The 42,426-nt window shown below is 56.6% G+C and carries 32 protein-coding genes (1 of these 32 cut by a window edge); 17 read left to right on the forward strand and 15 right to left on the reverse strand.

Annotation, left to right across the window (positions count from 1 at the left end):
• Positions 1-562 carry the 3' portion of an N-acetylmuramoyl-L-alanine amidase gene (locus AC559G_RS20885; RefSeq protein ID WP_498914419.1) on the forward strand. Its footprint begins 269 nt before the window's first position, so 562 of the gene's 831 nt are visible here — the last part of the coding sequence; its start codon lies off the left edge, out of view; its stop codon occupies positions 560-562.
• Here the strand turns inward: AC559G_RS20885 and AC559G_RS20890 are convergent, their stop codons facing one another.
• Positions 563-1,570 carry a 3-beta-hydroxysteroid dehydrogenase gene (locus AC559G_RS20890; protein ID WP_346082083.1) on the reverse strand — a complete coding sequence of 336 codons (1,008 nt, stop codon included), beginning with the start codon at positions 1,568-1,570 and terminating at the stop codon, positions 563-565.
• 165 nt (positions 1,571-1,735) lie between these two features.
• Positions 1,736-3,169: a DUF2867 domain-containing protein gene (locus AC559G_RS20895; RefSeq protein WP_498914456.1), complete on the reverse strand. Its 1,434-nt coding sequence runs from the start codon at positions 3,167-3,169 to the stop codon at positions 1,736-1,738.
• Between the two features lie 176 nt (positions 3,170-3,345).
• Here AC559G_RS20895 and AC559G_RS20900 point away from each other — a divergent pair, with 176 nt between their 5' ends.
• On the forward strand, positions 3,346-3,678 hold the full coding sequence (locus AC559G_RS20900) for a DUF1294 domain-containing protein (RefSeq protein WP_498914421.1): 333 nt from the start codon (positions 3,346-3,348) through the stop codon (positions 3,676-3,678).
• On the opposite strand, the gene poxB is transcribed toward AC559G_RS20900, so the two are convergent.
• On the reverse strand, positions 3,675-5,396 hold the full coding sequence (gene poxB, locus AC559G_RS20905) for a pyruvate oxidase (protein WP_498914423.1): 1,722 nt from the start codon (positions 5,394-5,396) through the stop codon (positions 3,675-3,677). The two genes, AC559G_RS20900 and poxB, sit on opposite strands and share 4 nt — an antisense overlap.
• Positions 5,397-5,608: 212 nt before the next feature.
• The gene (locus AC559G_RS20910) at positions 5,609-6,505 is read right to left on the reverse strand and encodes a LysO family transporter (protein WP_498914425.1); all 897 of its coding nucleotides are present in this window, start codon (positions 6,503-6,505) and stop codon (positions 5,609-5,611) included.
• Positions 6,506-6,693: 188 nt separating this feature from the next.
• Here AC559G_RS20910 and AC559G_RS20915 point away from each other — a divergent pair, with 188 nt between their 5' ends.
• Entirely contained in the window at positions 6,694-8,346 is a 1,653-nt protein-coding gene (locus AC559G_RS20915) for an ATP-dependent endonuclease (RefSeq protein ID WP_498914427.1), read from the forward strand.
• 119 nt (positions 8,347-8,465) lie between these two features.
• On the opposite strand, the gene cspD is transcribed toward AC559G_RS20915, so the two are convergent.
• Positions 8,466-8,687, reverse strand: a complete 222-nt coding sequence (gene cspD / locus AC559G_RS20920; protein WP_095848039.1) for a cold shock-like protein CspD — start codon at positions 8,685-8,687, stop codon at positions 8,466-8,468.
• A gap of 408 nt (positions 8,688-9,095) precedes the next feature.
• Between cspD and clpS the strand changes: the two genes are divergently transcribed.
• Positions 9,096-9,416, forward strand: a complete 321-nt coding sequence (clpS, locus tag AC559G_RS20925) for an ATP-dependent Clp protease adapter ClpS (RefSeq protein WP_095848040.1) — start codon at positions 9,096-9,098, stop codon at positions 9,414-9,416.
• A gap of 159 nt (positions 9,417-9,575) precedes the next feature.
• Positions 9,576-11,852, forward strand: a complete 2,277-nt coding sequence (clpA, locus tag AC559G_RS20930) for an ATP-dependent Clp protease ATP-binding subunit ClpA (RefSeq protein WP_438598053.1) — start codon at positions 9,576-9,578, stop codon at positions 11,850-11,852.
• A gap of 287 nt (positions 11,853-12,139) precedes the next feature.
• Here the strand turns inward: clpA and infA are convergent, their stop codons facing one another.
• The 5 genes from infA to trxB all read right to left on the reverse strand — a co-directional run bounded on the left by infA (position 12,140) and on the right by trxB (position 17,934).
• A complete protein-coding gene (gene infA / locus AC559G_RS20935) occupies positions 12,140-12,358 on the reverse strand; it encodes a translation initiation factor IF-1 (protein ID WP_002211347.1) in 219 nt (72 codons plus the stop codon).
• 105 nt (positions 12,359-12,463) lie between these two features.
• Positions 12,464-13,189, reverse strand: coding sequence for a leucyl/phenylalanyl-tRNA--protein transferase (gene aat / locus AC559G_RS20940; protein ID WP_438598052.1), 726 nt, complete (start codon positions 13,187-13,189; stop codon positions 12,464-12,466).
• Between the two features lie 30 nt (positions 13,190-13,219).
• Positions 13,220-14,956, reverse strand: a complete 1,737-nt coding sequence (cydC, locus tag AC559G_RS20945) for a cysteine/glutathione ABC transporter ATP-binding protein/permease CydC (RefSeq protein WP_498914432.1) — start codon at positions 14,954-14,956, stop codon at positions 13,220-13,222.
• Positions 14,957-14,958: 2 nt separating this feature from the next.
• Positions 14,959-16,725 (reverse strand): ABC transporter ATP-binding protein/permease, encoded by a 1,767-nt coding sequence (gene cydD / locus AC559G_RS20950; protein ID WP_498914434.1) that lies wholly within the window; start codon positions 16,723-16,725, stop codon positions 14,959-14,961.
• 246 nt (positions 16,726-16,971) lie between these two features.
• Complete coding sequence (trxB, locus tag AC559G_RS20955; RefSeq protein ID WP_095848045.1) at positions 16,972-17,934, reverse strand: thioredoxin-disulfide reductase; 963 nt, start codon at positions 17,932-17,934, stop codon at positions 16,972-16,974.
• Positions 17,935-18,591: 657 nt separating this feature from the next.
• On the opposite strand from trxB, the gene lrp reads away from it, so the two are divergent.
• The 6 genes from lrp to AC559G_RS20985 all read left to right on the forward strand — a co-directional run bounded on the left by lrp (position 18,592) and on the right by AC559G_RS20985 (position 27,570).
• Positions 18,592-19,086 carry a leucine-responsive transcriptional regulator Lrp gene (gene lrp, locus AC559G_RS20960; RefSeq protein ID WP_004928318.1) on the forward strand — a complete coding sequence of 165 codons (495 nt, stop codon included), beginning with the start codon at positions 18,592-18,594 and terminating at the stop codon, positions 19,084-19,086.
• Between the two features lie 120 nt (positions 19,087-19,206).
• On the forward strand, positions 19,207-22,611 hold the full coding sequence (locus AC559G_RS20965; RefSeq protein WP_498914437.1) for a DNA translocase FtsK 4TM domain-containing protein: 3,405 nt from the start codon (positions 19,207-19,209) through the stop codon (positions 22,609-22,611).
• A 196-nt stretch (positions 22,612-22,807) separates the two neighbouring features.
• Positions 22,808-23,419, forward strand: a complete 612-nt coding sequence (lolA, locus tag AC559G_RS20970) for an outer membrane lipoprotein periplasmic chaperone LolA (protein ID WP_438598755.1) — start codon at positions 22,808-22,810, stop codon at positions 23,417-23,419.
• A 7-nt stretch (positions 23,420-23,426) separates the two neighbouring features.
• Entirely contained in the window at positions 23,427-24,770 is a 1,344-nt protein-coding gene (locus AC559G_RS20975) for a replication-associated recombination protein A (protein WP_498914439.1), read from the forward strand.
• A 110-nt stretch (positions 24,771-24,880) separates the two neighbouring features.
• Complete coding sequence (gene serS / locus AC559G_RS20980) at positions 24,881-26,173, forward strand: serine--tRNA ligase (RefSeq protein WP_498914441.1); 1,293 nt, start codon at positions 24,881-24,883, stop codon at positions 26,171-26,173.
• A gap of 251 nt (positions 26,174-26,424) precedes the next feature.
• Entirely contained in the window at positions 26,425-27,570 is a 1,146-nt protein-coding gene (locus AC559G_RS20985; protein WP_498914443.1) for an MFS transporter, read from the forward strand.
• A gap of 86 nt (positions 27,571-27,656) precedes the next feature.
• On the opposite strand, the gene pflA is transcribed toward AC559G_RS20985, so the two are convergent.
• The 5 genes from pflA to AC559G_RS21010 form a co-directional block, all read right to left on the reverse strand.
• A complete protein-coding gene (pflA, locus tag AC559G_RS20990; protein WP_438597805.1) occupies positions 27,657-28,397 on the reverse strand; it encodes a pyruvate formate lyase 1-activating protein in 741 nt (246 codons plus the stop codon).
• A gap of 397 nt (positions 28,398-28,794) precedes the next feature.
• A complete protein-coding gene (gene pflB, locus AC559G_RS20995) occupies positions 28,795-31,077 on the reverse strand; it encodes a formate C-acetyltransferase (protein ID WP_438597807.1) in 2,283 nt (760 codons plus the stop codon).
• Positions 31,078-31,138: 61 nt separating this feature from the next.
• The gene (gene focA, locus AC559G_RS21000; RefSeq protein WP_346082001.1) at positions 31,139-31,996 is read right to left on the reverse strand and encodes a formate transporter FocA; all 858 of its coding nucleotides are present in this window, start codon (positions 31,994-31,996) and stop codon (positions 31,139-31,141) included.
• Between the two features lie 452 nt (positions 31,997-32,448).
• Positions 32,449-34,212, reverse strand: a complete 1,764-nt coding sequence (gene ycaO, locus AC559G_RS21005) for a 30S ribosomal protein S12 methylthiotransferase accessory factor YcaO (RefSeq protein WP_498914446.1) — start codon at positions 34,210-34,212, stop codon at positions 32,449-32,451.
• Positions 34,213-34,501: 289 nt separating this feature from the next.
• Entirely contained in the window at positions 34,502-34,672 is a 171-nt protein-coding gene (locus AC559G_RS21010) for a hypothetical protein (RefSeq protein WP_498914448.1), read from the reverse strand.
• A gap of 126 nt (positions 34,673-34,798) precedes the next feature.
• Here AC559G_RS21010 and serC point away from each other — a divergent pair, with 126 nt between their 5' ends.
• From serC to ihfB, 6 genes are all read left to right on the forward strand, one after another.
• Positions 34,799-35,884: a 3-phosphoserine/phosphohydroxythreonine transaminase gene (gene serC / locus AC559G_RS21015; protein ID WP_438597809.1), complete on the forward strand. Its 1,086-nt coding sequence runs from the start codon at positions 34,799-34,801 to the stop codon at positions 35,882-35,884.
• 108 nt (positions 35,885-35,992) lie between these two features.
• Positions 35,993-37,279 (forward strand): 3-phosphoshikimate 1-carboxyvinyltransferase, encoded by a 1,287-nt coding sequence (gene aroA, locus AC559G_RS21020; RefSeq protein ID WP_498914450.1) that lies wholly within the window; start codon positions 35,993-35,995, stop codon positions 37,277-37,279.
• Positions 37,280-37,709: 430 nt separating this feature from the next.
• Entirely contained in the window at positions 37,710-39,110 is a 1,401-nt protein-coding gene (gene gabP / locus AC559G_RS21025) for a GABA permease (protein WP_438598645.1), read from the forward strand.
• Positions 39,111-39,355: 245 nt separating this feature from the next.
• Entirely contained in the window at positions 39,356-40,045 is a 690-nt protein-coding gene (gene cmk / locus AC559G_RS21030; protein WP_121553129.1) for a (d)CMP kinase, read from the forward strand.
• 176 nt (positions 40,046-40,221) lie between these two features.
• Complete coding sequence (gene rpsA / locus AC559G_RS21035; RefSeq protein WP_095848059.1) at positions 40,222-41,895, forward strand: 30S ribosomal protein S1; 1,674 nt, start codon at positions 40,222-40,224, stop codon at positions 41,893-41,895.
• Between the two features lie 62 nt (positions 41,896-41,957).
• Positions 41,958-42,242 carry an integration host factor subunit beta gene (ihfB, locus tag AC559G_RS21040; protein WP_004928264.1) on the forward strand — a complete coding sequence of 95 codons (285 nt, stop codon included), beginning with the start codon at positions 41,958-41,960 and terminating at the stop codon, positions 42,240-42,242.
• Positions 42,243-42,426: the final 184 nt, after the last annotated feature.

Below are 42,426 nucleotides of genomic sequence, written 5' to 3' on the forward strand. Positions count from 1 at the left end.
GCCCGAGGCGCAGCGCGCCTGGCATGCGGGCGCCAGCCAGTGGCGTGGCCGCACCGGCCTTAACGATACCTCTATCGGCATTGAAATCGTCAACCGCGGCTTTTACCACAGCCTGCTGTTCACCCATTGGCAGCCTTATACGCCGGAGCAAATCGCGCTGCTGGTGGATCTTAGCCGCGACATCATTAAGCGCTATGGCATTCAGCCGGTGGATGTGGTCGGGCACAGCGATATCGCCCCTCTGCGCAAACAGGATCCCGGCCCGCTATTCCCGTGGCGGCAGTTGGCGCAGGCCGGCATCGGCGCCTGGCCGGACGAGGCGGACGTGCAGCATTATCTGGCCGGCCGCGATCGCCATGCGCCGGTCGCCATGGCGCTGCTATTGGCCAAGCTGGCGCGCTACGGCTATGGCGTGGAACCGGGTTGGGATGCGCGCCAGCAGCGGCAACTGGTGGCGGCGTTTCAAATGCACTTCCGGCCGGCGGATTTTAGCGGCGCGCCGGATGCGGAAACCGAAGCGATTGCGGATGCTTTGCTAAGTAAATATGGGGCGGCGCGCTGATTAGCGCGCGTGCAACATGCCGTGGGTTTTCAACCATTGGGCGGTGCGGTTGATGCCTTCGTCCAGCGAAACGATCGGCCGGTAACCCAACTCGTCTTGCGCCAGCGTGGTGTCGAGCGTCAAATCGAAATTGAGCTTGGCGACGCCGTAATGGGTCAGCACCGGCTCTTTGTCTTTATTTCCCAACTTTTCCATGCCGCGGGCCATCATATCCAGCATCGGATAGGGCACCGAACGGATACGGCACGCCATGCCAAGATCGTCAAACAATTGTTGGACGATGGTGCGCAGCGGGCGTGACTGCTGGTTGGTAATATTGTAGGCGCGCCCGGAGACGGTGTTTTCCGCCTGGGTGGCCAGCCACATGGCGTGTACGGCGTTTTCCAGATAGGTCATATCCACCAGCGCACTGCCGCCGTGCGGCAGCAGCAGGTTGCCGTAGTGCTTAATCATCTGCAGCAGGCGCGGCAACATCACGTTGTCGTGCGGGCCGAACAGCCCCTGCGGGCGCAGAATGGTGAAATGGGTCTGCGGGTTGGACAGTGCCAACTGGTGGATCACCTGTTCGCCGGCAGCTTTGCTGCGCGCGAATTCGTTGGCATAGCGTACCGGCCGGTAATCTTCTTTGATATTGCGGTGGTGGCGATAATCGAAATAAATAGCAGGGGAGGAGATATGGATAAACTGCGATACGCCATAGGCGGCGGCCCATTCTCCCAACCGGCGGGTGGCGCGCACGTTGGCCAGCTCGAACGCCTGCTCGCTGCCCCAGGGGGAAGTGAAGCTGGAGCAGTGCCACAGAACATCCACGTCCGCCAGCATGGCCTTGGCCTGTGAAGATACCAGCGTGGTGAGATCGGCTGCGATAAACTCGGCGCCCATTTTTTCCAGCAGGTTGCCCATGGCCTGGTTGCGGCCGGTGGCGCGCACTTTTATACCCTGATGGCGGAGATATTCAACGGCGTTGCGGCCTAACCCACTGGTTGCACCGGTAACCAATACCTTCATAACAGACTCTATTCTCACCCCAAATTGTAGACTGCGGGAGCGATTGCCAGCGCCCCTGCAAATGAGGTGCCATTCTTCCGTGATTTTGTGCGCTATGCAATCGGAAAGGGTTTAACTGCGGCAGCAAAGTGTGCGGTTGGCCGACAAATAACCGCCTGATGCCCCTTAATGCCGATCTTGCCGCTGCGCCAATCGGGCAATGCGCTTTGCCATGCCACGAAAAATAAACAGGTGAGCGGGCATCATAAGGAACCAATAAAGCAAGCCGCTGAACCCGGCCGGGTGCCACCAGGCGCGCACATCAAGCTGCCGGTATGCGCCAAAATCCTTAATGCTAAAGGTCAACCGCCCCAGCCCCGGCGCCTTCATACCAAACAGCAATGCCAACTGGCGCAGTGGCTTCATGGTGATCACTTTCCAACCGTCGACCAGATCGCCCACTTGCAGCGTCGCGCGCGCCGGGCGGCCATAGACCACGCCGTTGCCCGCCAGATCGTCCATCCAGGCCCGAATGCGCCACAGGATATTGGCGTAAAAATAGCCTTCTTTGCCGCCCAACTGCTGCACCACGTGCCACAGCGCTTCGCTGGATGCCGTGGTATCGATGGTAAAGCCGGCCTGCTTCGGGTAAAAGCCATAGCCGGGGCGCCAGCGGGCGCGCGCTTCGGGATCGTAGCCCCAGTCGGCGCAGGCCACCACTTCATCTTCACGCCGCAACGTGTCCTTCACCGCCTGATCGAAGGTAAACAGCGTTTGCGGGATCAGCGCTTGCAGTGCTTTGCCGTCGGCCGGCAGATCGTGGTTCAGGCCCTGGATCAGCGCGTTGGCGATCGGCACCGGCACCGAGGTCACCATGCTGATAAACCACGCGGAGATAAAGCGTGTCGGCAGGGGGAGGGGAAGCAGCCAGCGTTTTTTGCCGCTGATGGCGATAAAGCGCTCGAACAGAGTTTGATAGCTGATGTATTCTGGGCCGGCGATGTCGAAAACCTGGTTCTCCGCCGCCGGATGCTGCAACATACCGGCCAGGTAGACCAGCAGATTGCTCAACGCGACCGGCGATGATTTGGAGCGCACCCAGCGCGGCGGGGTCAGTATCGGCAGGTTGTACACCATATCGCGCATGATCTCGAAAGCGGCCGAACCGGGGCCGACGATAATGCTGGCGCGGAGTTCCGTGATCGGAACGCCGCTGCTGCGCAGGATATCGCCGGTCAGTTGACGTGCGACCAGATGCGGTGAGCGGGTGTCGCGCGGCTGCAACGCGCCGAGAAAGATCACCTGTTTGACACTGGCGTTGCGCAGCGCGTCACGCATATTTTCCGCCGCCTGGCGCTCTTTCTCGATAAAGTCATCGCCGTCGCCCATACCGTGGATCAGGTAATACACCGTATCGATATTCCACAGCGCCGCGGCCAGCGTTTCCGGGCGGTAGACATCCACGTATTGGCAACGTACGCGCGGCCAGTGCTGTTCCTGCAGCCATTCAATGCGCCGGGCGGCAGCGATAATGTCATGCCCAAGCTCCGCCAGATGTGGGATCAGGTTCTGGCCAATATAGCCGCTAGCGCCAAGCACCAGTATGCGTTGGGGGATCATCCATGCCGCCTTATCGTCAATGTGAACGCCTTGCCCAAGCGGCCGTGGCGCTTGAGTTTCATAGCGCATAGCATGCCAAACCTGCCGAGTAAAAGCACTGCGTAATGGACGATTTCTGTTTGCCAGGGCATGCCGGCCGCGGCACACTGGGCGCCTTTTCTGGTGGGGAGTGAGCGATGCGAGTAGGGGCGTTGTGTTATCTGCTGCTGGCACTGGCCTGCGGCGCCAGCCTGTTTTCGCCGCAGCCGCTTTGGGCGGCGGTGGTGCTGATTAACCTGTTGACGCTGCTGATTTACGGCGCAGATAAGTTGGCGGCCATCCGGGCGTGGCAACGGGTGCCGGAAAGCACCCTGTTGGTCTTTGGGTTGGTAGGCGGTTGGCCGGGAGCGATCTGCGGCCAGCAACTCTTTTGCCATAAAACGCGCAAGCAGCCGTTCAAAACCTGGTTTATCTGCAGCGTGGTGCTGAACCTGGCGCTGGCGATCGGCTATTGGCGATACGGCGGTTAACGCAACCAGTTGGTCTTGGCCAGCTCAACCACTTCATCGCCGCGGCCGTTGATGATGGCGCGCAGCATATACAGGCTGAACCCCTTGGCCTGTTCAAATTTGATCTGCGGCGGCATCGCCAGTTCCTGCTTGGCGGTGACGACATCCAGCAGCCCCGGGCCGGGGTGAGCCAGCAGTTCCTGCAGCGCGGCGTCCAGCTCGGACGCTTTCTCGACGCGGATGCCTTTAATGCCGGCGGCGTTGGCAATCGCCGCGAAGTTCGGGTTGTGCAGATCGGTGCCGTCGGTCAGGTAGCCGCCCGCTTTCATCTCCATGGCCACAAACCCCAGCACGCTATTGTTGAACACCACCACCTTCACTGGCAGTTTGAGCTGCGCCAGCGACAGAAAATCGCCCATCAACATGCTGAAGCCGCCATCGCCGCACAGCGCCACTACCTGGCGGTTTGGCGCCGTCGCCTGTGCGCCAATCGCCTGCGGCATGGCGTTGGCCATGGAGCCGTGGTTGAACGAGCCCAACAGGCGGCGTTTGCCGTTCATCTTCAGGTAGCGTGCTGCCCATACCGTCGGGGTGCCGACGTCGCAGGTAAAGACCGCGTCTTCGCTGGCGTATTGGCTGATTTTCTGCGCCAGATACTGCGGGTGAATCGGCTGATCGTCATTACGGGTCGCCAGGCTGTCGAGATCCTTACGGGCGTCGCGATAGTGCTCCAAGGCTTTATCAAGGTATTTGCGATCCTGTTTCGGCTCCAACAGCGGCAGCAAGGTGGTCAGGGTGGTTTTGATATCGCCGACCAACGCCTGATTGACCGGGCAGTGGGCACCGATGCTGCCGGGGTTGATGTCGATCTGAATAATGGTGGCGTTGCTGGGGTAGAACGCGCGGTAGGGGAACTGGGTGCCCAGCAACACCAGCGTATCGGCGTTCATCATCGCGTGATAGCCGGAGGAGAAGCCAATCAGCCCAGTCATGCCTACGCTGTAAGGGTTATCCCACTCAATGTGTTCCTTGCCGCGCAGCGCATGCACGATCGGGGCCTGCAGCGTTTCGGCCAGTTTAACCACCTCGTCGTGGGCGCCGGCGCAGCCGCTGCCGCACATCAGGGTAATGTTCTTGGCGCCGTTAAGGGTTTGCGCCAGGTTCTGTAGCTCGCTCAGCGGCGGCTGCACCAACGGCAACGCCGGGGTTTGCCACACCACCTGCGCGTCTTCCGGCGCCATACGCAGCGCCACGTCGCCCGGCAGCACGATGACTGAAACGCCGCGGTTCAGGATCGCCTGCCGCATGGCCACTTCCAGCACGCGCGGCAACTGCTCGGGGTTGGACACCAGCTCACAGTAGTGGCTGCACTCGCGGAACAGTTCCTGCGGGTGGGTTTCCTGGAAATAACCGCTGCCGATTTCGCTGGAAGGAATATGCGCAGCAATCGCCAGCACCGGCACGTGGTTGCGGTGGCAGTCGAACAGGCCGTTGATCAGGTGCAGGTTGCCGGGGCCGCAGGAACCGGCGCACACCGCCAGCTTGCCGGTGAGTTGCGCTTCGGCCCCGGCGGCAAAGGCGGCCACTTCTTCATGGCGGGTTCCCAGCCATTCGATGGTGCCCATGCGGTGCAGGCTGTCGCTCAGCCCATTTAACGAATCGCCGGTGACGCCCCAAATGCGTTTTACTCCCGCTTTTTCCAGCGTTTTGGCGACCAGCGTGGCTACTGTTTGCTTCATAGTTCCCCCAAGCATAGTGAAAATAATATGAACTCAATCCGATGAGTCACAGACAGAGCGGTTACCTGTATAGGCTACCGGGTCTTTTGTCGACGAACGTCAGGAAAGGTAAAGCGCAGCGCTTCACCGAGTCTAGGAGAGCGCTGCCGGGGCGGTTTACCGATAAATGCCCTGACGTTTGTCAGGCGCGGGGGCGGCACCGGGCCGCACGCTTATGAGAACAGGGCGATCAGCACCGGCGCCAACAGGCTCAGCAAGAAACCGTGCACAATCGCCGAGGGCACAATTTCCAGCCCGGCGCTGCGCTGGAGCACCGGCAAGGTAAAGTCCATGGAGGTGGCGCCGCACAGGCCCAGGGCGGAAGAGCGGCTGCGGCGCACCAGCGCCGGGATCAGCATGATCGCAACCAGCTCACGCGCCAGATCGTTGAAAAACGCGGCGCTGCCCATTACCGGGCCATAGGTATCGGCGATCAGAATGCCGGAGAGGGAGTACCAGCCAAAGCCGGAGGCGATCGCCAGCCCTTCTTTCAGCGGCAGCCCGAGCAGCAACGCGGCCAGCGCGCCGCCTGCCAGCGCGCTGACGCACACCACGCCGGCGACGATCATGCCGCGGCGGTTAATCACCACCTGGCGCAGCGTCATACCGCTGTTGCGCAGTTGTGTCCCGACCAGCAACAGCAAGAAAAGCAGCGCGTATTCTCCGCCCTGCGTCGCATACTGCAACCACGGCCACTGTGCCAGCCCCAGAATAAAGCCCGCGAGCACCACGCCGCAGAGCTTGAGGGATTCCAGCGCCATCAGCAGGCGGGACGGCAAGGCCTCTTGCTTATGCGCACTGCGCCAGGGCGAGTGGCGCTCCAGCAGAAACAAGGCCAGCAGGTTAAAGCAGAAAATGCACAGGAAAAACACAGCCGTATACTGGAAGATCAGCAGCAGATTACTGCCCAGATTATCCAGAAACGCCAGGCTGATGCCCATAAAAAACAGGATGACATACACCATCCAACTGAGCAGGCGATTGACGGTGCGAATTAACGTTTTACTGCGCAGCGGAATAAGGTAACCGGCAATCAGCGGCACCAGAATGATCAGCAGTCCTGAATACATGAAAAATGCGCGTCCTTTGGAATGAGAAATACCCGGGCCGATGGCCGGGTGAACACGCTAACCAAATCCGGCCGCGGAGTAAAGCGGCGGATTTGACGATGTCTGCTTGACCTGTAAGGGGTTTTTTGCCCATGCTCTGGGGAACCCACCCCGTTGGGGCGGAGAAAAGCACGCCTGGGAGGCGGTGAATGTATTTAGAACGTCTTGAAATTGTCGGGTTCCGTGGCATCAACCGGCTATCGCTGATGCTGGATGACAACACCCTGCTGCTGGGGGAGAACGCCTGGGGCAAATCGAGCCTGCTGGATGCGCTGACGCTGCTGCTGGCCCCGGAACAGGTGCTGTATCGCTTTGAGGCGCATGACTTTCATTTCCCGCCCGGTGATGAAGCGGCGAAAGAACGGCATCTGCAGGTTATTTTAACCTTCTGTGAAAAAGACACCGGGCATGCGCACTTGCCGCGCTACCGCGCGCTTTCCCCACTGTGGGTGAAAGGCGAAGACAACCTGAACCGTATTCATTATCGCTGCGAAGGTGAACTCGAGGACGACGGCACTGTGTGCACCTGGCGCAGTTTTCTGGATGCGGACGGCAACCCGATTCGCCTGCACCATATCGATAAACTGGTGTTGGCGCTGGTGCGTATTCACCCCGTGCTGCGCCTGCGCGATGCGCGCTTTGTCCGCCGCCTGCGGCCGAACCGCCTGGCCAACAATCAGCCCGATCAGGCCGCGCTGGCGCAGCAGTTGGAGCAATTGACACGCGAACTGGTGCGCAATCCGCAAAAACTGACCAACAACGAATTGCGCCAGGGGCTGGCGGCGATGCAGCAACTGCTGGAGCACTATTTTGCCGAGCATGGTTCCCAGGTGGCGCGCCCCCGGCGGCGCCAGCCGGAGGAACAGCAGGCCTGGCGCGCGCTGGATGGCCTCAACCGCATGGCGGCGGAGCCCAACAGCCGAAGCATGCGTTTGATCCTGCTGGGCATGTTCTCCACCCTGTTGCAGGCCAAAGGCGACGTCACGCTCGATCCCCATGCGCGCCCACTGCTGCTGGTGGAGGATCCTGAAACCCGCCTACACCCGATTATGCTGTCGGTCGCCTGGGGGGTGCTTGATCAATTGCCCTTGCAGCGCATCACCACCACCAATTCCAGCCAGTTGGTGTCGCTGGCGCCGATTGAGCACGTCTGCCGGCTGGTGCGCGGCTCTGGGCGGGTGGCGACCTATCGCCTGGGCGCGCGCGGCCTGGGGGCGGAGGACGGCCGCCGCATTGCCTTCCATATCCGGTTCAACCGGCCTTCATCGCTGTTTGCCCGCTGCTGGTTGCTGGTGGAGGGGGAAACCGAAGTCTGGTTGTTGAACGAATTGGCGCGCCAGTGCGGCTACCATTTCGAATCGGAAGGCGTGCGGGTGATTGAATTCGCCCAGTGCGGGCTGAAGCCGCTGCTGAAGTTCGCGCGCCGGATGGGGATCGAATGGCATGCTTTGGTGGACGGTGACGAGGCCGGTAAAAAATACGCCAATACCGTGCGCGGCCTGCTGGACAACCACGTTGATATTGAACGCGATCGCCTGACCGCGCTACCGGCGATGGACATGGAGCAGTTTATGTACAAAGAGGGGTTCAGCGCGGTATATCACCGCGTGGCGGCGGTGCCGGCCAATGCCCAGATGCCGCTGCGCAAAGTGATCCAAAAAGCGGTGCATCACTCCTCAAAGCCTGATTTGGCAATTGAAGTGGCGATGCAGGCCGGTGAGTGGGGCACTGATTCGGTGCCGCCGTTGCTGAAAAAGATGTTTTCACGCGTGATCTGGCTGGCACGCGGGCGGGCTGATTAGCCGGCCCATTCACGGCCGGAATCTGATTGACGCGCGTGCCAGCGGGGAAATAAAATGCCAGTCATACTGCGGCTGGCATTGTTAACCTGGCAGTGCCGTGGTGAACTGCCGGATGCGTTTTAGGCAATCGCCTCATTTTCCAGTGGCACGATAAGGCTTGCATGGTTTCCTTTGGGCCCTTGGTGCACGTCAAACCGGACCTGCTGGCCCGCCTTCAACGTCCTGTAACCATCCATCTTAATCGTTGAGTAATGGGCAAAGATATCTTCGCCGCCACCTTCAGGGCAGATAAAACCAAAACCTTTGGCGTTGTTGAACCATTTTACAGTACCCGTCTCCATGCTTTTACATCCCTCGCAATGCTATTTTAAGTGAGATGAATAACTGATGCCTGGTGAGCCTCAGTTGGTTAAAAGACCAGCAGCTCACAAAATTACACTCTAGAGCAAATGATCATCACGTCAAGGGGATGGCTTTTGTCCGCCGCAGGCAGTTCATCAAAGTTTGAAGCGGGTAACGCTATTGGCCGTTTTTAGCGCAAATACTGGCCATTTTTGCCAGGGAGCGCGCATTGGGCAATACGGCAGGATGTGGCCGAAGATGTTAAAATGAACTTAGGCTGGGCGCTGCCAGAGTACACACTGTGTGATCGGCATCGTTCGGTGCTTTTTTGCGCGCAGCCGAATGTTTCCGTTTGAATAACCCGTATGTGACCCCATATCAGGGTACAGAAGAGAAGATAAGCAGCGATGGGCAATAACAACGATTGGCTGAATTTTGAACATTTAGCTGAAGAAAAACAAATCGATGCGGTAAAACCGCCGTCTATGTATAAAGTTATACTTAACAACGACGATTACACACCGATGGAATTTGTGATTGACGTTCTGCAAAAGTTCTTTTCTTATGATATTGAACGCGCAACGCAACTGATGCTCACGGTGCACTATCAGGGGAAAGCGATCTGCGGGGTGTTCACCGCCGAAGTCGCAGAAACCAAGGTAGCTCATGTTAACCGTTATGCCAGGGAGAACGAGCATCCGTTATTGTGTACGCTGGAAAAAGCCTGACCGGGGCGTGCTTCAATAGGCGTCATCAGCGCAGCCAGTTTGGGCGCGGGCAGCGAGCCGCCAAAAAGGCAAGATGGCGGGTATTCTGCCCAGGCTTAAAGTGGTAGGTAAGATAGCCTAGTGAACAGGCTCAAAGGTAATTTATTGGGGGAGGTGCCTATGCTCAATCAAGAACTGGAACTCAGTCTCAACATGGCTTTCGCCAGGGCGCGTGAGCACAGACATGAGTTTATGACCGTGGAGCACCTGTTGCTGGCGCTGCTCAGCAACCCAGCCGCGCGTGAAGCGCTTGAGGCTTGTACGGTGGATCTGGCGGCATTGCGTCAGGAACTGGAAGCCTTCATCGAACAGACCACGCCAACGCTGCCGGCCAGCGAAGAAGAGCGCGATACGCAGCCTACGCTCAGCTTCCAGCGCGTATTGCAACGTGCGGTCTTCCACGTGCAGTCATCCGGCCGCAGTGAAGTTTCCGGCGCCAATGTGCTGGTGGCGATTTTCAGCGAGCAGGAGTCGCAGGCGGCCTATCTGCTGCGTAAACACGACGTCAGCCGTCTTGACGTGGTGAACTTTATTTCACATGGCACGCGTAAAGACGAGCCGGGCCAGGCGCCAAATGCGGAAAACCCGGTAAACGAAGAGCAGTCCGGAGGGGAAGACCGTATGGAGAACTTCACCACCAACCTCAACCAGCTGGCTCGGGTGGGGGGCATTGACCCGTTGATTGGCCGCGATCGTGAATTGGAGCGCGCCATCCAGGTGCTGTGCCGCCGCCGTAAAAACAACCCGCTGTTGGTCGGGGAATCCGGTGTGGGCAAAACGGCGATAGCCGAAGGGCTGGCGTGGCGCATCGTGCAGGGTGACGTGCCGGAAGTGATGGCTGACTGTACGCTGTACTCACTGGATATCGGTTCGTTGCTGGCGGGTACCAAATACCGCGGCGATTTTGAAAAACGTTTCAAAGCGTTGCTCAAACAGCTGGAACAGGATCAGAACAGCATCCTGTTTATTGATGAAATTCATACCATCATTGGCGCCGGTGCGGCTTCAGGCGGCCAGGTGGATGCCGCCAACCTGATTAAACCGCTGCTTTCCAGCGGCAAGATCCGGGTGATCGGCTCGACTACGTATCAGGAATTCAGCAACATTTTCGAAAAAGACCGTGCGCTGGCGCGTCGCTTCCAGAAAATTGATATTACTGAACCGACGCCGGAAGAGACCATTCAAATCATCAACGGTCTGAAGACCAAGTATGAAGTGCATCATGATGTGCGTTACACCGCCAAGGCCGTGCGTGCCGCGGTGGAACTGTCGGTGAAATACATTAACGACCGTCATTTGCCGGATAAAGCGATCGACGTGATTGACGAAGCGGGCGCGCGCAGCCGGTTGATGCCGGTGAGCAAGCGCAAGAAAACCGTTAACGTGGCGGATATCGAAACCGTGGTGGCGCGCATTGCGCGCATCCCGGAAAAAACCGTGTCCGCCAGCGATCGCGACGTGCTGAAAAACCTGGGCGATCGGCTGAAAATGCTGGTGTTTGGCCAGGATCCGGCGATTGAAGCGCTGACCGAGGCGATCAAAATGAGCCGTGCCGGGCTGGGCCATGAGCACAAACCGGTGGGTTCCTTCCTGTTTGCCGGCCCGACCGGCGTCGGGAAAACCGAAGTCACGGTGCAGTTGGCGAAAGCGCTGGATATTGAACTGCTGCGCTTTGACATGTCGGAATACATGGAACGCCATACCGTCAGCCGGTTGATTGGTGCGCCTCCAGGCTACGTCGGCTACGATCAGGGCGGCCTGCTCACCGATGCGGTGATCAAGCACCCGCATGCCGTGGTGCTGCTCGATGAGATCGAAAAGGCGCACCCGGACGTGTTCAATCTGCTGCTGCAGGTGATGGATAACGGCACGCTGACCGACAACAACGGGCGCAAGGCCGACTTCCGCAACGTGATCCTGGTGATGACCACCAACGCCGGGGTGCGTGAGACGGAACGTAAATCGATTGGCCTGATTGAGCAGGATAACAGCCACGATGCGATGGAAGAGATCAGGAAAGTGTTCACGCCGGAGTTCCGTAACCGGCTGGACAACATTATCTGGTTCAACCATCTGTCGAGCGACGTTATCCAGCAGGTTGTCGACAAGTTCATCGTGGAACTGCAGGCGCAGTTGGATGCGAAAGGCGTGTCGCTGGAAGTGAGCGACGAAGCGCGCGACTGGCTGTCGGTGAAAGGTTATGACCGCGCGATGGGGGCCCGCCCAATGGCCCGCGTCATGCAGGAAAACCTGAAGAAACCGCTGGCTAACGAACTGCTGTTTGGTTCGCTGGTCGATGGGGGTTCAGTAAAAGTGGAACTGGATAAAGAAACGCAGAAACTGACCTATCACTTCCTCAGCGCGCAGAAACGCAAGGCGGATGAGGGCGTGCACTAATCGGCTTGCCGTTAAGTTCTCTATCAATGGCCGCAACGGATAACGTTGCGGCCTTTTTTGCGTTTTTCTCGCTACGGGCGTGGGTTGGGTTGCCCGGCGGCAGGCGGCGTTACCTTTCAGCGCGCTTACGGCATGACTCTTTATTGATTGGGGGAGAGCGGAAATGATTGAGCCCTCTCAGTTTATCTGCGTGCATACGGCGCTATACGGAACGCCACGGCGCAGCTAAACGGAAAGGGCTCTGGAGGGATTACATCCTCGGTGCCGCCGTTGGGCGGATAAGCCGATTAACGGCTACGGAAGACAATGCGGCCTTTGCTCAGGTCGTACGGGGTCAGCTCTACAGTGACTTTGTCACCCGTCAGGATGCGGATATAGTTTTTGCGCATTTTACCGGAGATATGAGCGGTTACCACGTGCCCGTTTTCCAACTCAACGCGGAACATGGTGTTCGGCAACGTATCAAGAACGGTGCCTTGCATTTCAATATTGTCTTCTTTGGCCATCGAATCCTCTAGGTGTAACTACCTTAGTTTTTAACCGGCAAGATAATGCCGAAAAACCCCCATTATGTAAAGAAGTGTTGGCGAACAATGCACCATTTCCGCAAATTAGTTTGTTGAGGAGGGTGGTTCAACCTGCTGTGGGGGTATGTCTTGCTTTGCCCAGCATGCTGGCGCCAGTGCTTTACGCTGAAGGTGGCTGAGCTGCCGTAAAAATTGGCTGCGGGGGATTTCACGAGCCCCCAGCGAGGCAGTGTGGGCGTTAAGCACCTGGCAGTCAATCAATTCCCCGCCAAAAGCGGTGAAATGCTGGCAAAAAGCCATTAGTGCGCATTTTGACGCGTTGGTGGTGCGGCTGAACATGGACTCGCCGCAGAACATCGCGCCTTGCGCCACGCCGTACATGCCGCCGACCAGTTGCTGATCCTGCCATACCTCGACCGAGTGCGCATGGCCGAGGTGATGCAATTGCAGATAGGCGCGCTGCACCGCCGGGTTGATCCAGGTGCCCTCCAGCGGGCGCTGTGCGCAGGCATGGATCACCGCGGCGAAATCCTGGTTCAGGGTAATGCGGAACGGGTTGGTACGCAGAAAGCGCTTCAGGCTGCGGCTGATATGGCGCTCGTCTGGGAATAGCACCGCGCGCGGATCCGGCGACCACCATAGGATCGGCTCCCCCGGTGAATACCAGGGGAAAATGCCTTGCGCATAGGCGGCCAGCAGGCGCGGCGCGCTAAGATCGCCGCCGATGGCCAGCAGCCCGTTAGGATCGCGCAGGGCGCTGTCTGGCGCCGGGAACGCAAGCGAGTGCGGGGAAAGCTTCATGATGCGCATAGTGCCCCCTGGTGTGCGCTACAGGCGGTATTAAAGCGAAACACGGCTGACACGCTGGTGGAATTGCGCATAGCGGCCTTGTTGCCGCAGTAACGCCGCATGGTCGCCCTGTTCGATAATCTTACCGCCGTCCATCACGCAGATGCGATCAAAATGATCGAGCCCATACAAACGGTGGGTAATCAGAATCAGCGTTTTGCCTTGGCAATGTTGGCGCAGCAATTGCAAAATCTGCCGTTCGGTTTCAGCATCCAATCCCTCGGTCGGTTCATCCAGCAGCAGTAGCGGGGCAGGGTGCAGCAGCGCGCGAGCAATCCCCAGGCGGCGTTGTTCACCGCCGGAAAGCTGGCGGCCGCCTTCGCCCAGCCAGGCGTTCAGCCCTTCGTTTTCCAGCAGTTTATCCAGCCCTACCTGGCGCAGCACGGCGTTGAACTGTGCGTCAGTGGCGCTGGGGGCGGCCAACTGCAGGTTCTCACGCAGTGTGCTGCTGAAAATATGCACCCGTTGGTTCACGACGGTGGTCATGGCGCGTAGCGTGCTTTCGCTATAGCTGGCCAGCGGCTGGCCGTTAAGGCGGATGCTGCCGCTGTCGACGTCCCAGGCGCGGGTCAGCAACTGCAGCAGGGTCGATTTGCCGCAGCCGGTGCGCCCCAGCAACGCAATATGTTCGCCGGGTGCCACATCCAGCGTGATGTTACGCAGCACCGGCTGGCGTTGGCCGGGGTAAGTAAAGTCAACCTGCCGTAAACTCAGTGCCGCGGTTGCCGCTGCATCCGCGCTCTGGGCCGGAAAGCTCACTTCCGGCTGCTGATCGATAATCTGCTTTACCCGCGTCGCGGAAGCCACAACCTGCCCCAGATGCTGGAAGGCGCCGGCTATCGGCATCATTGCTTCAAACGCAGCCAGCCCGGCGAAGACAAATAGAGCAATCAGCGCGCCGGGCTGGGTGTTGCCGCCAATGCCGGCGGCGGCCAGCCACAGCAGCAGCGTTACCGTCAGGCCGCTGGCGAGGATCAGCAACGCTTGCGCTAGCCCGCCAAGCGACGTTTGCTGCCACTGGCGTTGTTGCCAGCGCTGCTCGGTGGCGTTGAGCACCGCGCGGCAGCTCTCTGCGGCACCGAATACCACCAGTTCGGCCTGGCCCTGAAGCCAGGCGGCCAGATCGGTGCGGTACTGGCCGCGCAGCGCCGTCAGTTCCGCGCCAATCGGCTTGCCCGCACGATAAAATACCGGCGGGATCAGCAATAACAGCAACAGCAGGATGGCGCCCAGTGTCAGCGCCAGGCCGGTATCGAGCAGGCTCAGGCCGGCGGTGACCACGGCAATGACCACCGCGGCGCTGACCAGCGGAGAAATCACGCGCAGGTAGAGGTGATCCAAGGTATCCACATCGGCCACCAGGCGGTTGAGCAGTTCCGCCTGGCGGAAACGTGCGATGCCGCCCGGCGACAACGGCAGGATCTTTTGGAAGGTGAAAACGCGCAGGTGCGCGAGCACACGGAAGGTGGCATCGTGGCTCACCACGCGTTCGGCATAGCGCCCGGCGGTGCGGAAAATGGCGGCGCCGCGCACGCCGGCGGCAGGCAACATATAGTTGAAGGTAAACAGGCCTGCCAGCCCGGCCAGCGCCGAAGCGGCCAGGAACCACCCAGAGAGCGCCAGCAGGCCGATGCTGGCCAGCAGGGTAATGATGGCCAGTATGATGCCAAGGCTAATCAGAAACGTGTGGCGGCGATACAGCGCCAAAAACGGCAGCAGAACACGCATGGTTATAGCTCCTCGCTGCGGTGTGCAAGTAAATCGGCAAACAGCCCAGGTTGGGTGCTCAGGGTAGCGTAATCGCCTTGTTGCACGATTTGCCCGTCATTCATCACCCAGATCCGATCGTAATCTTCAATTTCTTCCAACTGGTGCGTCACCAGCAGCGTGGTTTGCTGGCGAGCGGCGGCATTCAGCGCCTGCATCACCAGCCGTTCGCTGTCGGCATCCAGGCTGGCCGCCGGTTCGTCCAGCAGCAGCAAGCGGCGCGGGCTGATCAGCGCACGTGCTACCGCAACGCGCTGCGCCTGGCCCACGGAAAGGCGCGCGGCGCCATCGCCGATTTGGGTTTCCAGCCCGTCGGGCAGGTGCGGCAGAAATTCGCTGACGTACGCCTGTTCGATCGCCTGTTGTAACTGGGCCGCCGTTGCCTGTGGGTGGCCCAACAGGATATTGTCACGCAGCGTCTGCGCCGGCAGATGCGGGTTTTGCCCGACCCAGCCCAACTGGCGGCGCCAGCCTGGCGCCGCCAGCTCGCGCAGTTCGATGCCGTTAACCGTGAGCGAGCCGCGGTAAGGCAGGAAGCCCAGCAGCAGGTTGAGCAGTGAACTTTTGCCTGCGCCGCTTAGCCCGACGATCGCAATACGTGTTTGCGCCGGCACGCTGAAGTTCAGCGGCCCGGCCAACAGCACCCCGTTGGGTGCCAGAATTTCCAGATTGTGCGCCTGCAACACCAACGGCGTATCGCCCGTCATAGCCTGGCTACCGTTGCCCATTTGCTCGCCTTCGGCGTTCAGAAACGTTTCCAGCGCTTCCGCCGCTCCCACGGCCTGCGCTTTGGCATGATAGAAGGTGCCAAGATCGCGCAGCGGCTGGAAAAATTCCGGCGCCAGGATCAGCACCAGAAAACCGGCGAACAGGGTTACGCCGGTGCCATAGCTGCCGAAATTGAGTTCGCCCAGATAAGAGAAGCCAAAATAAACCGCCACCACGGCGATGGAAATCGAGGCGAAAAATTCCAGCACGGCGGAGGAGAGAAACGCCAGACGCAGCACTTCCATCGTTCGGCGCCGGAAGTCCTCGGATGATTTGGCGATCTGTTCGGTCTCTGCCTGCGCCCGATGAAACAGGCGCAGCGTGTCCAGGCCGCGCAGGCGATCGAGGAAATTACCGCTCAGACGCGCCAGCGCGACAAAGTTGCGGCGGTTGGCGTCGGCGGCGCCCATGCCGACCAGCGCCATAAAGAGTGGAATCAGCGGCGCGGTGGCCAATAGGATCAACCCGGCGGCCCAGTTGATGGGGAACACAGTGATCAGGATTAATAAAGGAATAAAGGCTGCCAGATACATTTGCGGCAGGTAGCGCGCGTAGTAATCCTGCATATCTTCGATTTGCTCGATGATAATGCTGGCCCAACTGCCGGCCGGTTTACCTTGCACCCAGGCGGGCCCAAGCTGCTGCAGCTTGTCCAGCACCTGGCCGCGAAGCTGCTGGCGGATCACCTGGCCGCAACGGAAACCGACGCGTTCACGCAGCCAGCTTAATAGCGCTCGCAAGGCGAAGGCGGCGGCCAGCCAGCAAAAGGACGGGATCAGCCGCTCCCGCGGCACCTGTTCAATAATCAGTGCGTGCAGCAGGGCGGCCAACAGCCAGGCCTGGGCAACGATCAGCATGCCGCTGATCAGCCCCAATAACATGGAAAGGCGCAGCCAACGCTGCGCTAATGCGCTTTGTGCTTTAAGCCAACGGGTTAACTGGTGCTGTCTGGTGTTTTTCATGAAAGAATCTGCGTTGCTGACGCATGCGGCAACGGGCCTGGTTAGCATCCTGTTGAAAAAGTATCTGCTTTAAATGCAAGCAAATAAGCGAACGCTAATGTTACCTCGTCACTGGGCTGGCTGAAAATAATAAAGCACATCATTGTATCAGGATGGTAGGCGTATCAGGGGCAGGGGAGAAAACGGTGGCGCCAGGTAAAAAAACGGCTGGGAAACCCAGCCGCTTGAATGCGAACCGCGCTGCGATTATTTGGCGATGAGCCCATCCAGATAACGCTCGGCGTCCAGCGCCGCCATGCAGCCAGTGCCGGCGGAGGTGATCGCCTGGCGGTAGATGTGATCCATTACGTCGCCTGCGGCAAACACGCCGGGAATGCTGGTCTGGGTTGCGTTGCCATGAATACCGGACTGCACTCTGATATAGCCGTTTTCCAGCTCTAACTGGCCGCCAAATACGCTGGTGTTCGGGCTGTGGCCAATGGCGATAAAGACGCCGGCAACCGCCAGCTCTTCCGTCTGCCCTTCGGCCTGGGTGCTGCGCAGGCGCACGCCGGTAACGCCCATTTCATCGCCCAACACCTCGTCCAGAGTACGATCGGTGTGCAGGACGATGTTGCCGTTTGCGACTTTATCCATCAGCCGATCGATCAGAATTTTTTCTGAGCGGAAGCTGTCACGGCGGTGAATCAAGTGAACTTCAGCGGCAATGTTGGACAGATACAGTGCTTCTTCCACTGCGGTATTACCACCGCCGACAACGGCCACTTTTTGGTTACGGTAGAAAAAGCCGTCACAGGTTGCGCAGGCGGAAACGCCTTTGCCTTTGAACGCTTCTTCTGACGGCAGGCCAAGGTAACGGGCGGAGGCGCCGGTGGCGATGATCAACGCGTCGCAGGTATATTCGCCGCTGTCACCGAACAGGCGGAAAGGGCGGTTTTGCAAATCAACGCTGTTGATATGGTCGAACACGATTTCAGTCTGGAATTTTTCTGCGTGTTCGCGCATCCGTTCCATCAGCAGTGGGCCAGTCAGGCCTTCCGCATCCCCCGGCCAGTTTTCCACTTCGGTGGTGGTGGTTAATTGGCCACCCTGTTCCATCCCGGTAATCAACACCGGTTTCAGGTTTGCCCGGGCAGCGTAGACTGCCGCGGTGTAACCCGCCGGGCCGGAGCCCAGGATCAATAACTTGCTATGTTTAGCCGTGCCCATGAATGACCTCTTTTCCCACAATAGCGGACAGTCCGCCGATTGTAGGGAAAATGCGGCAGTAAAAAAAGTGTGCTGGGGTGTTGTTAACGATTTGTTTGATAGATATTGTCTATTAATAAATTCCATGCTGCATAAAAGAATATAAAACGCGCAGTTTCACTTATGAAAACAGCGTTACGGCGGAGAGAGAACCGATAAAAAACCTGATTTTTATCAGGTTAATATCACCATCAGGCTGCAATTTCACGGTGGAAATTCATAACTAAAAATGGGGATTTGCGTTTTCATGGCGGTATGTTGTTCTGATTTTGCTTCTTTTACTTTGACAATCCGCTGTGCATTTGCGAAAACATCAGAGGAAGAAGAAATTACCCCCCGTACCGGCAGCAAATAGTACGTATTTACGGCGCCGATGTAGCAGATTGCGCCAAGGCGAACCGGCGGCGGGGAATATCGTGCGAGCGCGGCGGTGGTTTCTTTTTTCGGTGGGACGTCATTTGTATAGGTTGCGCAGAGTTTGGCAGACAGAGTGCGCGATGGCGAATGATGATAGTGAAAACTATAACAGGCATCGGGTCTACGCTTGGACTAGCCCTTATACATTGACGTCGGCTAGGGTATGGCAAGTGTAAGAAGAATATAAGAGAGACAATAATAATGGCAGACAATAAAAAACGCCCGGGTAAAGATCTTGACCGTATCGATCGCAATATCCTGAACGAGTTACAGAAGGATGGGCGTATTTCGAACGTTGAGCTTTCAAAGCGCGTAGGGCTATCCCCAACGCCGTGTTTAGAACGTGTGCGCCGCCTTGAGCGCCAGGGTTTTATTCATGGTTATACTGCATTGCTTAACCCGCATTATCTGGATGCTTCGCTGTTGGTTTTTGTGGAAATCACGCTGAACCGCGGTGCGCCGGATGTGTTTGAGCAATTTAACTCTGCAGTGCAGAAGCTTGAGGAAATTCAGGAGTGTCATCTGGTTTCCGGTGATTTCGACTACCTGTTGAAAACCCGCGTACCGGATATGTCCGCTTACCGTAAGCTGCTTGGTGAAACCTTGCTGCGTCTGCCGGGGGTAAATGACACCCGTACATACGTAGTCATGGAAGAAGTGAAACAGAGTAACCGTCTGGTGATTAAAACACGGTAAGGTACAGGTGCAAAACCTGATTAAATTGGTTACACTCCTGTTCATTCATACAGCTTCAGCGCCGGGGCGAGCTCTCGGCGTTGTTGCTATGTCAGGCAACAGGAACCTGGAGAGCCTTTCTTGAGCCAGGAATACACAGAAGACAAAGAAGTCACCCTAAAAAAACTCAGCAGCGGGAACCGCCTGCTTGAAGCTGTGTTGATTGTGGTGGCGATTTTCGCCGTTTATCTTATGGTTGCGCTGGTCAGCTTCAATCCTTCCGATCCGAGCTGGTCGCAAACGGCGTGGCATGAACCTATCCATAACATTGGGGGTAGCGTTGGCGCCTGGATGGCCGATACGTTGCTCTTTACCTTCGGGGTATTGGCCTACGCGATCCCACCGATCATGATTATTCTGTGCTGGGCCGCTTATCGGCAGCGCGATACCCGTGATTACATCGATTATTTTGCACTCTCGCTACGTTTGATCGGAACGCTGGCGCTGATTCTTTCCTCCTGCGGCCTGGCCGCGCTAAACGTTGACGATCTCTACTATTTCGCTTCAGGCGGCGTGATTGGCAGCCTGTTGAGCAATGCCATGCTGCCCTGGTTCAACGGCATTGGCGCTACGCTGGTGTTGCTGTGCGTTTGGGCCGTGGGGCTGACGCTGTTTACCGGTTGGTCATGGTTGGTGATCGCGGAAAAAATGGGTGGGGTGGTGCTGGGCATGTTGACCTTTATGTCCAACCGCTCGCGCCGCGACGATCGCTACCTGGACGACGATGAAGACGAACAGGTGCCGGGCGAGAAGCCGCCGCTAGGTAAAGAGGCGGCGGCGTTGGCTAACAGCATTGGCGCCGCGCAAGATGATGACGTGCTGTTTTCGGCGCCGTCGGTTAATGAGCGCGTGCAGGATACGGCGCAGGCGGATGATGCGGCAGCGGATGAGCAACAAACGCCAGTGTCGGCGGATGTTCAGCCGGTAGCGGCGCATAGCGAGCCAGCGGCACCTGCAGCGCCGGTTGCCGCCGCAGCGCCGCAAGCGCCCGCCGCCGATGCGCCGGCGCAGCCGCAAACACCGCCGCTGTATTCATTTGAATTGCCGGAAGAAACGCCCGCGCCGAAAACACCGCAGGCGGCGGCCTATCGGGAAGACGATGAGCCTCGCTTGGGCAATTGGAACGCCCCGGCACAGCCGGAGCGCAGCCCGCATTCCCCATTCGATTTCTCCGCCGCGCAGCGTGATGAAGATATCGGCGCCGACTTCGATTTCAACAGTACGGGCGCCAAACCGGCAACGCCTTCCGCAGCGGAAGCCGCTGCCGTAAGCACGACCTTTATGCCTGCCTTCAGCGCCACCAGCGACGAGAACCCGCAGGTGAAGCAGGGGATAGGCCCGGAACTGCCGCGCCCGAATCCGGTGCGCATCCCTACCCGGCGCGAGCTGGCTTCCTATGGCATCAAGCTGCCTTCACAGCGCCAGGCCGAACAGCAACAGCGTAACCAGGCGCCTGAACCGCAGGGTGCTCAGGCGGCGGAGGATGACGATAATGAAGCTATGCAGGCAGCGCTGCGACAGGAGTTTTTGGCACAGCAAAATGCCCGCTATGGCGAACAATCCTCGCAGGCCGACGATGAAGATGCCCTGCAGGAAGCGGCGCTAAGCCAGGCCTTTGCCGAACAACAGCAGGCGCGTTACGGCCAGCAAGATGAGGAATTGGCGCAACCAACTGCATCAAACCCGGTCGATACCCGCAACGCGTTCAGCTTCTCGCCGATTGCCGATCTGATCGACGAGGGGCCGAAAGCGCCGTTGTTTACCCTGTCACCGCAAGAGGCAGAGGCCGCCGCTCAGCCGTTGGCTCAAAGCCAGCCTGCTACGCCTGCCGATGCACCATCAACCCCAATTGTCCAGCAACCGGTACAGCATGGCTATTCACAACCGCCTGCCCACCCCGGCAGCCAGGTACAGCCGGCGCAGCAACCGCCAGCGGCACAACAGCCCGCGATGGACAGCCTGATTCACCCGTTCCTGATGCGTAACGATCAGCCGTTGCAGAAGCCAACCACTCCACTGCCGACGTTGGATCTGCTGGCGGCGGCGCCGAAAGAAGTGGAACCGGTGGATATGTTCGCCCTGGAACAAAAAGCGCGCCTGGTGGAAGCTAGCCTGGCGGATTACCGGGTGAAGGCCGACGTTGTTGATATCCTGCCCGGCCCGGTGATTACCCGCTTTGAGCTGGATCTGGCGCCAGGGGTGAAAGCGGCACGTATTTCCAACCTGTCGCGCGATCTGGCGCGTTCGCTGTCAACCTCGGCCGTGCGTGTGGTTGAGGTGATTCCTGGCCGGCCTTACGTCGGTCTTGAGTTGCCGAACGCCAAACGCCAAACGGTCTATCTGCGCGAAGTGCTGGACTGCCCGGCGTTCCGCGATAGCCTGTCGCCGCTGTCTGTGGTATTGGGGAAAGATATTTCCGGCGAGCCGGTGGTGGCCGATCTGGGCAAAATGCCGCACCTGTTGGTTGCCGGTACGACGGGTTCCGGTAAGTCGGTCGGGGTCAACGCCATGATCCTGAGCATCCTGTATAAGGCGACGCCGAAAGAAGTGCGCTTTATCATGATCGACCCGAAAATGCTTGAGCTGTCGGTCTATGAGGGCATCCCGCATCTGCTGACCGATGTGGTCACCGACATGAAAGACGCCGCCAATGCGTTGCGCTGGTGTGTGGCCGAGATGGAACGCCGTTACAAGCTGATGTCTGCGCTTGGGGTGCGTAACATTGCCGGTTATAACGAACGTGTCGACCAGGCCGAAGCAATGGGGCGCCCAATCCCGGATCCATTCTGGAAGCCGACGGACAGCATGGATATCACGCCGCCGACGCTGGAAAAAGAACCTTACATCGTGGTGATGGTGGATGAGTTTGCCGATCTGATCATGACGGTGGGCAAGAAAGTTGAAGAGCTGATCGCCCGCCTGGCGCAGAAAGCGCGCGCTGCGGGTATCCACCTGGTGCTGGCGACGCAGCGCCCTTCGGTGGATGTGATCACCGGGCTGATAAAAGCCAACATCCCAACGCGCATTGCCTTTACCGTCTCGAGCAAGATCGACTCACGCACTATTCTCGATCAGGGCGGGGCGGAATCGCTGCTTGGCATGGGGGATATGTTGTATCTGGCGCCAAACTCTTCGATTCCGGTACGTGTGCACGGGGCCTTTGTGCGCGATCAGGAAGTGCATGCGGTGGTTAAGGATTGGAAAGCGCGTGAGCGGCCCCAATATAAAGAGGGTATCCTGAGCGGCGGTGAGGACGGCGAAAGCGGTGGTATCGAAGGTGACGAAGAGCTGGATCCGCTGTTTGATCAGGCGGTGGAGTTTGTGGTGGATAAACGCCGCGCTTCCATTTCCGGCGTTCAACGCCAGTTCCGTATCGGTTATAACCGCGCCGCACGCATCATCGAACAGATGGAAGCGCAGGGCATTGTCAGCGAGCAGGGGCATAACGGCAACCGTGAGGTGCTGGCGCCGCCGCGGCAGGGTTAACGCGTTTCTTATCAGCTTGATTGTAAAACCAGGGGCCGCTTAGCGGCCCTTGTGCAAAGATGCGTAAACCCAAGCATTTCTAGGAATAATACACCGCTCGCGCTGGCAGACATTGGCTACAATGGCGCAGGATAGTCATTTGTTGGGCGCATGATTAGGCCCGGCGATTCATGTAACGCATAAGGTATCTGGAATAATGAAAAAACTGTTAGTTGCCTGTTGTTTGCTTTCTGGTTTCGTCGCCACTTCAGCATTGGCGGATGCCGCACAGGATCTGCAAAGCCGTTTGGCGAAGGTGAACAGTTTCCATGCCAGCTTCACGCAGGCGGTCACCAGCAGTGATGGCGCCGCCGTGCAGCAGGGTGAAGGTGAGCTGTGGGTTAAGCGCCCGAACCTGTTTAACTGGCATATGACCTCACCGGATGAAAGCGTGCTGGTTTCCGATGGGCAAACGCTGTGGTTCTATAATCCGTTTGTGGAGCAAGTGACGGCGACCTGGCTGAAAAGCGCCACCAACAATACGCCGTTTATGCTGATCACTCGCAACAGCGCCAGCGACTGGAAACAGTACAATATCAAGCAAAAAGGCGATGATTTTGAATTAACGCCGAAATCGGCCAGCGGTAATCTGAAGCAGTTTGCGATTTCCGTCAGCAATAGCGGCACCATCAAGAGCTTTGCCGCGGTTGAACAAGACGGCCAACGCAGCGCCTATACCTTAAAAGGCCAACAAAACAGCGGCGTTGATGCGGCCAAGTTTACATTTACCCCGCCAAAGGGGGTGACGCTGGACGACCAGCGCCAGTGAGGTCTGCGTGAGTAATCTGTCACTCGATTTTTCTCAAAATGAGTTCCAGCCGTTGGCCGCGCGTATGCGGCCAACCACGCTGGCGCAATACATCGGCCAGCAGCATTTGCTGGCGCCGGGCAAACCTCTGCCGAGAGCCATCGAGGCCGGTCAACTGCATTCGATGATCCTGTGGGGGCCGCCAGGCACGGGGAAAACGACGCTGGCGGAATTGATAGGCCGCTATGGGCAGGCGGACGTCGAGCGGATCTCTGCGGTTACCTCCGGGATTAAAGAGATCCGTGAGGCGATCGAGCGTGCGCGGCACAACCGCGATGCCGGGCGCCGCACCATCCTGTTTGTTGATGAGGTGCACCGTTTCAATAAAAGCCAGCAGGACGCTTTTCTACCCCATATTGAAGACGGCACCATCACCTTTATCGGCGCAACCACCGAGAACCCCTCGTTTGAGCTGAATTCAGCGCTGCTTTCACGCGCGCGTGTGTATCTGCTAAAAGCGTTGACGGTGGAGGATATCTGCCAGGTGCTGGATCAGGCGATGAACGACAGCAGCCGCGGCCTGGCGGGGCAGAATATTGAGCTGCCTGATGAAACGCGCCGCATGATCGCCGAGCTGGTGAACGGCGATGCGCGGCGCGCGCTGAACAGCCTGGAGATGATGGCTGACATGGCTGAGACCGATGCCCGCGGTATACGCCTGTTGACGCCGGCGCTGCTGAAAGAAGTCTCCGGCGAACGTAGCGTGCGGTTTGATAACAAGGGCGACCGCTATTACGATCTGATCTCGGCGCTGCATAAATCGGTGCGCGGTTCCGCGCCGGACGCCGCACTGTATTGGTACGCCCGCATCATCACCGCCGGCGGCGATCCGCTCTACGTGGCGCGCCGGCTGTTGGCGATCGCATCGGAAGATGTCGGCAATGCCGATCCGCGCGGGATGCAGGTGGCGATCGCCGCCTGGGACTGCTTTACCCGCGTTGGCCCGGCGGAAGGCGAGCGTGCTATCGCCCAGGCTATCGTATATCTGGCCTGCGCGCCGAAGAGCAATGCGGTGTATACCGCGTTCAAAGCGGCCATGCGCGATGCCAAAGAGATGGCCGATTATGATGTGCCGGAGCACCTGCGCAATGCGCCCACCAAGCTGATGAAAGAAATGGGGCTGGGCGCCGAGTACCGCTACGCTCACGATGAGCCCAATGCCTACGCTGCGGGTGAGAACTACTTCCCGAAGGAAATGGCCAATACGCGCTACTACTATCCGGCCTCGCGTGGGTTGGAAGGGAAAATCGGCGAGAAGTTGGCGTGGCTGGCAGAGCAGGACCAAAATAGCCCGACAAAACGCTACCGCTAGCGTTGCCGTTGCGGTAAGGTTAGCGGGTATTCGTTTCCCTTTTTACGCTGCTTTTCATCGCAGCGTAAAACGACAATTTTTCTTTCAATAACAACAAGCACAGGATTAGCATGCTCGATCCCAATCTGCTGCGTAATGAGCTAGACGCAGTCGCCGAAAAACTGGCTCGCAGAGGCTTCAAACTGGATCTGGATCTGCTGCGTTCGCAAGAAGAACGCCGCAAGGTTCTGCAAGTAGAAACTGAAACATTGCAGGCAGAACGTAACTCCCGATCGAAATCCATCGGCGCAGCAAAAGCGCGCGGGGAAGATATTGAGCCGCTGCGCCGTGAAGTCAGTGAACTGGGTGAAAAGCTGGATGCCGCTAAAACCGAGCTGGAACAACTGCAGAACACCATCCGTGACTATGCGCTGACCATCCCGAACCTGCCGGACGACGCCGTGCCGAACGGTAAAGATGACAGCGAAAACCTGGAGGTTAGCCATTGGGGCGAGCCGCGCCAATTTGATTTCCCGGTGCGCGATCACGTTGAGCTGGGCGAAATGGCCAGCGGGCTGGATTTCGCCGCCGGCGTGAAGCTTTCCGGCGCGCGCTTTGTGGTCATGAAAGGGCAAATCGCCCGGATGCACCGCGCGCTGGCGCAGTTTATGCTGGATCTGCACACTGAGCAGCACGGCTATCAGGAAGCCTACGTGCCTTACCTGGTGAACCACGCTTCGCTGTACGGGACCGGGCAACTGCCGAAGTTTGGCGAAGATTTGTTCCATACCCGCCCGCTGGAAGAAGAAGCGGCGACCAGCAACTATGCGCTGATCCCAACGGCGGAAGTGCCGCTGACCAACCTGATGCGCGATGAGATCCTGGATGAAGAAACCCTGCCCCTGAAGCTGACGGCGCATACGCCATGCTTCCGTTCGGAAGCCGGTTCTTACGGGCGCGATACCCGCGGCCTGATCCGTATGCACCAGTTTGATAAAGTTGAAATGGTGCAGATCGTCCGCCCTGAAGATTCCATGGATGCATTGGAAGAACTTACCGGCCATGCGGAAAAGGTGCTGCAGTTGCTGAACCTGCCATACCGCAAGGTGCTGTTGTGCACCGGTGATATGGGCTTCGGCTCCTGCAAAACCTACGATCTTGAGGTTTGGCTGCCGGCACAGAACACCTACCGTGAAATCTCTTCCTGTTCCAATATGTGGGATTTCCAGGCACGCCGCATGCAGGCGCGTTGCCGCAATAAAGCGGAGAAAAAGCCGCGCCTGGTGCACACACTGAACGGTTCCGGCCTGGCGGTTGGCCGCACCTTGGTCGCGGTGCTGGAAAACTACCAGCAGGCCGATGGCCGCATTCAGGTGCCTGAAGTGTTGCGCCCTTATATGAACGGCCTTGAGTTTATCGGCTGATCGGTGTTTCGTTCCCCTTCGCCGTTAGGCGAAGGGGTTCGTTGCTTGGTTGACAGCGCTGTTTCCCCCGCATCAATACGCTTGTTCCCTCCGTTTCTATTAAGTATTTTTCCCTTAAACCCATGCGCTAGCTCCTTTGCTTAGTGGCGATAAACATATTGTGCGCTGTACCCCACAGAGTGGATTGACTTTTTTATCGCCAGTGGCATGATGCGCGCACTTTCTCTTGCGTGTTCGGTTTCCATCTCACTATGTCCGCATACTCTCGCCCAGTGCTGATGCTGCTCTGTGGTTTGTTGTTGCTTACGGTTTCGATTGCCGTATTGAATACTCTGGTTCCGCTTTGGTTAACACATGCCCAGCTATCAACCTGGAAAATCGGCATGGTGAGTTCGGCCTATTTTACCGGCAACCTGGTCGGCACCCTGACTGCCGGTAAGCTGATTCAGCGCATCGGTTTTACCGGCAGTTACCATCTTTCTTGTTTACTGTTTGCCGTAGCCACCGCAGGCATGGCGCTGTCATTGGATTTTTGGAGCTGGATAGGCTGGCGTTTCTTTGCCGGCGTGGGCTGCGCCTGGATCTGGGTGATCGTTGAAAGCGCTTTGCTGCGCAGCGGTACGCTGGCCAACCGTGGCCAATTGCTGGCTGCGTATATGATGGTGTATTACTTGGGCACTGTGGCCGGGCAAATCCTGCTTAGCGGTGTTTCAACGGAACTGATGCAGGTCTTGCCCTGGGCGATCGCGTTGGTTGCCGCGGCGATGTTGCCGATGCTGTTTGCCCGCGTCGGCCGTGAAGACAATACCCCCGCACGGGTCGCCGTCTGGCCGATGCTGAAGCGCCGCAGCGCACGGCTGGGGATGCACGGTTGTATCATTTCCGGCATGGTGCTGGGTTCGCTGTATGGCTTAATGCCGCTGTATTTATCCCATCAGGGGATGAACGATGCTCACGTCGGTTACTGGATGGCGTTGTTGATCAGCGCCGGCATCGTCGGCCAGTGGCCGGTTGGGCGCATGGCCGATCGCTATGGCCGCTTGCTGGTGCTGCGTATTCAGGTGTTTATAGTGATCCTCGCCAGCGTGGCGATGCTGAGCAACTACGGCATGGCGCCGTCGCTGTTTATGCTGGGCTGCGCCGGTTTTACGCTGTACCCGGTCGCCATGTCCTGGGCCTGCGAGAAAGCGTTGCCGCATGAGTTGGTGGCGATGAACCAGGCTCTGTTGATGAGCTACACCATCGGTAGCCTGCTTGGCCCCAGCATGACCGCCATGCTGATGCAGAATTACTCCGATCGCTTACTGTTCGTGATGATTGCGTTGGTGGCGTTGGTCTACCTGGTTATGCTGCTGCGTAAACCGGATCACCACCACACGCCGCTGGCAGCGGCTTGATAATGCACGCCGGATAACCCAGCGTATTTTATTTGCGGAATGAATATGGCCCATTGCCATAAGGGAAGGGGCCAGGGCAGGGAAGGTTAGTAAATGACTTTATGCCCGTAACCTTCCAGGATGCCTTTTACGCGATCCATCGTCTCGGTTGTGGGTGGATGCACGCCATCCAGCTTGTACTCTTCCCCCATGGCAATCCATTTGTGCTTGCCCAACTCGTGGTAAGGCAGCAATTCGATTTTCTCAATGTTGCTCATGTCCTTCGTGAACTCACCCAGCATATGGGCGGACTTATCGTCATCAGACCAGCCGGGTACTACCACGTAACGGATCCAGGTGCGCTGATTGCGTTTCGCCAGGTAACGGGCAAAGTCCAGCGTACGGTGGTTGGACACGCCGACCAGGTTCTGGTGAATATCATCGTTCATCTGTTTGAGATCGAGCATGACCAGATCGGTGGTGTCGAGCAGTTCATCAATGACCGGATCGTAACGGCGAACAAAGCCATTCGTATCCAGGCAGGTGTTGATGCCTTCCTTATGGCAGGCACGGAACCAGTCGCGGACAAATTCGGCCTGCAAGATGGCCTCACCACCGGATGCGGTAACGCCGCCGCCGGAGGCGTTCATAAAGTGGCGATAGGATACGGTGTCTTTCATCAGGTCTTCCACGGTGACTTCCGTCCCGGCGTGGGTATCCCAGGTATCGCGGTTATGGCAATACAGGCAGCGCATCAGACAACCCTGGAAGAAAACGATAAAACGTATCCCTGGGCCATCAACCGTGCCACAGGATTCAAAAGAGTGAATGCGACCTTTCACTGACATTGCGGGAATCTCTCCAATATGGGCTGTCAAACGCAGCCTCTAAAAACCGGCTTTATTGCGGGGAGCAGGGGGATACGATGTGGCTACCCACAGCGGGGCAAATGAAACCATTCCTGCTAACCGGCGATTATACCGAATAACTGTTTTGCCGGACATCCATCAAGTATATACCTGTCGTACTGTAAGTTGCAGGCGCGTTGGCGTTATTACTCAGCCTGTCGGTTCGCGGCGTAACCGCCGGCGCTCCGTATTTCCGCTACTTACGTTTTAGGGCAATAGCTGCCTGGCAAAGCAGACTCATGCGAGTCAGGGATGTTGATTTGGTTGTTAAAAGGGCCGGAATAGACCGGCCCTGATTTACCAGGAAGCGGGCGGAGAAGCGCCCGCTCACAGTACCTTACATGGTTTTGGTGAAGGTACGGGTGATAACGTCCTGTTGCTGTTCTTTGGTCAGCGAGTTGAAACGCACGGCGTAACCAGATACGCGGATGGTCAACTGAGGATATTTCTCAGGGTTTTCCATCGCATCCAGCAGCATTTCGCGGTTCATGACGTTAACGTTCAGGTGCTGGCCACCTTCGATAGCGGACTCATGGTGGAAGTAACCGTCCATCAGGCCTGCTAGGTTGGTTCTGCGTACATCTTCGTCTTTACCCAACGCATTAGGCACGATGGAGAAGGTGTAGGAGATACCGTCTTTCGCGTAGGCAAACGGCAGTTTAGCTACGGAAGTCAGGGAAGCCACAGCACCTTTCTGATCGCGGCCGTGCATTGGGTTGGCGCCAGGACCAAATGGCGCGCCAGCGCGGCGACCATCCGGAGTGTTACCGGTTTTCTTACCATAAACCACGTTAGAGGTAATGGTCAGAACGGACTGCGTTGGCACGGCGTTGCGGTAGGTGGTCAGTTTCTGAATTTTCTTCATGAAACGTTCAACCAGATCGCAGGCGATGTCATCAACGCGCGGATCGTTGTTACCGAACTGCGGATATTCGCCTTCAACTTTAAAGTCTACCGCCAGGCCGTCTTCGTCACGGATGGTGGACACTTTCGCGTATTTGATGGCGGACAGGGAGTCGGCAGCCACAGACAGGCCGGCGATACCACAGGCCATGGTGCGGTAAACGTCGCGATCGTGCAGCGCCATCAGTGATGCTTCGTAGCTGTATTTATCATGCATGTAGTGGATGATGTTCAGCGCGGTCACATACTGTTTGGCCAGCCAATCCATAAAGTGGTCCATGCGTTCCATGACTTTGTCATAGTCCAGCACGTCGTCCATCATTGGCGCTTCTTTCGGGCCAACCTGCATTTTCATTTTTTCGTCAACGCCGCCGTTGATGGCGTAAAGCATGGTTTTCGCCAGGTTAGCGCGCGCGCCGAAGAACTGCATTTGTTTACCCACAACCATTGGGCTGACGCAACAGGCGATGGCGTAGTCATCGTTGTTGAAGTCTGGGCGCATCAGGTCGTCGTTTTCGTACTGAACGGAAGACGTATCGATGGACACTTTCGCCGCGAATTTCTTGAAGTTCAGTGGCAGTTTTTCAGACCACAGGATGGTCATGTTCGGTTCCGGAGACGGCCCCATGGTGTACAGGGTGTTCAGGAAACGGAAGCTGTTTTTGGTAACCAGAGTACGGCCGTCGACACCCATACCGCCCAGTGATTCGGTGGCCCAGATTGGGTCGCCGGAGAACAGCTCATCATATTCAGGCGTACGCAGGAAACGCACCATACGCAGTTTCATGACCAGGTGGTCGATCAGTTCCTGAGCTTGTTCTTCGTTCAGTTTGCCTGCCTTGATATCACGTTCAAAGTAAACGTCGAGGAAGGTAGACACGCGGCCGAAGGACATGGCAGCGCCGTTCTGCGATTTAACCGCAGCCAGGTAGCCGAAGTAGGTCCACTGCACAGCTTCCTGAGCGGTGGTTGCCGGGCCGGAAATGTCGCAACCGTATTTGGCCGCCATTTCTTTGATGTGGCCCAGAGCACGGTGCTGGTCGGCGATTTCTTCACGCAGACGGATGGTGGCTTCCAGATCTTCACCGTTTTCCAGTTTGCTTTGCAGTGAAGTGAACTGGTTAAACTTGTCTTGCATCAGGTAGTCGATACCGTACAGCGCTACGCGACGGTAGTCACCGATAATACGGCCACGGCCGTAAGCATCTGGCAGACCGGTCAGCACGCCGGATTTACGACAACGCAGGATGTTCGGCGTGTAGACGTCGAATACGCCCTGGTTGTGGGTTTTACGATATTCGGTGAAGACTTTTTTCAGCTGTGGATCCAGCTCACGATCGTACGCCTTGCAGGAGTTTTCGATCATTTTGATGCCGCCGAATGGGATCAGCGCACGTTTCAGTGGGGCTTCAGTCTGCAGACCAACCACGGTTTCCAGATCTTTATTGATGTAGCCGGCATCGTGAGAAGTAATGGTAGAAGCAAGGCTGGTATCGAAATCAACTGGCGCATGGGTGCGGTTTTCCAGTTTGATCCCTTCCATAACTTTGTCCCACAGAGTGGTGGTGGCCTGAGTTGCGCCAGCCAGGAAGGATTCGTCACCTTCATAAGGCGTATAGTTTTTCTGGATGAAGTCACGAACGTTGACTTCATTCTGCCAGTCGCCTTTGCTGAAACCTTCCCAGGCTTTGGCTAACTTCTCGTTAAGTTCGGTCATTGTACACCTACCTTCTAATGTGGATTTCTTTGTAAACCCGTCGCTGCGGTCATAACACAGTTTAGTGCTGTTGTGCGCCGCGCAGATAAATTACCCAGTAAGTCAGCCCAACCAGCAGGCCGCCGCCGATGATGTTGCCAATGGTGACGGGGATCAGATTATCAATGATAAAGTTGCTTACGGTCAGGTGAGCGAACTGCTCTGGTGCTGCCCCTACGGCTTGCCAAAATTCAGGTGTGGCGAAGTCTTTAACCACAATACCCATAGGGATCATAAACATATTTGCGATGCTGTGTTCGAAGCCGCTGGCAACAAACATGGCTACCGGAAGGATCATGGCGAACATCTTGTCCATTAGTGTGCGGCCGGAATAGCTCATCCAGATTGCCAGGCATACCATCAGGTTAGCCAAGATGCCAAGGCAGACCGCTTCGATGAATGTGTGGTGAACCTTGTGGTCTGCTGTTTGCAACACATTCAGCCCCCACTGGCCGTTTGCCACCATATATTCGCCGGAGAACCAGATTAAAGCGACGAAGAACAGCGCGCCGATCAGATTACCAATATAGACATTGATCCAGTTGGCTGCCAGTTGGCGCCAGGTAATGCGCCCACTGGCCTTGGCGATGACGGTTAATACCGTTGAGGTAAACAGATCGGCGCCGCATACCACTACCAGCATCAGCCCCATCGAGAAGCAGATACCGCCGACCAGTTTTGCCAGGCCGAAGGGTACGCCGGCGGTGCCGGTAGTTGCTGTGATATAGAACACAAATGCGATGGAAATGAATACGCCGGCATTAATCGCCAAATAAAAAGTTTTTAGCGGGTGCTTGGTAGCTTTATAAACGCCTGCATCTTCGGCGACTTTCGCCATTGCGGCAGGTAATAACAGGTCAAAGGTGTTGTCAGCTTTCACACCAACTCTCGCTCTAAAGGGTTAAAACAACGCAATGAGATACTAGCAAAGCAGTATAGGGTAAAAATTGATTTGGATCATAACGTAAGGAAGTAAAGCGGCCTAAAACCGTAAAAAAACTACGGGTAATGCTAGTATTATATTGATTTTAAATGAAAAAATATTTTTTAATCTTTGCGTAAAATTTTGAAAATGTGACGTTGTAGCCATTTTTGCGGATAAAACACTGCTGATTTTATCGCTTTTCGGAAATTAAACTTTCATCATCGTTTAATTATTAATTTACCAATGTGCAACAATTAATTGGCGAGCGGGTGAGAATGCCGGTAACTGCTTGTTTAATTAAGAAAATAAAAAAGACGTGCTAAACTTGGTAATACCTAAATTTAATTAATGTATTTGAACTTCTGGCTGAATAGCGCCGGCGTTACACCGGCGCTGAAGGCAATGGCTTATGCCTGTGCCCAATAACGGCGTTTCGCCTGCTGCAGTTTTTCATAGGCAGCCAACAGCGCCTGATGGGCTGGCAGGGCCTGTAAATCACTATCAATGGCGAATAATCCGTTGAAACACGCCTCGCCGCTGATGGCTGCTGAGGCCGCGTCTACCGCCTCCTGACCATACATTTTGACAAACGCATGATAATACTGCGCGCTGTCGCGCTCGTCTTCCATCGCCAACAGCAGCAACGTCTGTAAGCAACGGTAATAATTGGCGCGTGCTGGCGTAAATACCGACGCGTTGAAATCCTGCGTCCACTCCACCCAGGCCAGCGCCTGTTCCAGATCGCCGCCGGCCAGCGCCAGCATGGCTTTGAGTTCGCCCACGCGCAGCGTATGCCAGCCGTTGTCTTTGCCCGGCGCGATGCCCAGCAGTTCACGGACGCGGGTGAAATCATCCAGGCCTTCGTCGTCCAGGCGCTGAATCAACGCCAGATACTCTGGTGCCTGCCACTCGCTGCCCGGCAATTGCAGCAGGGTTTCACGCAGGTGCGCCCCCATGCTGTTGTTGGCCAGCAGTAGATCTTCCGCAGGGTAAATGTCCGACATGCCGGGAACGATAATGCGGCAGGTGTATACGCCCAAATGTTGGTAGTCGGCAATGTACACTTCGGCACCTTCCTGATCGAAGATACTCATCAGGGTGGCGAACTCTTGTTCCGTGCTGCCGCTGAACGTCCAGTCAACGAAGGGATAATCGGGGTCCTGCTTGAACATGTCCCAGGATATCAGGCCGCTGGAGTCGATAAAATGGGTTTCCAGGTTGGCATGTTCAGCCACTTCTTCATCATCGAAGGTCGGGGCGGTAAACACGTCCAGATCTTTCAGGCTACGGCCCTGCAGCAGTTCGGTGACGGTACGCTCCAATGCCACGCCGAAATCCGGGTGTGCGCCGAAGGACGCAAAGCAGGTGCCGTTGGTTGGGTTGAACAGCACCACGCAGATGACCGGGTATTTGCCGCCTAAAGAGGCGTCATACGCCAGAATCGGGAAGCCTTCTTCTTCCAGCCGGGCAATGGCTTCGACCACGCCGGGGTAGCGGTTCAGCACCGCGGCAGGAATTTCCGGCAGGCTGATGGCTTCGGCGATGATGCGGTTCTTCACATAGCGTTCGAAGACTTCCGACAACCCCTGCACGCGCGCTTCATTGGCGGTATTGCCCGCGGACATGCCGTTGGAAACGTACAGGTTGCCGATGATATTCATTGGGATGTACACGGTTTGCCGATCGGATTGGCGGGTGAACGGCAGGGCGCAGATCCCGCGTTCAGCATTGCCGGACTGCAGATCGACCAGATCGCTGGTGCGCAGTTCTTGCTCCGGATCGTAGAATGCCTGTAACCGTTCATCGAGGATGCCGGCCGGCAGCGTTTCATCGGCCGGAATCGGGAACCATTTTTCATTGGGGTAGTGCACGAAATCGCCTTCGGCGATGCGTTTGCCCAAATAGAAATCGGCGAAGAAATAGTTGGTGGACAGGCGCTCAAAGTACTCGCCCAGCGCCGAGGCCAGCGCGGCTTTTTTACTGGCGCCTTTGCCGTTGGTAAAGCACAGCGGGCAGTCGCGATCGCGGATGTGCACCGACCATACGTGTGGCACCGGGTTAAGCCAGGAGGCTTCTTCAATATTAAAACCCAGATCGATGAGTTTTTGTTGGAAACGGGCTATGGAGTCTTCCAGCGCGGCGTCTTTACCAGGGATAAAAGTTTGCGTCATGGCCTTCACTATTTTGAGCGGACGGAAACCCGCCATAATACGGGCTTTTGACCTTAAGCTCCATGTATTCCGCCAGGTGGATTAAACCCCTAAAGATAGTAAGTGTAATAATTGTGAATCAATGAGTTAGCCCTGCGGGAAAATCAACGTGCACGCTATACGCCGTGTATAGCGCCATATTGCCCAGCGGCGCTTAGCGCCGTGCGCTTACGCGCCAAATTATTCCGCAGTTAAGCGGGGGCGGCGGCGCGGCGGAATACAGCATAAAAAACCAGGCTAACCGATTGAATCATCCAGCATCACCGCTTTCTGTGGTAAAAAATGCGGCCATACCGGCAATGCCTGCTGGAGCGTGCGCCTCGCAGGCATTGCCAGGGGGCGAATAAGCATTGCAGCCGTATGGCGCGAGTGATAAAACCGTCAGACGTGTTTTCAACATAATGAAGCGGTGTTTTGCCATTGAGCGCGATCGTTGTAGGTTGCCGTTGGGGAGCCGACGCCCGACCAATTGCGAGACATCGTCTGGTTTCGGGCGTATTATCTAAGCCAGAACCATTGGCAAAAATAGTGAATGTGGTGAGGGGAAATGACTCAGGTTTATAATTTTAGTTCTGGCCCGGCGATGTTGCCGGTAGAAGTGTTGCGTCGTGCAGAACAGGAGCTATGCAACTGGCATGGCCTTGGTACTTCGGTAATGGAGATCAGCCACCGCAGTAAGGAATTTCTCGCCGTTGCTGAGCAATCGGAACAAGATCTGCGCGATCTGCTGAAAGTCCCTGACAACTACAAGGTGCTGTTTTGCCATGGTGGCGCCCGCGCGCAATTCGCCGCCCTGCCGTTAAACCTGCTGGGCGATAAAACCAGCGCTGACTACATTGACGGCGGTTACTGGGCCCACAGCGCGATTAAAGAAGCGCAAAAATATTGCACGCCGAACATTATCGACGTCCAAACCACCGTTGACGGGCTGCGGGCGATCAAACCGATGAGCGAATGGCAGTTGAGCGCGGATGCCGCTTATGTTCACTACTGCCCGAACGAAACCATCGACGGCGTGGCTATCGATGAAACCCCGGATTTCGCTGACAGTATCGTGATTGGCGACTTCTCCTCCACCATTCTTTCCCGCCCGATAGACGTGAGCCGTTTTGGCGTTATCTATGCCGGCGCGCAGAAAAATGTCGGCCCGGCGGGGCTGACGCTGGCGATTGTCCGTGAAGATCTGCTGGGCAAAGCACGCCAGGAAGTCCCTTCGATTCTTGATTACACCGTTCTGGCCGAAAACGGCTCCATGTTTAACACCCCGCCGACTTTTGCCTGGTATCTTTCCGGCCTGGTGTTTAAATGGCTGAAAGAGCAAGGCGGGCTGGTGGAAATGGAAAAACGCAACCAGGCCAAGGCCGAACTGCTGTATGGCACCATTGATAGCTCCGATTTCTATCGTAACCAGGTGGCGCCATCTAACCGTTCCAAGATGAACGTGCCGTTCCAACTGGCCGATGCCGCGCTGGATAAAGTGTTCCTCAGCGAAGCCGAAGCGGCGGGCCTGCAGGCGCTGAAAGGGCACCGTGTGGTGGGCGGCATGCGCGCCTCCATCTATAACGCCATGCCGCTGGCCGGCGTTCAGGCGCTGACCGACTTTATGGTTGATTTCGAGCGCCGCCACGGTTAATTGTGTTAGCCCAATCCCCGGTGGGCGGGCTGTTGTTCCTGTATGTTAAAGCGGCCCCGGTTTTGCCCGGGGCCGTTTCGTTTATCAGATTTGGAGAGTGTGGTTTACATGGCTGATTCCCTGACGTTACAACCGGTTGCTTTGGTCGATGGCACCGTCAACTTACCTGGCTCGAAGAGCGTATCCAACCGGGCGCTGTTGCTATCGGCCTTCGCCGAAGGGACCACGACGCTGACTAACCTGTTGGACAGTGATGACGTGCGCCATATGCTTAATGCGCTGCAGGCGTTGGGGGTGTCTTACCAGCTCTCTGACGATCGTACGACCTGTCGTGTGACCGGTGTGGCGGGGCCGTTGCAGGCCAAACAGCCGTTGGAATTGTTCCTGGGCAACGCAGGCACCGCTATGCGCCCGCTGGCAGCGGCCTTGTGCCTGGGGCACGGCGATGTGGTGCTGACGGGGGAACCCCGGATGAAGGAACGGCCGATTGGCCACCTGGTGGATGCCCTGCGCCAGGGGGGCGCGGTTATCGATTATCTGGAGCAGAGCGGTTATCCGCCGCTGCGCCTGCGCGGCGGTTTCCGTGGCGGCGACGTCAGCGTTGACGGCAGCGTCTCCAGCCAGTTCCTGACGGCGTTGTTGATGATGGCACCGCTGGCGGAACAAGACACCCACATCCATATCAAAGGCGAATTGGTTTCTAAACCCTACATTGATATCACGCTGCACCTGATGGCAACCTTCGGCGTTGCGGTCAGCCACGAAAACTACCGCGTGTTTCACATCCGTGGGCAGCAAACCTACCGTTCCCCGGGCGAGTATCTGGTGGAAGGCGATGCTTCCTCTGCCTCTTATTTCCTGGCGGCGGGGGCCATTCGGGGCGGCACGGTGCGCGTTACCGGCATTGGTAAGAACAGCGTGCAGGGCGACACCCAATTTGCTCACGTGCTGGAAAAAATGGGCGCGAAGGTCGTTTGGGGCGATGATTTTATTGAGTGCACTCGCGGTAGTCTCAAAGGCATCGATATGGATATGAACCATATCCCTGACGCGGCAATGACCATTGCCACCACCGCCTTGTTTGCCGAAGGGCCGACTACCATCCGCAACATCTACAACTGGCGCGTGAAAGAGACCGATCGCCTGGCGGCGATGGCGATCGAACTGCGTAAAGTCGGCGCGGAAGTGGAAGAGGGCGAGGATTTTATCCGAGTGGTGCCGCCGGCCAAGCTGCGCGCAGCTGAAATCGGCACTTACAACGATCACCGTATGGCGATGTGCTTCTCACTGGTGGCGCTGTCTGATACGCCGGTGACGATCCTCGATCCAAAATGTACCGCGAAAACCTTCCCGGACTATTTTGAGCAGTTAATCCGTATTAGCCAATTGGCATAATTGCCGCCCTTGGTATTAACCCCCTGTCGGCCTTTGGCCCGCAGGGGGTTTTGCTTTTTGGCGAGACGGGGACATACGTTTCCCTTATAAGTGCCGGGCTTAAGCGCCGACTGCTAAATATAAGCAAGATAATGGTATATAACGATATTTATCTTTTTATACTTATCAATTTTAAGTGTGTCACTGTGCACTACTTTTGTGCCCGCTGGTGGTGCATGGCTGCAGTATGGCGCATTTTATCTCCCAGCCAGGCTGGATAAAAAACAAACGCCTTACAAATCATCTTGTTGTTATCACTGAATCCTAGAACCCCATGTGCACTGGCCGTTTTTTGTGGCATGGAATTTGCTCTGTTTATTTTATGGCGGCTTTATCAATGAGTGAAAAACATAAGCCAGAATAAATGATGTCAGAGCGGGATGGGGTACTAATGAGTCATAGTGTTAATGGGAATCACCTCCAGCAAGGACTGAAACCACGGCATGTCACGATGTTGTCAATTGCCGGGGTTATTGGAGCAGGGCTGTTTGTCGGCTCATCACATGCTATCGCTGAAGCCGGGCCGGCGGTGTTGCTGGCTTATGCGGCGGCGGGGGCTTTGGTTGTGCTGGTCATGCGTATGCTGGCGGAAATGGCGATTGCCTCACCGGATACCGGATCGTTTTCAACCTACGCCGAAAAAGCGATCGGTCGCTGGGCCGGCTTTACCATCGGCTGGCTGTACTGGTGGTTTTGGGTGTTGGTGATTCCACTAGAAGCGAACGCTGCGGCGACGATTTTGCACGCCTGGTTCCCCGGCATCGCCATCTGGGTATTTACTTTGGTGATCACGCTGTTGCTCACCGCCACTAACCTGTTCAGCGTGAAAAACTACGGTGAGTTTGAATTCTGGTTCGCCTTGCTGAAGGTGGCGGCCATCGTCGGTTTTATCGCGCTGGGGCTGCTGGCGATTTTTGGTTTGCTGCCGGGCAGCAGCGTGAGCGGCATTTCTCATATCTATGATACCCATGGTTTTATGCCCAACGGCTTTGGCGCCGTGCTGGCGGCGATACTGACCACGATGTTTTCCTTTATGGGGACGGAAATCGTGACTATCGCCGCGGCCGAATCGAAAAACCCAGGGCGGGAAATCACCAAGGCCACCAATTCGGTGATTTGGCGTATTGGCTTGTTCTATCTGCTTTCCATTTTCATCGTACTGGCGCTGGTTCCCTGGAATGACAGCAGCCTGCCCAGCGTTGGCTCTTATCAAACGGTGCTTGAGCGGATGGGGATCCCGCATGCAAAACTGATTGTGGATATTGTGGTGTTGGTGGCGGTGACCAGTTGCCTGAACTCCGCACTTTATACCTCGTCGCGTATGCTGTTTTCTCTTGGCGCACGCGGTGATGCGCCGGCCGTGTGCAAACGCACTAACCGCGTGGGCACCCCGTACTGTGCGGTATTGATGTCGACTATCGCGGCGTTTTTGGCCGTGTTCGCCAACTACGTCGCGCCAGCCGAGGTGTTCAGCTTCCTGCTGGCCAGTTCGGGGGCGATTGCGTTACTGGTTTACCTGGTGATTTCCATCGCGCACCTGCGCATGCGCCGCCAACGGGAAGCGCAGGGCGAAACCATTAGCTTTAAAATGTGGTTGTTCCCAGGGCTAACCTATCTGGTGATCGCCTTTATCGTGGCGGTATTGGCGGTTATGTTCATCATGCCGGCCCATCGTATGGAGATCGTGGCGACCGGCGTGCTTAGCCTGGGCGTGATTGCCGTGGGGATCGTGGTCCAGGGCAGGAAAAAGAGCGCCAACCGGCGGCGTGACGTGCTGGTGGACAGCTATTAAACGCGGCGCTGTGGGTAAGTGCTATCTCTGCGTTAAACAGGCCGCCTTGTGCGGCCTGTGCTTTTGGCGCCCCTGATGCAGTGTATTAATGCGCGCCAGCGCTTATTTTTAATAACCAGACGGTTCCAGGGTAACAGTTCCCGTGATGGCTAGGTATAATATGCCCCGAACCTGCCCGACAATGGCGCAGGCCAGCAGGGGCGCCGCCAGGCCCCTTGCACGGTTTTTACCTGAAGGAGAAGAAAATGACGGCTATAGCCCCGGTGATAACCGTTGATGGGCCAAGTGGTGCAGGCAAGGGCACGCTGTGTAAAGCGTTGGCCGAGTCCCTTGGTTGGCGTTTGCTGGATTCCGGCGCGATCTATCGCGTGTTGGCGCTGGCCGCTTTGCACCACCAGGTCGATATCGCTTCAGAAGAAGCGCTGGTACCGCTGGCAGCACATCTTGACGTCCGTTTCATTGCCCAGGACGGCAGGCTACAGGTCATTTTAGAAGGTGAGGACGTCAGTAATGAGATCCGCACTGAAACCGTCGGCAACACGGCATCGCAGGCCGCTGCCTTTCCACGCGTGCGTGAAGCGCTGCTGCGCCGCCAGCGCGCGTTTCGCGAAGCGCCCGGCCTGATTGCCGATGGCCGCGATATGGGCACGGTGGTGTTCCCGGACGCGCCGGTGAAAATTTTCCTTGACGCCAGCGCGGAAGAACGCGCGCAGCGGCGCATGCTGCAGTTGCAAGAAAAAGGCTTTAATGTTAACTTCGAACGTCTTTTAGCCGAGATAAAGGAACGGGATACTCGCGACCGCAACAGGCCTGTCGCACCTCTGGTGCCGGCCCCTGAAGCGCTCATACTGGACTCAACCAGTATGTCGATCGACGAGGTCATCCAGCGTGCGTTGGCACATGCGCAAACCATTTTGGCGTTGCCGCAGCAATAGCTCGGCGGCGTAATTTGTTTTTGTTAGCGTATTGTCATAGCACTATTCTGATATATTGGGTAAAATTTATCGCTATTAGTAACCTTGCCGGCATGGAGCAAAGGCAGGGATGTGAAACAACCCCATTCGGCATGAAGCTAAATGGACGTTAAACTAAAGAACCCTGAAGATTAAACATGACTGAATCTTTCGCTCAACTCTTTGAAGAATCCTTAAAAGAAATCGAAACCCGCCCGGGTTCCATCGTTCGTGGCGTTGTTGTTGCTATCGATAAAGACGTAGTACTGGTTGATGCCGGTCTGAAATCTGAATCCGCCATTCCGGCAGAGCAATTCAAAAATGCCCAGGGCGAACTGGAAATCCAGGTTGGCGACGAAGTTGACGTTGCTCTGGACGCTGTTGAAGACGGCTTCGGTGAAACTCTGCTGTCCCGTGAAAAAGCTAAACGTCACGAAGCTTGGATCACGCTGGAAAAAGCATACGAAGACGCTGAGACTGTTGTCGGTGTGATCAACGGCAAAGTGAAGGGTGGCTTCACTGTCGAGCTGAACGGCATCCGTGCGTTCCTGCCAGGTTCCCTGGTTGACGTGCGCCCAGTACGCGACACCCTGCATCTGGAAGGCAAAGAGCTTGAGTTCAAAGTCATCAAGCTGGATCAGAAACGCAACAACGTTGTTGTTTCTCGCCGTGCCGTCATCGAATCCGAAAACAGCGCAGAGCGCGATCAACTGCTGGAAAACCTGCAGGAAGGCATGGAAGTTAAAGGTATCGTTAAGAACCTCACTGACTACGGTGCATTCGTTGATCTGGGCGGCGTAGATGGCCTGCTGCACATCACTGATATGGCTTGGAAACGCGTTAAGCACCCAAGCGAAATCGTTAATGTTGGTGATGAAATCACTGTTAAAGTTCTGAAGTTCGACCGCGAACGTACGCGTGTTTCCCTGGGCCTGAAACAGCTGGGCGAAGATCCATGGGTTGCTATCGCGAAACGTTACCCAGAAGGCACCAAGCTGACTGGCCGCGTGACCAACCTGACTGATTACGGCTGCTTCGTAGAAATCGAAGAAGGCGTTGAAGGTCTGGTACACGTTTCCGAAATGGATTGGACCAACAAAAACATCCATCCGTCCAAAGTGGTTAACGTGGGCGACGTTGTGGAAGTTATGGTTCTGGACATCGACGAAGAACGTCGTCGTATCTCCCTGGGCCTGAAACAATGCAAATCCAACCCATGGCAGCAATTTGCTGAAACCCACAACAAGGGCGACCGCGTTGAAGGTAAAATCAAGTCTATCACTGACTTCGGTATCTTCATCGGCCTGGATGGCGGCATCGACGGCCTGGTTCACCTGTCTGACATCTCCTGGAACGTTGCAGGCGAAGAAGCAGTTCGTGAATACAAGAAAGGCGACGAAATCGCAGCGGTTGTTCTGCAGGTTGACGCAGAGCGCGAACGTATCTCTCTGGGCGTGAAACAACTGGCTGAAGACCCGTTCAATAACTACCTGTCTCTGAACAAGAAAGGTTCTATTGTTACTGGTAAAGTCACCGCTGTTGACGCTAAAGGTGCTACAGTTGAATTGGCAGGCGGCGTAGAAGGTTACCTGCGTGCATCTGAAGCCTCTCGCGATCGCATTGAAGACGCAACTCTGGTTCTGAGCGTTGGTGATGACGTTGAAGCTAAATTCACCGGTGTGGATCGTAAGAACCGCGTTGTAAGCCTGTCCGTCCGTGCTAAGGACGAAGCTGACGAGAAAGACGCTATCGCGACTGTTAACAACAAACAGGAAGACGGTAACTTCTCTAACGCTATGGCTGAAGCTTTCAAAGCGGCTAAAGGCGAGTAATGACGGGGGGCGGTTTCTGGCCGCCCCGATACGGTAGTTTAGCTGAAAAGCTTGGAGGAACTATGACCAAGTCTGAACTTATTGAAAGACTGGCTGGCCAGCAATCTCATATTCCGGCTAAGGCCGTTGAGGATGCCGTGAAGGAAATGCTTGAGCACATGGCTGCAACGCTAGCCGAGGGTGAACGCATCGAAATCCGCGGATTCGGCAGTTTTTCTCTTCACTACCGTGCTCCGCGCGTTGGGCGTAACCCGAAGACCGGTGACAAGGTTGAGTTGGACGGTAAGTACGTGCCTCACTTCAAACCGGGTAAAGAGTTGCGTGACCGTGCCAATATCTATGGTTAATCCATAGAGTTGTTGCTTGTAACGAATACAAAACGGTGCCTGATGGCGCCGTTTTTCTTGTCGATGGAAAACCCCCAGCTAGGCTGGGGGTTCCGGAAAGCTTTCAGCTTTAAGCCAGTTATTAAAACCCCTTTTGATTTGTTAAAACATCTTGCGGTCTGGCAACTGCAAAAGTTCAACAAGA

Origin of the sequence: Gibbsiella greigii, assembly GCF_039540155.1 — a bacterium.
Taxonomy (GTDB): domain Bacteria; phylum Pseudomonadota; class Gammaproteobacteria; order Enterobacterales; family Enterobacteriaceae; genus Gibbsiella; species Gibbsiella quercinecans.

Excerpts from the sequence above, each read along its gene's own strand:
- ycaO (WP_498914446.1), bottom strand. The coding sequence starts at position 34,212 with ATGACGCAAACTTTTATCCCTGGTAAAGACGCCGCGCTGGAAGACTCC.
- clpA (WP_438598053.1), top strand. The coding sequence starts at position 9,576 with ATGCTCAATCAAGAACTGGAACTCAGTCTCAACATGGCTTTCGCCAGG.
- pflB (WP_438597807.1), bottom strand. The coding sequence starts at position 31,077 with ATGACCGAACTTAACGAGAAGTTAGCCAAAGCCTGGGAAGGTTTCAGC.
- clpS (WP_095848040.1), top strand. The coding sequence starts at position 9,096 with ATGGGCAATAACAACGATTGGCTGAATTTTGAACATTTAGCTGAAGAA.
- cydD (WP_498914434.1), bottom strand. The coding sequence starts at position 16,725 with ATGAAAAACACCAGACAGCACCAGTTAACCCGTTGGCTTAAAGCACAA.
- aroA (WP_498914450.1), top strand. The coding sequence starts at position 35,993 with ATGGCTGATTCCCTGACGTTACAACCGGTTGCTTTGGTCGATGGCACC.
- AC559G_RS20895 (WP_498914456.1), bottom strand. The coding sequence starts at position 3,169 with ATGATCCCCCAACGCATACTGGTGCTTGGCGCTAGCGGCTATATTGGC.
- poxB (WP_498914423.1), bottom strand. The coding sequence starts at position 5,396 with ATGAAGCAAACAGTAGCCACGCTGGTCGCCAAAACGCTGGAAAAAGCG.
- AC559G_RS21010 (WP_498914448.1), bottom strand. The coding sequence starts at position 34,672 with ATGGCAAAACACCGCTTCATTATGTTGAAAACACGTCTGACGGTTTTA.
- trxB (WP_095848045.1), bottom strand. The coding sequence starts at position 17,934 with ATGGGCACGGCTAAACATAGCAAGTTATTGATCCTGGGCTCCGGCCCG.
- rpsA (WP_095848059.1), top strand. The coding sequence starts at position 40,222 with ATGACTGAATCTTTCGCTCAACTCTTTGAAGAATCCTTAAAAGAAATC.
- AC559G_RS20915 (WP_498914427.1), top strand. The coding sequence starts at position 6,694 with ATGTATTTAGAACGTCTTGAAATTGTCGGGTTCCGTGGCATCAACCGG.
- cydC (WP_498914432.1), bottom strand. The coding sequence starts at position 14,956 with ATGCGTGTTCTGCTGCCGTTTTTGGCGCTGTATCGCCGCCACACGTTT.
- lolA (WP_438598755.1), top strand. The coding sequence starts at position 22,808 with ATGAAAAAACTGTTAGTTGCCTGTTGTTTGCTTTCTGGTTTCGTCGCC.
- cmk (WP_121553129.1), top strand. The coding sequence starts at position 39,356 with ATGACGGCTATAGCCCCGGTGATAACCGTTGATGGGCCAAGTGGTGCA.
- AC559G_RS20910 (WP_498914425.1), bottom strand. The coding sequence starts at position 6,505 with ATGTATTCAGGACTGCTGATCATTCTGGTGCCGCTGATTGCCGGTTAC.
- AC559G_RS20890 (WP_346082083.1), bottom strand. The coding sequence starts at position 1,570 with ATGAAGGTATTGGTTACCGGTGCAACCAGTGGGTTAGGCCGCAACGCC.
- AC559G_RS20900 (WP_498914421.1), top strand. The coding sequence starts at position 3,346 with ATGCGAGTAGGGGCGTTGTGTTATCTGCTGCTGGCACTGGCCTGCGGC.
- pflA (WP_438597805.1), bottom strand. The coding sequence starts at position 28,397 with ATGTCAGTGAAAGGTCGCATTCACTCTTTTGAATCCTGTGGCACGGTT.
- lrp (WP_004928318.1), top strand. The coding sequence starts at position 18,592 with ATGGCAGACAATAAAAAACGCCCGGGTAAAGATCTTGACCGTATCGAT.
- serC (WP_438597809.1), top strand. The coding sequence starts at position 34,799 with ATGACTCAGGTTTATAATTTTAGTTCTGGCCCGGCGATGTTGCCGGTA.
- ihfB (WP_004928264.1), top strand. The coding sequence starts at position 41,958 with ATGACCAAGTCTGAACTTATTGAAAGACTGGCTGGCCAGCAATCTCAT.
- aat (WP_438598052.1), bottom strand. The coding sequence starts at position 13,189 with ATGCGCATCATGAAGCTTTCCCCGCACTCGCTTGCGTTCCCGGCGCCA.
- AC559G_RS20985 (WP_498914443.1), top strand. The coding sequence starts at position 26,425 with ATGTCCGCATACTCTCGCCCAGTGCTGATGCTGCTCTGTGGTTTGTTG.
- cspD (WP_095848039.1), bottom strand. The coding sequence starts at position 8,687 with ATGGAGACGGGTACTGTAAAATGGTTCAACAACGCCAAAGGTTTTGGT.
- gabP (WP_438598645.1), top strand. The coding sequence starts at position 37,710 with ATGAGTCATAGTGTTAATGGGAATCACCTCCAGCAAGGACTGAAACCA.
- infA (WP_002211347.1), bottom strand. The coding sequence starts at position 12,358 with ATGGCCAAAGAAGACAATATTGAAATGCAAGGCACCGTTCTTGATACG.
- serS (WP_498914441.1), top strand. The coding sequence starts at position 24,881 with ATGCTCGATCCCAATCTGCTGCGTAATGAGCTAGACGCAGTCGCCGAA.